Source organism: Gordonia liuliyuniae (assembly GCF_021738805.1).
GTDB lineage: Bacteria > Actinomycetota > Actinomycetes > Mycobacteriales > Mycobacteriaceae > Gordonia > Gordonia liuliyuniae.
The window spans coordinates 459,919-514,564 of record NZ_JAKKOR010000005.1 but is presented as its reverse complement, the minus strand read 5'-3'; the positions used below and the strand labels follow the sequence as shown (position 1 = coordinate 514,564).

The window sequence follows — 54,646 nt, the reverse complement described above, 5'->3', positions numbered from 1 at the left end:
CCATTCCGAACCCGGAAGCTAAGCCCTCCAGCGCCGATGGTACTGCACCCTAACCAGTGTGGGAGAGTAGGACACCGCCGAACTAAACCCGAGTTAGAGCCCCCAACACCACGTGTTGGGGGCTCTAACTCTATGTTCACCTGAGCTCTTAGGCCTTCGCTGTCGTCTTCGCGTCCATCGCTCGCAATGTTGGCTTGTCGATCTTGCCGACGGGGTTCTTCGGGACGTCGTCGACCACGATGACGTCGACGGGTCTCTTCACCGACGCGAGCTGTGCGGCGAGAAGCGCGTCGAGGTGCGCGACCGTCGTGGTCGCGCCTTCCCGGAACGACAGATACGCGACGGGGACCTCGCCGAGGATGTCGTGTGGCCGTCCGATGACGGCGGCCTCGAAGACGCCAGTGTCCGAGTAGATGACTGCTTCGATTTCCTTCGGATAGATGTTCTCACCACCGCGGATGATCATGTCCTTCACGCGATCAACCAGTTGCAGGTAGCCGTCGTCGTCGAACCTCCCGATGTCACCGGTCCGAAGCCAGCCGTCGACGATCGTGTCTGCTGTGGCCTCCAACCGGTTGAGGTAGCCGGCCATCACCACGTCGCCTGCGATCAGGACTTCGCCGGACTGGCCGCTCGGCACGTCGCGGAGGTCGGCGTCCACTATCCGAATCCGCTGACCCGGGAGGGGAGGCCCGACGGTCCCGGGCTTACGTAGCCCGTCGACGGGATTGATCGCGGATGCGGTCGTCGTCTCCGAGAGCCCGTAACCCTCGACGATGGGCACACCGAAACGTCTCTCGAACCGGCCGATCAGGTCGGCTGGCATGGGCGCCGCACCACAGATCCCGAACCGGAGCGACGACGTGTCCGGTCGGACATCGGCCGGCAGCGCGGTCAGCATCGCGTAGATGGCGGGCACCGCGGAGAAGTACGTCGGACGATGCGCTTCCACCGCGGGGAAGAACGCCTCGGGTTTGAACCGTCCGAGGATGGTCGCCTGCCCGCCGGCGCGGAGCGGACTCAGTGTGCCCAGGACGACGCCGTTCGCGTGGAACAGCGGAAGGACCAGGAGGCTGTGATCGGTCTCCGTGAAACTGAAGTGCTCGACGAAAGTCGCTGTCATCGCATCGATGTTGGCGTGGGTCGTCATCACGCCCTTCGGTCTCCCCGTCGTTCCCGCCGTGTAGATCAGGAGAGCGACCTCCGCGCCGTGGACGATGACGGCGTCGGGCTCGTTACCCTGGCGGGGCTCCACGAGGCGATCGCAGCTGATCTTCGGGACCCGTACCGCGACGTCGGCATCGGGCTCAACGATGAGCACGCGGACCCCGGCGTCGCTCGTTTGGAACTCGACCTCTGGCGTCGCCAGCGCCGGGTTTACCGGCGTGACGCTCGCACCGAGTCGCCACGCGGCGAACACGGCGACTACGAGTTCCACGCGGTTGGACAGGAGGAGACCCACCACGTCACCGCGTGCGACGCCCGCGTCGGCGAGATGACCACTGGCTCGTCGGACGAGCTCTCCGAAGTCGCGGTTGGTCAACGACACTCGTGCGTCCGAGACGGCGGGCGCATGGGGCGAGTTCGCGGCTCGAGCTTCCGGCAGTCCGGGCACGATGAGGGCTGTCATTGCGCGACCGTGACTATCGGTGCCGCGATGAAACCGAACCCGCGAAGCACGCCTTCCAGTTCGCGATGGCCGAACGCCTGGCATCCCGACGCTAGCCCGACACGCTTCGGCGCTTGTTGAAGGAGGCTGTACGCCGCGTAGGCCTGGAGCAGGCCGGTCTGCTGATAGTTGTTGTTACCGTGGATCACCACGTGCGCGCGACCGAGCGGCCCGGAGGCGTGCACGGAGTCGAGTGACTTGTTCGTGCGCGGGTTCTCGCGTGGCGGCATCGAGTTCATCACCTGCGCGGCGACGGCGTCGAGCGCGTCGTCGCGTTCGTCGGGCGTCATGTCCTTCGTCGCCTCGAGGGCGTCGGCGACGATCACCGGGACGTTGTTCATGAGTGCTGCGTTGAACACGCCGCCCTGCGCCTTGCACGTGGCCACGCGCGGATCACGTTTGAACCAGACCGGGTGGGATGTCCCGCCCCACGGCAGCGACTGGGCGAGTTCGTGCTGTCCGGGGACGATGAGCGGCACGAGGCCCTGGGTCGGGTCGAACGGCACGTACTCGTTCTGTTCGAGGTGATAGGCGGCGCCGCCTGCGGCGTTGACGAGGATTGTGCGTGTCGATGCGATCGTCGGGCTCCCGCCCCAGAACACCGCGATGTCGAGGGTGTCGAGTCCGGGCGTCTCCAACGCGATCTGGGCCGCGATCTCGCCGGTCGTGTACATCTGGGCGATACCGGGAGCCAGGAGCAGCCCGGCGGCGGCGAACCGCTCGTGGAACGTCTCGTCGAGGTGGATGATCCAGTCCTGTTCGCCGGTGGTGTCCGAGTAATGCGCGCCAACGGCCAGTGCCGCTTCGACGACCGGGTCGCCGAGTTTCATGAACGGGCCGACGGTGTTGAGGACGACGGAGCTGCCGCGGAACAGTTCGGTGAGTGCGTCGACGGTGTGCTCGGTCTCGACGACCTCGTAGTCCGCGGTCTCGATGCCGGGGACGTGGGCGTTCATCGATTCAGTCAGCGTGGTGGTGCTCCGGCCAGCGGCGGTGAACGGAACGTTGTACTGGCGGAGGAATTCGCAGACGAGCCGTCCGGTGTAGCCGGATGCTCCGTAGACGACGACGGGTTTGGTGCTCATGAGTTCTCCTCGGGTGGGGTTGGCGGTTCAGCGAGATGGGATAGGGCGGAAGGAAGGAGTCACATACCCATGCCGCCGTCGACGGGCAGGCCGGCGCCGTTGACGAAGCGTGAGGCGTCAGATGAGAGGAAGACGACGGCGTCGGCCATGTCGGTGACTTCGCCGAGCCTGCCGCTCGGGGTGAGCCCCACGACGGCTTCGACGGCCTCCTGCGCCGATCCGAACAGGCCGAGCTCGGCCATGTCGGAGGCGAGGCCCGCACCCATCTCGGTCGGAACGAGGCCGGGGTAGATGCAGTTGACTCGGACGCCGTATCCGAGCTTGCCTGCTTCCATCGCCGCGACCCGTGTCATGCGGTCGATCGCCGATTTGGTCGCCGAATAGATCCCGATCCCGGGGAACGCGATGGTCGCGGCGACCGATGCGACGTTGATGACGACGCCGCCTCGGCCGGCCGCACCGCCCGGCCGCATCGTCCGTAGGGCGTGCTTGATGCCGAGCGCGGTACCGAGGATGTTGACGTCGAGCTGACGTCGGATGTCGTCGGCCTTGATCTCGGTCATCAGGCTGCTGATCTCGACGCCTGCGTTGTTGACGACGATGTCGAGTCCGCCGAGCTGCTGTGTCGCGGAGTCGACCGCGGACGCCCAGGCGTCGTCGTCGGTGACGTCGAGGGCGACGACGCCGTGTCCATCTCCGAGCGATGTCGCGACCGTTTGGGCCGCACCGGTCTGTAAATCGCCGATGACGACCTTAGCTCCGGCGGCGGCGAGCGCACGCGCCATACCCTCGCCGAGTCCTTGGGCGCCGCCGGTCACGAGTGCCCGTCGTCCGCTCAGGTCGAATGCGTTCATGAGTTCTTCTCCCGTTTCTGCATTTACCAGTGGTGCGAGTCACACTACCGAATGTTGGACGATCGTCAAGGAAAAACTTGTACGATTGTCAAAGGATGTGGTGACCGGCATCGTCGACGCTTGTCGCGCGGGTTATGCTCGGGGGAACCGTCCAGAGCAGGAGGAGGATGACCATGACCGCCGAAACAGTGGTGACGCCGTCGTCGTCTCCTGCCGAACGCGGTGTGGGACGTCGGACGAAGAAGCTCGCCGCGAAGCGGGACGAACTGGCGCGCGCAGCGTTCAAGACCCTCTCAGAACTCGGGTATGCCGGGACGAGTCTCCGCGAGATCGCTGCCAACTCGGAGTACAGCCATGGCGTGCTGCATTACTACTTCTCCGACAAACTGGATCTGATCGCGCACTGTGTCGCGCTCTACAAGAGTGAATGCGTCGCATCCTACGACGACGTGCTCGACGACGTCGACGACGCGGATGCTCTCCGGAGGCGATTCGTGCGACGTCTTGTCGTGACGATGACCGACGACTTGCCCACCCATAAACTCTGGTACGACCTGCGCTTGCAGGCATTGTTCGAACCGTCGCTCGTCGACGGGGTTCAAGCGATCGACGCCGAACTCGAAGCGATGATCTGGCGGGTGGTCTCACGGTACGGCGAGCTGCTCGGCAGCGTTCCGCTGCTCGACTCCGCTGGCGTCTACGCGGCGTTCGACGGCCCGTTCGAGCGAGCTGTCCGCCGGTCCGCGTTGGGCGAAGAAGGTGCCGCGCGTGACCTGGCCGCGCAGTTGGACGCCTTGTTGTCCGCGATGGTCCCCGCACGTCCGTGACGTCGTAGGCATCGCCTACACTCGGCGACTGTGAGACTCGTGATTGCCGAATGCCAAGTCGACTACGTCGGCCGTCTGACCGCGCACCTGCCGATGGCGAAGCGTCTGATTCTCGTGAAGTCGGATGGTTCGGTGAGCATCCATGCGGACGATCGCGCGTTCAAGCCGCTCAACTGGATGAGCCCGCCCTGCTGGCTGTCCGAAGAGGCGGCGCCCGAGGGCAGCGACGCGCAAGCGGTGTGGGTGGTGACCAACAAGGCGGGCGAGCAACTGCGGATTACCGTGGCCTCGGTCGAGCACGACTCGTCGCACGAGTTGGGGTTAGATCCCGGGCTCGTAAAGGACGGTGTCGAAGCCCATCTACAGGAGTTGCTCGCCGAACACGTTACGACTCTCGGCGAGGGGTACACGCTGATTCGCCGCGAGTACATGACCGCCATCGGGCCGGTCGACATCCTGTGCCGCGACGCGGACGGCGGCACGGTCGCCGTCGAGATCAAGCGACGCGGCGAGATCGACGGCGTCGAGCAGCTGACTCGATACCTGGACTTGCTCAACCGTGACGCGACCCTCGCGCCCGTCGCGGGAGTCTTTGCGGCGCAGGTCATCAAACCGCAAGCGCGGACCCTGGCAACCGATCGTGGAATCCGTTGCGTGACACTGGATTACGATCAGCTCCGCGGTACTGAGAGCACCGAGTTCAGACTGTTCTGACTCTCGACTCAGGCGCTGGCCGTGCGGTGCCCGTCGTCGCTCGGCGCCTTCTCGTCACGACTAGACGGGCCGTAGCGGTCCTTGTCGTAGTCGTCGATCGAGTATTCGTCGTCGACGGCGTCGAGCACATCGGTCGACTGAGTGGCCGGGGTGTCGGCGTCCGGCTGATCGCCCGTGGTGAAGCGGTCACGGCCCGACAACGTCCGGTTGAGCAGATCCAGATCGTCGGATTCGTCGATCGCCACCAGATCCCGCTCGTCGCCCGACAGCGCGAGCGCCTCGGGCAGGTCGGTGAGATGCTGGCGCAGAGCGCCCAAGTGGTCGAGGATCTGGCCGTGCGCGTCGTGAGCGGCGCCCGCCAGTTCGCGCGAGCGCGCGAGCCGACTCATCGCGACCGAATGCGCGGCGCCGCGGAGTCGCGCACCCTCCGCCTCCGCGTCAGCGACGATCTCCTGGGCGCGACGACGCGCGTCGTCGAGAGCGGCTTCGGCCTCTCGTCGGATTCGGTCGGCCTCGGCGTCGATGTCGGCGGCGCGTCGCTCGGCGTCGGTGATGAGGGAGTCGGAGTGCTCTTGCGCGAGCTCCTTCGTGCGCTCCGCGGCGGCCGCCGCGTCGTCCCGCTCCTGCTGGGCGTTCTGACGGGCGACGCTCAACGTCTCCGCAGCCTCGTCACGGGCGTTCGCACGAAGTTCGGCGGCTTCGTCGGTGGCGAGTTGAAGCATCCGGGACACACGGTCGCTCATTCCGGCGACGGTGGTCGGCGGCACCGACAGGGTGTCGACCTCCCGCTGAAGACCGTGCACCTGAGCGCGAGCCTGCTCGAGGCGTTCGTGCAGGTCGTCGGCGCTCGCGTGCGCGGAGTCACGATCGGCGGCAATCATCTGAAGCTCGGCGTCGAGCCGTCGAATGTGGTCGGTGACGTGATCGCGGTCGTACCCGCGCATGACGATCGGGAACGGGCTCTGACGCTGGCCAGGAGTTGACATGCCTCTAGTGTAGGGCGGCGAACTCCGGTACTACCGGACCCGCCGCCCCGTGTCCTCGCACAGTTTGGTAGAAGCCGGGATGCTAGTGCGCGTCAGCTGCGGGTTCGACGAGTTCGAGGAGGACCCCGCCTGCGTCTTTCGGGTGCACGAAGTTGATCCGCGAATCGGCGGTGCCGCGCTTGGCCGCGGGGTAGAGCAGACGCACGCCTGCATCGGTCAGACGCGTCGTGATCGCATCGAGGTCGGTGACCCGAACCGCCATCTGCTGAAGTCCCGGACCGTTGCGGTCGATGAATTTCGCGATGGTCGACTCCTCGTTCAACGGGGCGAGAAGCTGGATCAGTGCGCCGGTACCGTCGCGCGGGCCGACCATCGCCTCGCGGACGCCCTGCTCTTCGTTGATCTCCTCGTGAAGATTCTCGAAGCCGAAGTTGTCGCGGTACCAGGCGGCCGACGCGTCGAGGTCGGCGACGGCGATGCCGACGTGGTCGATGCCGACGACGAGGTCGCCGACCGAGGCCAATGCGCCGTCGTCAGAGGTGGTGCTGTTCACATGCTCGGATGCAGAGTTACTCATTCCCTAACGGTAGCTTGGAGGGGACTATGCACTGTTTTCGACTAGGAGTTGGCTGAATGTCCGACAACACCACCGTCATCGTCTCGGGCGCTCGCACGCCGCTGGGACGCCTCATGGGAACGCTGAAGGGACACTCCGGTGTCGACCTCGGCGCCGTCGCTGTCAAGGGCGCACTCGAGCGTGGCAACGTCGATCCCGCAGAGGTCGACTACGTGATCATGGGCCAGGTCCTCACCGCGGGCGCCGGGCAGATGCCGGCCCGCCAGACAGCGGTCAAGGCGGGTATCGGCTGGGACGTCCCGGCGCTGTCGATCAACAAGATGTGCCTGTCGGGCATCGACGCCATCGCTCTCGCCGACCAACTCATCCGCGCCGGAGAGTTCGACTGCGTCGTCGCGGGCGGCCAGGAGTCGATGACGCAGGCGCCTCATCTGCTCCCGGGGAGCCGCGGCGGCTTCAAGTACGGCAACACCGAGCTCGTCGACCACACCGCGTACGACGGGCTGCACGACGTCTTCACCGACCAGCCGATGGGCGGCCTCACCGAGGAGCACAACGCCACCGACGGCTTCACTCGGGAACAGCAGGACGAGTTCGCCGCACGCAGCCACCGGTTGGCCGCCGCTGCCGCCGCGAACGGCGTCTTCGACAACGAGATCGTTCCGGTCGAGATCCCACAGCGCAAGGGCGATCCGGTCACCTTCACCACCGACGAGGGGGTCCGCGCCGACACGACCGTCGAGTCGTTGAGCAAGCTGCGCCCCGCATTCGCCAAGGGTGGAACGATCACTGCGGGCAACGCGTCGCAGATCTCCGACGGTGCGTGCGCCGTCGTGGTCATGAGCAAGGCGAAGGCCGAGAAGCTGGGTCTCACCTGGCTCGCCGAGATCGGCGCCCACGGCGTCGTCGCGGGCCCGGACTCGTCGCTGCAGGAGCAGCCGGCCAACGCCATCCTGAAGGCATGCGAGAAGGAGGGCATCACGCCCGCCGATCTCGATCTGCTGGAGCTCAATGAGGCGTTCGCCGTCGTCGGCCTCGCGTCGACCAAGTCTCTTGGCGTCGACCCCGAGATCGTCAACGTCAATGGCGGTGCGATCTCGCTCGGCCACCCGATCGGCATGTCCGGCGCTCGCATCACGCTGCACCTGGCACTCGAACTCGCCCGCCGCGGCGGCGGGATCGGCGCTGCCGCACTGTGCGGCGCAGGCGGCCAGGGAGACGCGCTCATCGTGCGCGTCCCGAAGGCGTGATCGGCATGAAAGACTTCTTCACTCTCACCACTCCCGCGAAGTGCTTCCGCTTCTTCGCCGTCGTCGAAGCCATCACCTGGGCCGCGCTGCTCATCGGCATGGCGTTCAAGTACGGGGGCGGCATCGATTCCGCGGTGCGGTATCCCGGAATGGCGCACGGCGCGGCGTTCGTCATCTACCTGATCGTCACGGTGTGGGCGGCGATCGCACTGAAGTGGAACATTAAAACCCTCATTCTCGCCGGCCTCGCGTCGATCCCGCCGTTCTTCACAGTCTGGTTCGAGGTGTGGGCGCGCCGCAACGGCCACCTGGGCGAGCTGTCGCACGATGCGAGCGCACCTGGCGGCGATGAAGTGGACCGTGACAAACTGACAGTGTGAGCAGTCCTATGAACCGCAGGCAGACCGCCGCAGCGGCCATGCAGCAGGCAGGCGCCATGTCGGGCGCCGTCGATCTGTCCGTCCTGAAAGAACGTGCCGAGGCTCAGCGGGCGCGGGCCGCAGCGCCCGCCCCGCAGCCGGGCGCCGAGCAGCAGGCTCCCGGCCCGCCCCCCGAGGGGGCGTCGATCATCGACGTCACGGAGGCGACCTTCGAGTCCGATGTCGTCGCGCGGTCGGACAGCCAACTCGTCATCACTCTCCTGTGGGCGGGGTGGAGCGAACCGAGCGTCCAGCTGGCTCAGCTCCTGGAACAGCTCGCGGCACGTGCGGCAGGTGCATGGACGCTGGCGCGCGTCGACGTCGACGTCGCTCCGCGGATCGCGCAGGCGTTCGGCGCGCAGTCGGTGCCGATCGCGATCGCGCTCGCGGGCGGGCAGCCGGTGTCGGCGTTCGACGGCAGGCAGCCGCTCGAACAGGTCGGCGCGTGGCTCGACGAGGTCACCTCGAAGATGGGCATCCCGGCCCCCGACGCGGGTGTCGACGAGCCCGAGCCGGAAGACGATCCGCGCATGGTGGCCGCCGAAGAACTGTTGAACTCCGGCGACTTCGACGGCGCACTCGCCGCCTACGAGGCGATCGTCGCGTTGGAGCCGACCAACACGGAGGCCGCGTCGGCGGCGCGGAACGTGAAGTTCATGATCCGCGCGCAGGAACACGACCCGACGATCTTGGAGACCGCGCAACCCGGCGACATCGACGCCCAGTTCGCGGCCGCCGACGTCCTGCTGCTCGGTCAACGTCCCGAGCAGGCCTTCGATCGGATCATCGACGTCGTTCGCTCCGCCGACGGCGACGATAAGGCCCGCGCACGCACCCGCCTGTTGGAGCTCTTCGAGCTCTTCGACCCCGCGGAGCCGTTCGTGGTCTCGGCTCGCCGGAAGCTCGCCGCCGCGCTCTACTGAGTAGCCAGACCGGACTCGGCGCTAGTGCTGAACGTCGTCGTCGGGCGCGAGCCAGACCGACGAGCGAGCGGGCAGGGCCACCCAGGCGCTGGCGCTGCGGCCGTGACTGGGCTGCGGGTACGCGTGGACGGCGCCGAGATTGCCGACGCCCGACCCGCGATAGTCGAGGGCGGCGGTGTTGAGGATCTCGCGCCAGCGTCCCGCGACCGGCAGCCCAATCCGGTAGTCCGGGAGATCGTCGTCGGAGAAGTTGAACAGGCACGCGACGAGATCGTCCCCGTCGGGGTCGCAGCGCACGAACGCGACGACGGCGTGCTCAGTGTCGCTGGTGTCGAGGATGTCCAGACCGGCGGCATCGGCATCACCGCGATACAGGGCGGGTCTGGCCCGCATGAGTCGGCCGAGGTCGCCGACCAGACGTGCGATCCCGCGGTGGACGGGCCCGTCGTCGCCGTGGAGCGCACCCCAGTCGACACCGAGATGATCGGACCATTCGCCGACCTGACCGAACTCCTGGCCCATGAAGAGCAGGTTCTTCCCGGGATGCGCCCACTGGTAGGCGAGGAGCGCGCGCACGTGGTCGGCACGCGCCCGGTCGTCGCCCGGCATCCGCGTGGTGAGCGTGCCTTTGCCGTGCACCATCTCGTCATGGCTCAACGGCAGCACGTAGCGTTCGCGGACGGCGCCGGTCAACGAGTCGAGCAGGGCCGGGTTCTGCCCGCCTCGGTGGGCGGGTTCGGTCCCGAGGTAGTCGAGGGTCCGGTGCATCCAGCCGAGGTCCCATTTGAAGTCGAAGCCCAGCCCGCCGTCGGCCGTCGGTGAGGTCACGCCCGGCCACGCCGTCGACTCCTCGGCGATCACCACCACACCCGGATGATCGCCGCGGACCATGTCGGTGAGGTCGCGCAGGAAGTCGACGGCCTCCTCGTTGCGGTGACTTCCGTCGGGCGCGGGCCGCCACTGGCCCGGACCCCGCGAGTAGTCGCGGTAGAGCATGGCGGCGACGGCGTCCACGCGCAACCCGTCGACATGGAACTCGTCGCACCAGTAGCGGGCGCTCGCCAGCAGGAAGCTGCGCACCTCGTCGCGCCCCAGATTGAATGCGTACGTTCCCCAATCGGGTTGTTCGCGCCGCAGCGGGTCGGCGTGCTCGTAGAGCGGGGTGCCGTCGAACTCGCCGAGTGCGAACGGGTCCTTCGGAAAGTGCGCGGGCACCCAGTCGAGGATCACCCCGAGCCCGCGCCGGTGGCAGTGGTCGATGAGGTACCGCAGATCGTCGGGCGCACCGAAACGGGCGGTCGGCGCGAAGAATGAGCCGACCTGATACCCCCACGACGGCCCGTACGGGTGCTCGGTGAGCGGCAGTAGTTGCAGGTGGGTGAAGTTCAGTTCGGTCACATGGTCGGCGAGCAGATGTGCGGCACGCCGATAGTCCAGACCCGGACGCCACGACCCGAGGTGCACCTCGTAGACGCTCAGCGGGCGGCGGACCGGGTCGGCCAGCTCCCGGTCGGTGATCCAGTCGGTGTCCGACCACGAGTACTGCGACGGGGCGTCGACGATTGACGCGGTCTCGGGTGGGCACTGCGTTCGATGAGCGAGGGGATCGGCCTTGTCGCGGATCAACCCGTCGGCTCCGACGACCCGATACTTGTAGCGGTCACCGACGGAAGCGCCCGGCACGAACAACTCCCACACGCCGTCGCGACGGGACATCGGATACTGCTGCGCACCCCACGCGTCGAAGTCGCCGAAGACGGCGACGCCTCGCGCGTTGGGCGCCCACACGGCGAAGTCGACGCCGGATACCTGGCGACCCGACACGGTGGTTCGATGGCGGGCGAACGCGCCGAGCACGTCGACGACGGCGTCCGGGCCCACCCCGATCGCGACGCGCTCGGCCGCGCTCGACCGCGGACCGAACAGATACGGATCGTCGACGTCCACCGTGACGTCGCCGTAGTCGACCGAGAACCAGTAGTCGGTGCGGGGGAGATCGGCTCTGGGGAGATCGGTGCGGGGGACACCCGTGCAGGGGAAATCTGGGCGGTCCGCTGTGAACAGCGGGCCGTCGACGTGGCGCAGCGGCTCACGGCTCCCGTCTGACGAGACGATGTGGCCGCCGCGCGCTCCGGGCAGCAGTGCGCGGACGATGCCGTCGTGCGCGCCGAGCACCGTCTGCGGGCTCGGATGCGTGCCCGCCAACAGTCGTGCGATCGAATCCACGCCCGGCTATCCCGCGGTCAACCGTCGGAGCGCGGCGACGACGGCGCCCTTGTCGCGTGTCTTCCAGAACGGTGGCAGACCCGCCATCAGGTATCCGCCGTAGCGGGCGGTGGCGAGCCGGGGATCGAGGACGGCGACCACGCCGCGGTCGGCCGTCGACCGCAGGAGACGACCCGCGCCCTGCGCCAGCAGCAGGGCTGCGTGATTCGCCGACACGGTGAGGAATCCGTTGCCGCCCCTGGCGTCCACATCGCGTTGGCGTGCCGACAGGAGCGGATCGTCGGGCCGCGGGAACGGGATGCGGTCGATCATCACCAACTGGAGCGACGGCCCGGGAACATCGACGCCCTGCCACAGGGACAGCGTGCCGAACAGGCATGTCGCCTCGTCGTCGGCGAACCGCCTGATGAGCGTCGACGTCGCGTCGTCGCCCTGGCACAGGATCGGGAAGTCGACACGTTCGCGCAGCTTCTCGGAGGCCTCCTTCGCGGCCCGCATCGACGAGAAGAGACCGAGGGTCCGTCCGCCGGCGGCGGTCATCATCTCGACCATCTGGTCGAGCGTCGCCGCCGCGATCCCGTCGCGGCCGGGTGGCGGCAGGCGGTCGGCGACGTACAGGATCGCCGCCTTCGGGAAGTCGAACGGCGAGCCCGCGTCGAGTCCGCGCCAGCCGTTCCCGCTTGCCCCATCGTCATTGACATCCCCGTGCGGTGGCAGGCCCCATGTGCGCGCGAGCGCGTCGAAGTTGCCGCCGAGCGTCAATGTCGCAGACGTGAGAATGACCGTCGAGTCAGTGAACAGCGACGTCCGCAGCAGGCCGGCCACCGACAGCGGGGCGATCCGCAGCGTGTGGCGCGTGTTGTTGCGGAAGTCGTCGACCGCCTTCCAGACGACGTCGAACCGCTTGGTGATGTCGGCCTCGCCGAACACGGTGAGGGTGCGGACCACGGTGTCGTGGAGCGAGTCGGTCGCCGACATCGCCATCTGGCGGGCGGCCGCGGCCTCCGGGTCGGTGCCGGGTTTAGCGGGTCCGATCTCGCTGCGCGCGTTCCACAGCCGGTCACGCAGGGAGGCGAGGATCTCGCCGGCACCGTTCGGCAGACGCGTCCACTCGCCATTCTGCGACTCCTCGAGGAGGATGCCGAGCTGCTCGCCCGCGCCGACGAGCGCGTCGGCCGTCTCGTCGGAGACGAGCTTGCCGAGGCGGCGGGCCACCAGGGTGACGCCCGCGGCGGAGATCTCTTCGGTGGTCACCGACGTGATCCGGTCGACCAGTTCGTGGGCCTCGTCGATCACCACCACTTTGTGTTCCGGCAGGATCGTCGCCGGACTCATCGCGTCGATCGCGAGCATCGCATGGTTGGTGACGATGACGTCGGACGCCCCGGCCTTGCGCCGGGCGATCTCGGCGAAGCAGTCTTCGCTGTACGGGCAGGCATTGGCGCCGAGACACTCTCGGGAGGTCACACTCACCTGACGCCACGAGCGGTCTGACACGCCTTGCGGCAGGTCGTCGCGGTCGCCGGTCTCGGTGTCGGAGGTCCACTCGCGCAGGCGCGTCACCTCGCGACCGGTCCGCGACAGCTCGAAGGCGTCGAACAGTTCGGTGTCGGGTTCGTCCGCGACACCCGTGTGCACTTTGTTCAAGCACAGATAGTTGGCGCGGCCCTTGAGGATCGCGAACTTGGGTTCGCGACCGATCGGTTCAGCCAACGCCGACGCCAGCCGCGGCAGGTCGCGTTCGGTCAACTGGCGTTGCAGCGCGATGGTCGCCGTCGAGACGACCACCGTCTCGTTTGATTCGACGGCGTGCCGGATCGACGGGACGAGGTACGCCAACGACTTGCCGGTGCCGGTGCCCGCCTGCACGGCCAGATGCTCGGCGTCCTCGATCGCTGAGGCGACGGCGGTCGCCATCGTCACCTGTCCGTCGCGTCGGGTGCCGCCGAGCGCGGCGACCGCGTGGTCGAGGAGCTCGGGGACATCGGGGACGCTCACGCGGCAGGCGTGCCGGTGTGCAGCAGCGTCCCGGTCACCTCGACGCCCGTCTCCCGGAGTTCGTGCAGGGCGGTCGTGGTGGTCGCTTCGGCGACGGCCGCGGTGAAGTCGAGCAGGACGCGGGTGTGCAGGCCGAGGCGCGCCGCGTCGACGGCGGTGGCGCGCACACAGTGATCGGTCGCGATGCCGACGACGTCGACCGCTGTGATCTCACGGGCGCTCAACCAGTCGGCGAGCGACGTCCCGTGGGCGTCGGCCCCCTCGAACCCGGAGTAGGCGGCCGAGTAGGCGCCCTTGTCGAAGACGGCTTGGAACGGTTCGGTGCCCAGCGTCGGATGGAAGCCGACACCGTCGGTACGCGCCACGCAGTGCGGTGGCCACGAGTCGACGAAGTCCGGATCGTCGGAGAAGTGTGACCCGGGATCGATGTGGTAGTCGCGGGTGGCGACGACGGTCGAGTAGTCGCTGGTGATCGTGTTGACACCTGCTGCGACTGCCGCCCCGCCGATGACGGCGAGTGACCCTCCCTCGCAGAAGTCGTTCTGCACATCGACGACGATCAGGGCTCGGTGGGTGGACATTATTTCTCCGGTCGCGTGATGTAGCGGGTGCCGACGGCGGGGTCGCCATGGCTCAGGCCCAGGCCCTCCCACGGCAGGGAGACGAGGCCGCGTGCGAGATGCTCGCGGGCGTCGGCGAGCGTCGGAACGTCGTCGACGACGCGCCCACCGCGCACCAGCGGGATCTGTAGATCCCTGGCCTTGAGGCTACCGAGTCCGTCGACAGCCCAATCGCCTGACACACCCTCATCCGCCACATCCCCGTCTGCGATACCCCCGCCGGTCACCACGATCTCCTCGACGATTGTGCCGGTGTCACGCGCGGCGCGTAGTGCGCGCTTGGCCCCGCCGTGACTCTCTTTGCGGCTGGAGCGTTTGGCGACCGGGACGCCGTCCACCTCGACCAGCTTGTACACCATGCCCGCGGTCGGTGCGCCGCTGCCGGTGACCAGCGCGGTGCCGACGCCGTAGGTATCGACGGGCTCGGCCCGCAGAGACGCGATCGCGTACTCGTCGAGGTCGCCGGAGACCACGATCTGGGTGGAGGTGGCGCCCAGGCCGTCGAGCTGGGCGCGGACCTGGCGCGCGAGGACGCCGAGGTCGCCGGAGTCGATGCGGACACCGCCGAGTTCAGGTCCCGCGACGGCGATCGCGTTCTCGACGCCCTGCCGGATGTCGTAGGTGTCGACGAGCAGCGTCGTCCCGGTGCCGAGTGCGTCGATCTGCGCGGCGAACGCGGCCTTCTCATCGCTGCCGTCGGCCGTCGCGAACGACAGGGTGAAGGCGTGTGCCGCGGTGCCAGCACTCGGGACACCGTATGTGCGGGCGGCTTCCAGGTTGCTCGTCGCAGTCAGTCCCGCGAGGTAGGCGGCGCGCGCTGAGGCCACCGCGGCCCGCTCGTGGGTGCGTCGCGAACCCATCTCGATGATCGGTCGACCGGCGGCTGCGCTCACCATGCGGGCGGCAGCCGAGGCGATCGCACTGTCGTAGTTGAGGATCGACAGGATCACCGTCTCCAAGACGACGCCTTCGGCGAAGCCGCCGCGCACGGTCATGATGGGGGAGCCGGGAAAGTAGAGCTCGCCCTCTCGGTAGCCGTCGATGTCGCCGGAGAAACGGTAGTCGGCCAGCCAGTCGAGGGTCGGCTCGTCGACGATGCCACGCAGGGCGGAGATCTCGTCGCCGGAGAAGCGGAACTCCTCGAGAGCTTCCAGGACACGGCCGGTGCCGGCGACAACGCCGTACCTCCGGCCGTCGGGGAGTCGTCGGGCGAACACCTCGAACACGCACTGACGATCTGCGCGCTCGGCCTTGATGGCGGCGGAGATCATGGTCAGTTCGTACTGGTCTGTCAGCAGCGCGGTACCGGTCACATTCGCTACCCTATTACTCATGGTGCGCGATGAGTCGACGCCGGGCACGAGCACCGGTACCGCGGTGGCAGAACCCGAGGTCGTGACGGACCGACCGTGGGTCGCCGTGGTCTGGGACGACCCGGTGAACCTCATGAACTACGTGGCGTACATCTTTCAGAAGCTGTTCGGATATTCGGAGGCGCGAGCACGCGAACTCATGATGCAGGTACACAACGAGGGCAAGGCGGTCGTCTCCTCGGGCGACCGCACCAAGATCGAGATCGACGTCCGCAAGCTGCATGCGGCCGGTCTGTGGGCGACGATGCAGCACGACTCGTGAGGCGACCCCGATGAGGACGTGGCGGCGGACCGGGACCGGCACACAGGTGCGGATCTGCTCGAACCTGGAGACCTACGAGTGCCAACTGCTCGCCTCCATGGTCGAGTCGATCTCCGAGTTGCTCGTCGAACGCGGGGACTCGGCGCCGAGTGACGAGCTGTCGGCGCTCACCGGCATCGCCACCGGCCATTCGCGTGCGCCGGAAGACGTGACGCTGGGACGCCTCCTGCCCGACTTCCACCGCCCCGACCAGGAGGACGAGTTGACCGCCGCATCGGTGGCCTCGGACCTCAACGGCGGGCTCCGAAGCGTCAACGAACCCCACATCATCGACGCCAAACTCGACGCGGCACGTACCGTCCTGGACACCCTGCCTCCCGGTGGCGGCGACATCCGGCTGACCGAAGCGGAAGCCGACCGCTGGCTGTCGGCGCTCACCGACGTGCGGTTGGCGCTCGGCGCTATGCTCGGCATCGACGACGAGCCGATGCGGCTGCCGCCCGACCATCCGCAAGCTGCGCACCGTGACGTGTACGACTGGCTGTCGGTGGTGCAGGGGCTGCTCGTCGAAGCGTTGATGGCAGACGAGTGGACGCAGTCGGACTGGGACGTCCCCGAATGACCGATCGACTGCCCGTTGCGCAACCGGGGAACCGGATCACCGACGTCGCCGGAATCGGCGTCGGACACCACCATTTGATCGACGACGTGGTCGTGGTCGGGACGGCTACCGAGCCCGGGGTGGGCTGGGCGACCGGCGCAACCGTCGTGACCGTCCCAAGCGGGGCGACATCCGCGGTCGACGTGCGCGGCGGCGGTCCGGGCACGCGGGAGACCGATCTGCTCGAACCGGGCAACAGCGTGCGCGGCGCCGACGCCGTCGTGTTGACCGGCGGCAGCGCCTACGGACTGTCCTCGGCGGACGGCGTGATGCGCGGACTCGAATCGGCGGGCATCGGGCTGCCGATGGACCGTCAAGGCCACGTGGTGCCGATCGTGCCCGCAGCGGTCATCTTCGATCTGCCCGTCGGCGGGTGGGAGAACCGACCGGACGCGGAATTCGGGGAGCGTGCGCTCGCCGCGGCGGGAACCGAGTTCGCGGTCGGCTCCGTCGGTGCGGGCGCGGGCGCGCGCGCCGGGGTACTCAAAGGCGGAGTGGGGACCGCGTCGATCACGGTGACTGACGGGCCCGCACGCGGCCTGACCGTCGGAGCCCTCGTCGTCGCGAACCCCGTCGGCCAGGTTGTCGACCCGCAGACCGGGCTGCCGTGGGGTGCCGAAGACCTCGCCCACCACGGGCTGCGGCCGCCTGCCGTCGCCGAGTTGACCCGGCTGCGGGCGCTCGAAGCGAAGGGCACCGTCCTGAACACCACGATCGGCGTGGTCGCCACCGATGCGACGTTGTCGGTGCCCGCCGTGCGCAGGCTCGCGATGTCCGGGCACGACGGGATCGCCCGCGCCGTCCGACCTGCCCACTCGCCGCTCGACGGCGACACGCTGTTCGCGGTCGCAACCGGTGCGCGGGTCGCCGACCCGGACGCCGCCGTCGACATCCCGTCCGGCATGGAGTCGGACATTGCCGTCGTCGCCGCGCTGGCTGAGGCGTCCGCGACGGTCGTCCAACGGGCCATCGTCGCGGCCGTCGTGACCGCGCGCACCGTGGCCGGGATCCCGTCCTACCGCGACGTCGTCGCATCAGCATTCGCAGGCGGCTTCGCGTTCGGGACCGGAGACGAGTGACCGCGAACCTGCCGGATCCGTTCGCGGACCCCTCTGCCGGCCGAGCGGCGTCGAGACCCTGGGACCGCTGGCTGCAGATCGTCATCGTCCTGGCGGTCGTCACAGCGATCATGTTCGCCGTCGAGCTGCTCGACGTCGTGATGGACGGTCGCCTCGACACACACGGCATCGTGCCGCGCACGTGGTCGGGTCTGCCGGGAGTCATCTGGGCGCCGTTCCTGCACGCTGACTTCGCTCACCTGATCTCGAACCTCATCCCGGGGCTGGTACTCGGGTTCTTCGTCCTGTTGAGTGGTCGTGCGCTACTGGTGACCGCCGTCGTGTGGGTGGTGTCTGGACTCGGAGTGTGGTTGACGTCCCCGTCGATGTCGATCACGGTCGGCGCCTCGGGAATCGTCTTCGGATGGTTGACGTTCTTGATCGTGCGCGGCCTGTTCAATCGTGACGTGTGGCAGGTGCTCGGCGGCCTCGTCATCCTGGTCGTCTACGGCGGCATCCTGTGGGGTGCGTTGCCGGGGACGTCCGGCGTGTCGTGGCAGGGGCACCTGTTCGGCGCCGTCGGCGGCGTGCTCGCGGCGTGGATGACCGCGACCTCGGCTTCCGGTAAGCCGTCCACCGGCCGGAAGGCCATCGAACCGGGAGGACTGTCCTGAACCACGGACCCATCGGGATCTTCGACTCCGGCGTCGGCGGCCTCACCGTCGCGCGCGCGGTGATCGATCTGCTGCCCGACGAGGACATCGTCTACATCGGCGACACGGCAAACGGTCCCTACGGACCGCTGACGATCCCGGAGATCCGGGGTCACGCACTGTCGATCGGCGACGAACTGATGCGGCGCGGCGTCAAGGCGATCGTGATCGCCTGCAACACGGCGTCGGCCGCGATGCTCCGTGACGCCCGGGAGCGGTACGCGCCGATCCCGGTGATCGAAGTGATCCTGCCCGCCGTCCGACGTGCCGTAGCGGCGACTCGCAACGGCAGGATCGGTGTCCTCGGGACGGAGGCGACCATCGCCTCGCGCGCCTACCAGGACTCGTTCGCGGCGGCCCGCGACATGGAGATCACGGCCGTCCCGTGCCCGCGGTTCGTCGACTTCGTCGAACGCGGTGTGACCAGCGGACGCCAGATCCTCCAACTGGCCCAGGGATATCTGGAGCCGTTGCAGGAGGCGAGCGTGGACACCGTCGTTCTGGGGTGCACTCACTACCCGTTGCTCTCGGGCGTCATTCAGCTGGTGATGGGCGACGAGGTGACGCTCGTATCGAGTGCCGAAGAGACGGCGAAGGACACGTTCCGGGTGTTGACCGAGACCGAGTCGCTCAATCCACACGACGGGCGTGAAGCCCACCGGTTGTTCTCTGCGACAGGCGATCCGGAGCAGTTCACGAAGTTGTCGCGACGCTTCCTCGGCCCGCAGATAAACCATGTGACGCACTTCTGACGAGTCTCCTGTGATCTGTCTCGCTTCAGGTGTGCCGCGAATCGGTCGATCACCCGCGCCCCGTTCGATGCTTGATTCCGAGTTGAGCATGGCAAAGTGGGCTGTATGCGATTGACGGTGCTCGGGTGTTCGGGGAGCGTGAACGGCCCCGGTGCCGCGTGCTCGGGCTATCTACTTCAGGCCGACGGCCACGAGCCGGTGCTGATCGACTGCGGGCACGGGGTGTTCGGCGAACTGCTCCAGCACGCCGATCCAAATCGCGTCGCCGTCCTGCTGAGTCACCTGCACGCCGATCACTGCATGGACATGCCCGCGATGCTCGTGTGGCGTCGGTGGGCGCCGGAGAAGGCGACCGAACGGTCGCTCCTGTACGGTCCGGCGGGCACTGCGCTGCGCATCGGTGCGGGGGCGTCGGAGTACCCGGGGCAGGTCGACGACATCTCCGACACCTACGACGTCCGAGAATGGGTGGACCGGACGGCGGTCGACATTCACGGTCTGCACATCGAGCCGTTCAAGGTGGACCATCCGCCGAGCACATTCGGTCTGCGCATCACCGGACCGGACGGCGAAGTGTTCGCGTATAGCGGTGACACCGGCGTGTGCGACGAGGTGGTCGAGCTCGCCCGCGACTGCGATCTGTTCCTGTGCGAGGCGTCGTGGACTCACGAGCCCGACGCGCGGCCGATGGGGCTGCACCTGTCCGGGACCGAAGCCGGCCAGGTCGCCGCACGAGCTTCGGCGCGCTCGCTGGCCTTGACCCACATCGTCCCGTGGAGCGACGCCGACGCCATCTTGGACGAGGCGTCCGCCGCCTACCCTGGACCGCTGCAACTGGTGCACCAGGGACAGGTCATCGAGGTCCGCCCGCCGCTGTAAGACGCCTGGGGATCACGCCCTGGGCGGGAGTGGTTTGCGCTCAGGGCGTGATCGTTCGTGCCCAGGGCACTACTTTGTGCTCAGGCCTTAACCCTGTGCACAATCTCGTGCCCTGGGCGTGGGCGAGCGGTCGGCTGCCACGCCCGGGGCGTGACATGCTCGATGTATGGCCAAGCGATTGTTGGACGTCGCCGTGATCGTCGTCGCGACCGCCATCGCGATAGCCGTCGCACTGTGGGTCACCCCGATGCAGACGGTGGAGGCGGTCGGGCAGACGGTCCGTGTGGGTGCGACGCAGCCCTCCTTATCGTGGAGCGGACTGTCGTGGAGCGGCCCGGGCGAAGTGGATCTGTTCGGGCAGGAGCTGCCGAGCACTATCGAATTCTCCGGACCGATCCGGCCGCGCCTCGAACTTACCGATCTGCAGTTGACCGAGCAGCTCACCGACCTCGCCGGACCCGACAGCGACGAGTCCGCGCGGTCGGCGGCGCAGCAGGAGTTGACGGATGCGCTCGTCAGTGGCTGGCGAAACTATCTGATCCTGCAAGTCCTCATCGTCGCGGCGGTGACGGTGCTGCTGCTCGGCGCGATTGCGGGCTGGCAGCGGCGGTCGCTCAAACCGTCGATCGCGTTCGTCGTCGTGGGGGCGCTCTTCGCGGTGGCCGTCAACGTCGGGGCGTTCGTGTCGACGGCGTTCTCCACCACCGACCAACTACGAGGCATCGATTCGCTCGCGTCGCTCGTCGGCGCCGCGCCGCCTGCCGTGGCCGCACCCCGCGAGACGCCGACCGGAGTGGCGGGCAAGGTCGTGGTGATCGGCGACTCGACAGCGGCCGGGATCGGCAATCCGGCGTTGGCCGCGCCGACGCGGGAGGACTCCGCCTGCGAGCGGACCAGCGGATCGTTCGCCGTCGCATTGGACCGATCCACCGGGTGGGAGGTGGCCAATCTGGCTTGCAGCAGTGCCACCATTCGAGAAGGTCTGCTCGGCGATCAGGAGCGCGGAGGCGACGAGGTGCCGCCACAGCTGCCCCGGGCGTTGGCCGACGCACCGGGCGCGCTGATCATCAGCGTCGGCGCGAACGACGTCCGCTGGTCGCAGATGATCGGTCTGTGCGCGACACTGCCGGACTGCGGCGGGGCCGCGACGGACGCGTACTTCCGGCAGCAGTTGTCGGTGTTCACCCGTGACTATCTCGTCTTGCTCACCCAGTTGCGGTCGTTACCCAACCCTCCGACGGTCGTCATCAACCAGTACTACGATCCGCTGTCGGACGACACCGCCTGCGTGCGCGACCTCGGCATCACCGAAGAGAAGGAGAAGGTTCTGCGGGGTTGGCTGCAGTCGCTGAACACGGTGCTCGCCGAGGGGGCGCGGGCGTCGTCGTTCCAGACGGCGCTGCCGTCGTTCGCCGGGCACGGGGTGTGTTCGACGGCTCCGTTCGTGCAGTCGATCGACGGAGCCGCGCCGCTGCATCCGACCACTGCAGGCGGTCTCGCGATCGCGCTCGCCGACCAGGCGGCGCTCCTCGAATCTGGATTCCGGTAATGACCCGCGCTCAGAACGGCGGCTCACCCCAGTAAGCGTCGGATGCGCTCTCGGCAGCGGGGCGAGCACGTCGATTGACAGCGCTTGGTCAACCATCGGTGGACAGTCCCTTGAGCGGGTGTCCTTCTCTGCGATTGTCCACACAAGGACATGGTCAAACAACAAAGCACGCGACGGCCGGACTTCACACGCCAATGTTCGCTCCGACCGCCGCGCTCGGAACGCTCAAGGAGCGCCCCCAATGGGGGAGTAGTCACCACCACGAAGACTGTAAACCAGCGCGAGCTCGCCGCCGAGATCGGCGTCGCGGCGATCACCATACGACGGTGGGAAGCGGCCGGACTCATCCAGGGCCTGCGCATCGGCCCGCGCATCGTTCGTTACGACCTGGACAAGGTCCTGGAGACCATGTCGAACGGCGGCCGGGGCATGATCAATCCGACGAGCATGAGCGACGACGCCTATCGCGACTACGTGAATGCGATCGTCGACAAGGCCCCACCGTTGAGCGACCGACAGCGCGCGACGTTGCATGAACTTCTGCGACCGATCCGGGAACGTCACCCTCGCGTCCGCGGGTGCCGCGTAGTCGATCGGCTGCCCGCACAGATGACACGGCGAGTTCAGGTCCGCACACTCGGCGAGGAAGGACTTCTGCTGCGACTTGTAGCGGCGAGTCGATCGCCCCGATGTCTTGGGCATCCGACCTATGTCCCCTTACCCCTCGGCCCGCCGCCCCGCGCAGCGCGTGGCTCGCCCCGAGACTGTAAGGGTCGTGGACACGGCTTGCCCGGCGTGCCCCTGAGCATGGACACGGACCGGCGGACACGAGACGACGGGTGCAACGAGAAGGCCCGCACCGATTGGTGCGGGCTTCATTTGAGCAGCGGGCGTCGCTGCGCTTCTGAGTCCAACCCCTGCTGACCTGGGCTGCCAGGTAGTCACGGGCGGGCGTGTTGGAGGCATGTGGTCGTGACCGAAAGCATGTAGCTGTATGTACTACAGTTGTAATACACTAGAAGCGTGGACGTGGACTGGAGTCACCGGGGCGAATACATGCGAGCCAAGCATGGCATCACAGTCGCCTGGGCAAACGAGGCGCTCGCCGACCCGGATGCCTTGGTCGAGGTACCCGACCCAGCCAGCAAGTCCGGGGTCAGCGACCGAACGACAGGATGGTCCACCGGTGCCGGAGACCTCGTGGTGGTCATCACCACCAACGAGGAGGACGGCACGACGTACGGACTCAACGGGTGGCTGGCCAACTCCACCGCTCGACGCAAATACGACAACCAGAAGGGATCGACAGCATGAGCACCAAGAAGATGAGCAGACTCGAGCAGGCCCTCGCCGAAGCTGACGAGATCGAACAGAACCCCGACCGAGTAGTCCGCAACGATGTGAAGGTCACGCGCGGGCATGGCCGCGCTCGTACACTGCAGGTCAGGCTCAACGACGACGAGATGGACGCGATCGAGGCGATCGCTGCCGAGCGTGAGCTGCCGGTCTCTACTGTCGCCCGGGACATTCTCCTGCAGAGCCTTGACCGCGTGAACGTCCTAGGTCATCACGTCGGACCAGTAGAGATCGACTACGCGATCGAGACCTTGGCTATGCTGCGCGACGATCCTGCGTTGATCGTGCGCGTCAAAGAGACTACCGAAGACAGCCTCGCCGGAGGTCAGCGTAGGACCGTCGTCGCTGACAGTCCGACCTCCCGTAGGCTCCGTACGTCATTGAGACGGTAGAGCTTATCGTCCTCGCTGGTGATCCAGTGCGAGAGCACGCGCCGCCATGCCCTCGGCTGGAGCTTGCCCTTGGCCCGCCAGTTGTGCCAGGTGCTCTTGGCGATCGGCTCCCCGAGCTCACGCATCACACGTTGAATCTCGTCGGCGCGCATCAGGTAGACGGACAGCTCGGCGAGCAGCTTCTGTTCGAGTGCCCGAGCGTCGTGGGTGGTGCCGCATCGCACGCACACCACGACGTCGGCACCGACGGTGACTGTTCTCCCCCGGCTCGGTGCGGGCTGCGTACAGCGGCACCCACACACCTGCGGTGCGCCGTGCGACATGGTGCCCACGACTGCCGGACACGGCCCCGGTAGATCGGCGGCAGCGGACGGTCGATGGTCTCGAGTCTGCGCCAGGCCACCGTCGTCAGCTCGTCGAGGGCGAGCGCCGCGTCCGGCGAGCACGCTAGCCGGTCAACGTGGGCGGCCAGCCACGCACACAACTCGACAGTGCGCGCCGGGTGGGACACGCGCACGTCGACGCCGAGCTGCTCGGAAAGGTCGCGTGCCCACCGCCCGAGCACGGTGCGGATCTCGTCGTAGGCGTCGCGCGCCCGCCCGATGTAGGGCAGCGGAGACTCCTCCTCGTCCTCGGTTGGCGGGCGTCGTCGAGCCGCCGGAGGCGCAGGGGTGAGGTTGTTCTGTCGGCTGTAGGTGAGCGCGAGCTGATTCGCCAACCACGGCAGTTGCGTCCCGGTCTGACGCAACGTGGCCTCGCAGGACTGGCATAGGTAGCGCTCGGTGCGAGCGCCACAGGTATCAGATTCCATCGGATGATCTCCTCCCAGAAGCGTCGGGTGCTTGTACACGTTCACTCGCAGCGCACATCGGGTGAGACTGTCGGTGGCGTATGTCACGATTGCCGCCGTGAACATTGAGACTGAGCCTGACGACCTCACCGACTGGTCGTGGATGGAGTTTCTCCTCCACCTCGTAGGCACGGCCCTGATCCCAGTCGCGATAGCGATTCTCGCCCTCCTCGCCGTCGCGATAGTGCGTTGGATCCTGGACGAATCGCAGATGCCTGAGCTGGCCAATCTCTCGATTGTGGGCATCGTAGGTCTCGTAGCCTTCGTGGATCGATATGGGGCCTGTATGCGTTCGGCCAGTCGTTGCACACCGTTCTGCGCCACGCGGTCAGTTGGTCGCGCGCCCTCGGCCTGGCCGTTCTCGTTGTCGGCGTTCTTGTCCTCGCCGCCAACGCGGCCCTCAACGCCCTGCGCCTGACTGACAATCGCTATTCGCAGCGGCCGCCGGTGTAGTCGGGATCCCCGTCGTCGCAGCGTGGATTGGCGACGGCCTCGCGCGGGTGTCGGCCGAATCGGGTCTGCCGCTGAGGCTGCTGGTGTCCGTGATCGTCGTGGCTGCCATCTTCATGGGGTATCAGGTTCTCAAAGTGGTCTTCCCGCGAACACGGTACTAGGGCGATGTACGCCTCCCGCAGGCTGAGAAGGGGCGGATGCGTGCGAGCGGTCGCCTCCACCATCACCATTCCGCCTCCTGGTCAATGCGACCCCCGCGAGCAAGGCGATGAACTCGCGGACCGTGAGGGTCACCCACTGGTCGAGTGGGTCGCCTCTGCCGTGCCGCTTGTGGATGACAACACCAGCCAGGGCGTCGTCGTTATCGCGTTCGTCTGCGACCTCGCACGTCCAGCCCGCCAGGTCGAGTCGCGCTGTGTCCTTGCATTCGATAGTTACGCGCTGCCCGTGCAGGCGCACGCCGCCGATGTCGCCCTTGTCGCGGCTTCCGGTCTTGACGCGGCGGTCGATCCGGTCGTCGACGTGCGCAGCGAGGCAGTCGGCGATCTCACGTTCGAAGCGCGACCCAGCAGCGTTCGCAGATGACCTCGTGCGTGTCATCGGCTCAGCTCCTGCGCGTCGAGGCGACGGCAGCGGGTGAGCGCGCCGCTTTGGGTTTCGATCCACCCGCTGGGGTCACACCGGCTGCACTCGTCGATGGCTCGCCGTCGCGAGTCGAGCAGAGCGCGGTCCATGGTCACCTAGGGGGCCTTCCCACATTCGCTGCTTTGGCGGCGGATTTCGCGAGATGCCGGGCCGCCGACACTGCGGTCACCGCACCCGAGCCGGCGAGATCATCCCGGTCTGTCATCGGCGGGGTCTCGTGCTACATGGCGATCCATGCTGCGGGCGTCTGCATGATGAGTCCAGCAACCGCGAAGACCAAGCCCCATCCAGCCTGCTGAAGGCTCTTCACTGCCTGCCGACGGTTAGCCTCCTCAAACTGTCTCGGTATCCCTCCCACGGTCGCGTTCAACTCCTGGACGGAGCGAGTGACGGTGCGGACCTTCGTCTCAAGCTCCGCGTCTGCGAGGCGGAAATCTTTTGCTACATCGTTGACCGCGAACTCGAGTGCCGCGAGCCGTTCTTCGATCGGCTTGGTGACATCGAAGCCGCGCTCAACAACTGCGCCGAAGCCACCTTCACCTGCGACGTTCGCTGTCGCGACATGGATCGTGGCGTCGACTCGGCGGCGGAACACTCGGCGAAGCCACTGGGGGGCGAAGTATTCGGTCGACGATGACACCGCCGTCCACTCTTGGTAAGTGGCCCACGCCGCCCACGCGAGGCCAGCGAGCGTGACGACGGTTCCGAGGAAAGCCACGGTGGCGTACCAGTGCATCCACCGATTATGGGGCATACCGGCGCGCGTAGGGCGAACCTGCTGCCGGGTCACCCGACATCGTCCAGCAGAGCCGTCCCCCGAGGAGATGAACGATGGCCAAACTGCGCCGACAGGCATTGACCAGGCTGAACACTTGAAAGGTATGAAGACACAGCTAAACCTCGATGGCTTCGGTGACGACTTGGAAGCCGCCCTGAACAAGGAACTGCGCAACGCGAACGCCTGCGACGTCGCAGATGTCACGCGCGCCCTGCAGCGTGCCACCAAGAAGGTGTTCGGCGAGGCGATGAAGTCACCCGATGCCAAAAAGCTCGCGAGGGAGATCGTGGACGGCTTGCGGCGCGACGGTCAGTGTTCTTGATGTCGAGCTGCGGTTTCACACCGCAAAGTGTCGCGCCGACGCGATACTGACCGCATGGCAAACTGCGCCCTGGTTGGGCTGACGGTGACTGCGTATGTGCTGCAACTCGTAGGTGCTGCCCTGGTTGTTCGCGAGGTCGCGAAGTCTCATCGAATCAGCAAGCAACTCGACTCGATCTTCGCCAAGGTCGACAACGCTCTCCGGTCCGACCTCGACGACCTCGACGAGATCGCGCTGAAGAGCGCCGACGGGATCGAATCCCTGGCCCCATTCATGAAACCGCTGATCGAGACCAGAATGCTGGCCGCTCATGTCAACAATGTCGGCCGCGTGTTACGGGCGTACGTCGCCGAGTCTTGGCCGAAGCGGCGCTGGACCTGGTACGTCGGTCCTAGTTGTCTTCTTGCGGGCCTCTTGATCGGCGGCGTGACATCTGTGTGGCCCTTGGTTGGCGGCTGAGGAGCGTGGTCACCCCTCCGCCCTCACAGCATTCCTCGCCCGCTCGATACCTACGTCGCCGCCCACGAAGTCAGTCAATGACCTCCATGGCATGGTCTGCTCCCTTCGGGGTAAGTGATCAACCTAATTGTTAGATCGTTTGTGTGTTCGATTATAGGGAGGGGGTCTGACAATTCCGAGAGCCCGAACTGTGCTCCTGCGCGGTCCGGATAGAATCGCGACCGTGAGCACACGAGAAGACGGCAGGGCCGACAACGAGTTGCGCCCCATCAAGTTCACCCGCGGATTCACTTCGCATCCGGCGGGATCGGTCCTAGTGGAGTTCGGGAACACGCGTGTCATGTGCACCGCGTCGGTCACCGAGGGGGTCCCGTCCTGGCGGCGCGGCTCCGGGCTCGGTTGGCTGACGGCCGAGTATTCGATGCTCCCCGCGGCGACCCACGAGCGAAACAAGCGTGAATCGGTGCGCGGAAAGATCGGCGGACGCACCCACGAGATCAGCCGACTCGTCGGGCGGTCGCTGCGAGCCTGCATCGACCTCGCCGCCCTCGGTGAGAACACCATCGCCATCGACTGCGACGTCCTCCAAGCCGACGGCGGCACCCGCACGGCGGCCATCACCGGGGCGTACGTCGCCCTCGCTGACGCCGTCGCCTGGCTCGGCGCCGCGGGCAAGCTCAACGACCCGCAGCCGCTGTCGTGCGTCATCGCCGCGATCAGCGTCGGCGTCGTCGACGGCCGCGTCCGCCTCGACCTCCCGTACGAGGAGGATTCACGCGCCGAAGTCGACATGAACGTCGTCGCCACCGACGCTGGCACCCTCGTCGAGATCCAGGGCACCGGCGAAGGTGCGACGTTCCCGCGTCGTACCCTCGACGCGATGCTCGACGTCGCGACCGAGGGCATCGAGCAGATCGTCAAAGCTCAGCGAGAGTCGCTCGCCGAGCCCTACCCGGGCGTCCTGCCCACGCCGACGAAGTGACCTCACGCGTCCTGCTCGCGTCGGGCAACGCGAAGAAGCTCGCCGAACTGAGACGCATGGTGGACGGCGCCGAGATCACCGGACTCGACGTGCTCGGGCTCGGCGATGTCGACCCGTACCCCGAACCCGTCGAGGACGGGGCGACGTTCGAGGACAATGCGCTCGTCAAAGCGAGGGAAGCCGTGGCGCGTACCGGCCTCGCGTCCCTCGCGGACGACTCGGGCATCGCGGTTGACGCACTGAACGGAATGCCGGGCATCCTGTCGGCGCGCTGGAGCGGTCCGGCCGGACAGGACGGGGCCGGACAGGACGAGCGCAACAACGACCTGCTCCTCGCACAACTGGCCGACGTCCCGACCCAGAGACGCGGTGCGGCGTTCGTGTCCGTCTGCGCGCTCGTGCTGCCCGACGGTAGCGAGACCGTCGTCCGCGGCGAGTGGCGCGGCCAGATCGTGGGGGAGCGGCGCGGCACAGGCGGCTTCGGCTACGACCCGCTGTTCCTCCCCGACGACGACATCGCCGCGGGACGGACCGCAGGCGAGCTGAACCCCGCAGAGAAGGACGCGCTCAGCCATCGGCACAAGGCGTTGCAGCAACTTCTTCCCGCGCTGGCGGAGTTGGCGGAAGCCTGAACATCCGTCGGACGAGCAGCAGGGATCAGAGGTCGAACTGCTGCTTCACATCGCGGGTGCGGATGTGCTCGAAGTAGAACGACAGGAACGGGATGGTACCGGCGATGGCGGTCGTGATCAGCTTGCCGATCGGCCACCGCGCCTTGATGCTGAGATCGACCGTCATGATCAAGTAGATGAAGTAGATCCAGCCGTGGGCGATGCCGACCCAACCGAAGCCGTCGACGTCGAATCCGTATTTAGCGATCATCTCGGCGACGAGCAGGAGCAGCCAGACACCCGTGATCCAGGCGAGGATCCGGTAGCGCAGAAGCGCTGACTTGATCCTCGTAAGTGCGACGGGGCCTGGCGTCGCGGTGGCTGTCGGGGTCTTGTCGGTCACGTGTCGTCCTTCAGTGCAGTCAGGCGTCGGTGCAGTCACGCTTCTTGGTTCTCACGCTTCTGGGCGCCGGTCGTTGAGTTCGGCCAGGTACCGGTTGTACTCGGTGAGTGCGTCGTCGGGAGCGCTGTCGAGGACTGCGACGGTCGGGTCGGGGGCACTCGGCCGTTCGGGCAGGATGCCGTCCGGGATCTCGGCGGGTCCGCGTTTGGAGGTCTTCTCGACGACCGCGTCCGGGTCAGCCTCCATCACCACGAATCGTCGGTACGCGTAGAGCACTGCGATGGCGAAAGCCGGCCACTGCAGGGCGTACCCCAGATTCTGGAAGGTGCCCGACGCCGACTCGAAGCGGCTCCACTGCCACCACGCGAGCGCGAGACACGCGGCCGCCGCGATGACGACCAGCGCGATCAGCGCGGGCCGATGTCGCTTCTGGATGGGTGATGCAGCCTCGGTCACGACCTCCACGGTACCTGGCACTGCGAAGCGATCTGACTCACAGCGCCCGCTCGACCCGCACGACGAACGACGTCACACCGGACTCGCGTCGGTAGTCGACGTCACCGCCCAACAGGCGGGCGTTCTCGCGGGCTATCGCCAGGCCCAAACCGGCGCCGCCCGTTCGGGTTCGAGCGTCCGACACCTTGTACAACCGCTCGAAGACACGCGGCAGGTGATCGACGGAGACGCCGTCGCCGTGGTCGGACACCGTGACGGTGAGCGTCGTGCCGTGCCGTTCGAGATCGACGGTGACCGGTGGCGCACCGTGGCGGACCGCGTTGCCGACGAGGTTCGTGACGATCGCGGTGAGCCTGCGCGGGTCGGTCGAGAACTCGCCGCCGACCGATCCGGTGACCGGGACGTCGTGCCAGCCGCGTCGTCGGACCGCGTCGGTAATGAGTGCGTGCACGTCGACGGGTTCGGCCAGGACGTCGGACAGGCCCGCGTCGCGCCGGGTCATCTCCAGGAGGTCTTCGACGAGCGCCGACAACGCGGTGATCTCCTCCGACATCAGGCGCGCCGCTCGCCCGCGGACCCCGGTGTCGTCGGACAACTCCTCGTGGAGCACCTCTGCCGCCGGCACGAGGGCGGCAAGAGGAGAGCGCAGCTCGTGCGAGACGTCGGCGACGAAGCGGGTAGAACGCTGTTCCTCGTCCCGGAGGACGGCGGTCACGGCATCCTTCTGGTCGAGCATCTCGTTGAGCGATGCAGTCACGTCGTGGAGTTCCCGCACGCCGGTCGACGGCATGCGCACGGACGCGTCGCCCGCCGCGATCTGCTTAGCCGTCGACTCCACAGTCCGCAGCGGCCGCACCACCGTGCGCACCACGAAGGCGCCGAAGGCGATGCCGAGGACCACCGCGCCTGCGACGGATGCGACCAGGATGGTGCGCAGCCGGTCGAGCTTCTCGCCGACCCCTTCGAGAGGTCGGACGGCGAAGTAGCTGACCCGATCGTCGCCGTGTGATCGGCTGTAGCCCATCGCGACCCGCTCCGACGGCAGCCGTTCGAATCGGTAGACGCCCGGCGACGATTCGACCGAGCTGCGCACCGAGTCGGGGATCTGGGACAGGACGTCGTTCCGATCGAACGTCACCACACCGTCGCGGACCACCGCCACGTCGGGCGGTGACGGACCGTCGACGCGTGTCTGCTCCATTTCCTCGGTGAACACCGCCAGCGCTGCGTTCTGTGCGTCCTCGTACGCCCACGACCGTGCCGACAACGTGATCGCGCCGCCGACACCGAGTGCCGTTGCGCACACGACGAGGACCGTCCCGAGCATCACTCGGGCTCGCAAGCTCGGCAGCAGGCGGGAGATCACGGAACGAAGCGGTAGCCGAAACCGCGGACGGTCTCGATGAGACTCACGTCGGCGGGATCGATCTTCGCGCGGAGTCGTTGGATCGCGTTGTCGACGAGCCGTGAATCGCCGAGGTACGTCTGATCCCACGCCATCTCGAGGAGTTGGTCTCGCGACAGGACTTGACCCGGATGGTCGGCGAACGCGAAGACGAGACGCGTCTCGGTGGGGCTGAGCGCGATCGGATCGCCGTCGCGCGACACCTGGACGGCCGTTCGGTCGACGGTGAGGCCGCCGAACGCGATGACGTCGTGGCGCGGTGGCGAACCCGGCTCGACCACGTTCACTCGGCGCACGTTCGCCTTGACCCGTGCGTCGAGGACGCGCGGGCTCACCGGCTTCACCACGTAGTCGTCGGCGCCCGCCTCAAGGCCTGCGACCATGTCGATGTCGTCCGACCGTGCCGTCAACATGATCACCGGGACGTCGCTGATCGCTCGGATGGCTCGGCAGACGCTGAAGCCGTCGGAGCCGGGTAGTCCGATGTCGAGGATCACGGCGTCGACCGACGACAGCAGAGTCGGGAGCGAATCACCGGGATCGGACGCGACTGACGTCACCGTGTAGTCGAGACGCTCCAGACTCATCTTGAGCGCCTCGACGATCTGTGGATCGTCTTCGATCAGCAGCAGCCGCGTCATCGTCGCAAGTGTCGCACAGAGCGACCCCGCACAGGCAGAACGCACTCGGCCGCGAACGCAGCAGCCACCGCGACCAACCAGCCGCCGATCACGTCCGACGGGCGATGCCATTGGAGTCCGACGACGGCGACCGACACGACGGCTGCACCGGCGAGCGAAGCGACAGCGACCACACGACGCAGACGCTCGGGGCTGACGGCGATCAGCCCGAACGCTGCCGCGGCGAACGCGGCGACGGTGTTCGAGGGGAACGAGTTGGTCAACGACCCGACACCCAGAGCGGGCCGCTGCAGCCCGGTCTTGAGGAAGACGGCGATGGCGACGGCGCCTAGGACCAGGATCGTCGCGTGGCCGGCGAGCCGGGGGGAGCGTCGCACCGCGCAGACGATGGCGAGGACGACACCGATCCCCCCGAGCACCGCCAACTGGTGGTCGCCGAGCCATCCGCTGGTCGGAACGTCGCTCCCGAAGTGGGCGGCCCAGGACTGCATCGTCTGCTCGTCAGAGGCCTGACCGGGATACGACCGGACGAAGACGCCGAAGGTTCCAGCGAGAAGCGCGAAGGCGACGACGGCGCCCGCGAAGGCGCCGACGCGGCGAGAAGCGGTTTCGGACATGGAACCACCGTGCCCGACGACTGTCCCAGAACCGCGGCACCGGGCGGTCGGAGTGTCGCAGTCGTGTCGCAACCGGTGGTGTGAGCCGGGTTTCGTAAGGTGGCTGGGTGACTGCGAACGTGCCCGACCTGCTGGCCGAACTGGCCGCGAACGACGACCCGAAGACGCGCGCCGTCAACGAACGGCACGGCGACGACCACGGAGTGAAACTGTCGGTGCTGCGCGGCATCGCCAAACGATTGAAGACGCAGCAGCCGCTCGCCGTCGAACTGTGGGCGACGGCCGACACCGCGGCCCGCCTGCTGTCGTTGTTGATCTGCAGGCCGAAGGAGTTCGGCGCGGACGAGCTCGACGCGATGCTGCGTGACGCTCGAACACCGAAAGTCCACGACTGGTTCGTCGGCTACGTCGTCAAGAAGAGTCCGCACCGCGAACCGCTGCGAACCGCGTGGGCCGTCGACCCCGATCCGGTCGTCGCCGCTGCCGGATGGTCGTTGACGGCCGGTCGCGTGGCCTCGGATTCGGAGGGACTCGACCTGCCCGCGCTCCTCGACACCGTCGACGCCCAGATGAAGGACGCCCCGGACCGATTGCAGTGGGCGATGAACACGACACTCGCGCAGATCGGCATCGCCCACCCGGAACTGCGCGAGCGCGCCGTCGAGATCGGCGAGCGGCTCGAAGTCCTGAAGGACTACCCGACGTCGCCGGGCTGCACCTCGCCCTACGCGCCGGTGTGGATCGCGGAGATGGTGCGCAGACAGGGGTAGATCTTCATCGTCTGCCGACGATCAGGCGGGTTCCGCGGCGCCCTGGGCTTCGTCGGCTGTCGGCTGCGCCGACAGGTACCGCTCACGTGAATCGTCGAGCTCAGCGAGCCACGCGGTGTGGTGGACCGTCGCCATCGTCCCGGTCATCACCGACCGGTACGCCTGGTCGCGATAGGTGAGGATATTCGACTTCTTGTCCTTCTTCCAGGCCAGGAATGTGTCGACGACCTCGTCGAGATCGAACATCGGATAATCGGTCTGGTCGATCAGGTCGCGAATGTAGTCGGCCTGGAAACGGACGGCAGCCGGGTCGTCGTCGACCTGGCTGTACGCGTCGAGCCACGCGTCGATGTGTGCCTGACGGGCGGCGGCGTCGGGAAGCTCGATGCGGCCGAGGATCAGATCGCGGACGAACCAGGCTTGCGCGTCGAACATGTTGAAGGTGAACCACTGATCCTGTGCACCGAGGTAGTGAATCCTCGGGTTCGCCTGCCACGTGACGCCGCGATACAGACCGGTCGGGTACAGGTTGTTCGGCGAATCGATCTGCGCGTCGTGCGGAAGGAACGGGTAGTGGTGCAGGTAGCCGGTGCACAGGACCACTGCGTCGAACTCGCGTGACGTGCCGTCGACGAACGTCGCGACCGAGCCGTCGAACCGGCTGACCTGCGGGACCTCGTCGACGCCTTCGGGCCACGCGAAGCCCTGCGGCGCGGACCGATAGCTCATGGTGACCTGGCGGGCGCCCATCTTGTGCGACTGGATGCCGATGTCTTCGGCGGAGTACGACCCGCCGATGAGCAGCAGACGCTGGCCGGCGAAGCGCTCGGCTCCGCGGAACTCATGGGCGTGGATTACTTCGCCGGGGAACGTCTCGATGTCGTCGAAGTCGGGCACGTTGGGGAACGAGAAGTGCCCGGTGGAGACGATGATCTCATCGAACACCTCGGTGAGTGTCTTCTTGTGTCGCAGATCGTCGACGGTGAGCGTGAACTTCTGCGTCTCGTCGTCGAACTCGCTCCAGCGGACCGCGTGCGCGAACAGGACCTTGTCCTTCACACCGGACTGCGATGCGCGGCCGTCGATGTAATCCCACAGCACTTCACGGGGAGGATAGGACGAGATCGGCCGGCCGAAGTGCTCGTCGAACGTGTACTCGGCGAACTCGAGGGCTTCCTTCGGCCCGTTGGACCACAGATTGCGGTACATGCTCGAATGCACCGGCTCCCCGTAGTGGTCGGTGCCTGTCCGCCACGTGAAGTTCCACTGCCCGCCCCAGTCGTCCTGCTTCTCGTAACAGACGATGTCCGGAACCTCGGAGCCGTGGCTCTCGGCCGACTTGAAAGCGCGCAGGGCGGCCATTCCGCTCGGCCCCGCACCAATGATCGCAATCCTTTTTCTACGCTGCACCAATACCTTCCCACCCGCGAGAACCTCTCCGGATGACACGTCCACTGTCGACAGTGAGCGACGGTGAAGTCAATTCCTGGTCATGTATTAGAATTGATCGTTTCGGATTCTCATACGGGCCGTCGGCGCTGCATCGGACCTCTGCCGCACGGTGACATCGGTGTTACCGGCAGATCACCGACATCTCGCGTCGGCACCCCGCCGACCAGTGCGTTCGCCTCCGCCGCCAGGATCGTGGCAACGACTGGAGGAACAGAGATGATGAACGATCGGCAGATCACCTTGCGTTTCATGGCCGCGCCGACGGATGTGGCGACCGTTGGCGGCGGTGTCCGCGGCGGTCGGATCCTCGAATGGGTCGACAAAGCCGCGTACGCGTGCGCGGCGGCATGGTCGGGCGGCTACAGCGTCACCGCCTATGTCGGGAACATCAGCTTCGGGCGGGACATCGCGTCCGGTGACCTCGTCGAGGTGATCGCAACCCTCATCCACACTGGCCGGACCAGCATGCACATCGAATGCGAAGTGCGGTCGGCCGACCCGCGCGTCGGCACGTTCACCCAGGCGAGCCGATGCTTGCTCGTCTTCGTCGCCGTGGACAAGGACGGCACACCCACCCCGGTGCGGCAATGGGTTCCGATGCGCGCGGACGACGTCGCCCGCGAGATGTTCGCACTCGAACGGTCGGACATCCGCAGCAAGATCACCACGGCGATGGCCGACGCCGACTACTCCGGTGCGACGGCCGCGCTCGAAGCGTCGACCCGGTTCCTGGCGGCACCCACCGACATCAACTGGGGCGGCAAGGCGCACGGTGGTCGCGTCATGGGGTGGATCGACGACGCCGCGTATCTGTGCGCGGTGCGGTGGTGGTCGGGGGAGGCCGTCACCGTCTACATGGGCGGGGTTCGCTTCTACCGGCCGATCCACATCGGTCAGGTCGTCGATGTGACCGCGCGGCTCATCCACACCGGCCGCCAGACGATGCACGTCGCCGTGCATGTGTATGCGCATTGGCCGCGCGAGGGGTCGCACACCAGACGGCTGGCCGCCCACAGTCTTACGGTTCTCGCCGCGCTCGACACGGCGGGCGACGCCACCGACGTCACCCCGTGGGCACCCCAGCTGCCGAAAGACGTCGCGTTGGACCGGCATGCGCGGGAACTGATCGCGATCCGCGGGCGCAGGTCGCCCGCGAAGGAGCATCGCATGGTCGAGATCTGACCAATGTCGGGCAGAAGTCCCACCTATACGGCGCAGATCCCGAAATTTCGGCTCGAGTGTCCATATAGGTGAGAGCTGTGCCAGAGCTGTGCGCGAGAAGGGACTTGAACCCTCACGTCCGTAGACACTGGAACCTAAATCCAGCGCGTCTGCCAATTCCGCCACTCGCGCATGCACGCGCGACGCGTGCAGGAACACTGTACCGGTACTCTCGGGCCGTGACGGCATACCCTCTCGCTGACCCCGGCCTCGTCGACGCACTGGGCGCAGCTCTGCGCGCCGCGGACTTCTCGTCCGACGGGATCGACGGGCTGCTCGGCGAACAGGCGGGCGCCGCGCTCGTCGGCGGCACCTGGTGGCCCGCCCTGCGGGCGACCCGTCGGGCTCCCGTGCAGAAGCAGGCGCTCGCCACGTTGATCCGGCTCTTCCTGCTCGGCTCGACCGAACCGGAGACGGACGTCGCGGCCGCGTTCGGCGGGCTCGCGGTGGACGATCTCGTCGACGGCGGGGTCCTCGCACGAGACGACCACGGTGTCCGGGCGCTCCTAGACATCCGCCCGCACGGCAGCGACGACGCCGACTACCTCGTCGTCGCCGACCAGGACGCGTCGATGCGTTCGGGCGCCGTCGCGCACGACCACGTGCTGGGTATTGGGGGCGCGTCGATGTCGTTGGCGCAGGCCGTCATCCGCACACCCGCAGCGCGGGCCCTCGACCTGGGGACCGGGTGCGGTGTGCAGGCGCTGCACATGAACGGGCATTGCGGCGAGATCGTCGCCACCGACACCAACCCGCGCGCACTCGCGTTGGCCGCGGCCACCGCGCGCCTCAACCAGATGAACTGGGACCTCCGCGACGGCAGCCTGTTCGAGCCGGTCGCGGGCCAGACATTCGACCTGATCGTCTCCAACCCGCCGTTCGTCGTCGGCACCGGAGCGCAGGACTACATCTACCGTGACTCCGGAATCGTCGGTGACGGGGTGAGCAGGCACCTCATCGAGAACGCCCGCACCCACCTCAATCCGGGCGGCATCGCACAGATCCTCGCCAACTGGGTCGTCTACGACGAGGAGAACTGGGACGAGGGCATCCGAACCTGGGTGGACGCCAGCGGGCTCGACGCCTGGGTGGTGCAACGTGAACTCGCCGACCCGATCACGTACGTATCGCTGTGGGTGTCCGATGCGGGGGAGTCGCCCGTCGAGGCCGCGCGCCGCGGAGCCGATTGGCTCGACTGGTTCGAACGTGAAGGCATCGTCGGCGTCGGCATGGGGTCGGTGACATTGCGCCGACCCGTCGAGGACCGGCCCGCCGACGTCGTCATTGAGGAGATCACTGCCGCCGGGCAGGAGGTGACCGGCTTCGAAGCGCAGGCGTGGTTCAACCGACGCGACTTCCTTCGCGCCACGTCCGACGCCGATCTTCTCGCCGCACGTCTGCGGACGGCTCCGGTCTTCCTCGAGTTCCAGTCATTGCCGGGCGACGACGGCTGGCAGCAGGTCGGCGCATCCGTCACCCGCCCCGGGGGCCCGGGCGCAGTGCTCGGGGTCGACGAAGTCCTGACGGCGCTCATCGCCGGATGCCGCGGCGAAGTCCCTCTCGGCGCGCTCATCACTCTCCTCGCCGACTTCCACGGCGTCGACGCCGATGCACTCGCCGAAGCGGCCATGCCCAGCGTCCGTGAGGCGATCGGTCGAGGAATCCTATTCGTCGTCGAATGACCGGCGATCCCCCGAAGTCAGCGCTGCGCGTACTCGTCGACGTAATCGAGGCCACCGAGTGTGCGGATCGTCGCCATCAGCCGGTCCGTGCCGCTGCGGATGTCCGCGTCGGCGCCGACCAGGTCGGAGACAGGGAGTGGTACTCCGATACGGACCGTCACCCGGCCCGGCACCATCCGGCGAGTGCCCGGCGGGTTCACCTCGGCGGTTCCGGACAGCGCGACGGGCACGACCAGCGTTCCCGGCACTCTCCTCGCCACCCGCAGTGCTCCGGTATGTCCGCGGTGCAGTCTGCCGTCGGGAGACCGTGTGCCCTCCGGGTAGATGGCCCACGCGCCGCCCGCGGTGAGCACCTGCTCGGCTGCGGCGAGGGCGCCGTCGTCGCCCGAGCGGTCGACGCGGATCTGCCCGGTTCCCGTGAGGAACCATCGCGACAGTAGACCCCGGATGCCCGATCCCGTGAAGTACTCCGACTTGGCGAAGAACGACAGTTGGCGCCTGGTCGATAAAGGGAGGATGAGTGAGTCGACCTCGGCGAGGTGGTTCGCGGCGATGATCACCGGTCCGCGGGCGGGGATGTTCTCGACACCCGATACCTCCAGGTCGACGCGTCGCCGTACAACTGGTCCAAGCAGCACGTGCTTGCAGAAGGGGTACAGAACGGGTGGCGCTACGTGCATGGAGCCTCCGGGGCGGCTGGAAGTAGACGGTGTCTACTCGACATGATCGCCGACCTTGGTAGACACTGTCAACATGGCCGGAACGACGCGCGACCGTCTCGTCGCAGCGGGTGTGCAGATTGTCGACGAACACGGATTTCGCGAGGTCGGCGTGCGGGCAGTCGCCGCTCGTGTCGGCGTCTCGCATGGTGCTCCTCGTCGGTACTTCGCCACGCTCGACGCCCTTCTCGCGGCGATCGCAGCCGAGGGCATCGCCGATCTCGACGCGGTACTCCGACCCGCGATCGATGCGGGGATCCCAGCCGCGGCCGTCGCCTACTGGCGTTTCGCCCGTGACCGGCCCGGCATGTTCGAGCTGATCTTTCGCCACGACGTCCTCGCGGGAGCCGGTGAAAGCCTACGAACCACGACGGGGGCGTGGTTCCGTGCGCTCGTCGCCGAGACCGGTGATGCCGAACACGCGTTGGCCTGCTGGTCGTCCGTCCATGGCCTGTGCGTCCTTGCGGCGACCCGGGTGCCCGACGCAGTCGGCGTCGTAATCGACGAGGCGACGGTGCGGCGGGTGGCGGAGAATGTCGGTGGTAGCTAGCCCGGCTGCGTTACGGGGCACCTGGATTCGAACGTTCGGCCTGTGCTGTCGCGATGTCCAGTGCGGCGGCGAGGTCGGCGCGTAGGTCGCCGACATCTTCCAAGCCCACCGAGAAGCGGAGGTGCCCGTACCTGCGGAAACCGTCGGGGTAGGCGGCGACGCGTGGGCCGGTTGTGCCGACGTGGACGATCAACGACTCATCGTGTCCGACGGACACCGCCGAGGTGATGACTCGCAGTGCGGCGACGAAACGGTTCTGCAGGTCAGGGTCGCCGTCCAACGCGAACGACATGATGCCGCCGAAACCGGCGTCCGGCCCGGCGACCCCGCCGAACTGGCGGATCGCAGTCTCGTGCTGCGGATGCGACTCGAGCCCCGGGTAGGCGACGTACGCGATCCGCTCGTCGGCCTCCAAGAAACGCGCGAGCTCTAACGCCGACGCCTGATGCTGACGCAACCGCAGCGGCAGCGTCACCGAACCGCGCATGATCAGCCACGCATTGAACGGGGAGATCACCCCGCCGACGTCAACCATCGCCTCCGACCGGATCGGTTCGACTGCGTCGGCCCGACCGACCACCGCTCCGCCCATCGCGTCGCCGTGACCGTTGATGTACTTGGTCAACGAGTGCACGACGAGGTCGGCTCCGTGATCGAGCGGCCGGAACAGCGGCGGGGGAGAGAACGTCGAATCGACGACGAGCAGAGCGTCGCCCGCATGCGCGACCTCCGCGAGCGCCGCGATGTCCGCGACCTTCGTCGTCGGATTCGCGATCACCTCGGTGACGATCAGCCGTGTGTTCGGGCGCATCGCCGCACGCACAGCGTCGAGGTCGGTGATGTCGACGAACGTCGCATCGATGCCGTACTTGCGGGGCAGCAGCGACGTCCACAACTTGTACGTCGCCTCGTACGTCGCGTCGGCGACAACGACGTGATCGCCGACCGAGACATGGCCGAAGAACACCGCGTGCAACGCGGCCACGCCGGAGGCGAGCGCGACGGCGTCCTCACCGTGATCGAGCGCCATCAGCTTGTTCTGCAACGCAATCTGGTTGACCCCGGTGTTACGGGTGTACGTCAGATGCTCCGGATTCGACCAGTCCATAGTCGACGGATCCTCGGGCAGCCGGTACGAGTTGGCCATCGTGATCGGCAGCCGAATCGCGGCGCCGTCGGCGTCGGACCCCGGCGCGTGGTTGCCGCCGTGCACGCTCCACGTCTGCTCGCCGACGGTCGACGGATCGCGCCGGTCGGGTCGCTGCCCCACCCGATCCTGTCCTGAGTCCCGGTCCTGTCCCGAGTCGCCTTGGCCTGTCATGACACCTTCTCTCCTCGCCGAACACGGGTCGACGCACCGCGGACCGCCCGCACGGGCAGCCGATGGAGCTTGTCGATCCCGAACCGGGTGCGGGCCTCCGCCCACGCCCAACAGATCGCGAAGACGCCGAGCGCCATACAGACCGACAGCGTCTGCGACCACGGGCGCTCGATCAGCACCGCGGGGATCACCAGAAGGCACGTCGCCTGAATCACGTAGGCGTCGAGGCTGCGGGCGCCGGTCGAGACCAGCGGACGCAGCACGTCGCGACGAGACCAGCGTAGGACTCGCGTCAGCACGCCGTACAACGTGGTCACCACCAGGAACGAGACGACGACGCGGACCGGGCCTAGATGCACCTTGTCGATCAGGAAACTCGCATGCGGCAGAACGTCGTGGGAACGGATCACGTCCTCGATCGTGAAGGCGAGCGCCAACGACACCGCGATCAGCACCGGCAGCACGAGATCGATGCGGTCGGGGATCCGCCACGACTCCCACTGCCATCCGGCCACCAACGCCAGCATGAAGACGATCTGCCAGGCGGCCCAGTTCTGAATGCCATACCAGTCGGGCGCGGAGTGAATCATCATCCACGATGCGGGCCACGCCTGGCTCACCACGTACAACGCGATCGACGCTGTCGCCACCACCGGCCACCATCCGCGCACGAGTAGCGCGATGGCTCCGACCGCGACGACCATCAAGATCAGGTACATGAGCAGAATGTTGCCGCCGCTCGGCAGATACCGGAGTGTCAACGCCCACTCGATCTTGGTCCAGGTGTCGGGGCGATACGGGAGCACGGCGACCGACCGGAACTCGCGTCCGGTCATCTCCGTGGCCACCCAGACCGCCACCAGGCCGACCACCGCCTGACACACGTAGAGCACAGCGATCCGTCTGAGGAGACGAGTCATGCTGTACCGCAACGAGAAACGCTCCGTCCACCGTCGGTGGACGATGCCGAGCACGAGACCGGACAACAGAACGAACGCACTCATCCCGTCGACATACGGGAATGAGTGCGTCGGTTCGGCTGCCCAGGTGCCGTCGGCGAAGTGAAGGCTGACCATGCTCCAGATGGCCAGACCCCGCAACGCGTCGATCGCGAGGTCGCGCCTCACCGTAGGTCGGTGGGCGACCGGCGCAGCGGTGTCGGATCAGCGCGGCTCACGTGTACAGGTCGGCGATCGCCTGCTTGTACGAGTCGTGGATGACACTGCGCTTGAGCTTCAGCGTCGGCGTCAGCTCGCCGGTCTCGATCGTGAAGTCGGTGTCGAGCACCGAGTACTTCTTGATCGCCTCGGCGTTCGAGACCTTCGAGTTCGCGTCGGCGACGGCGGCGTCGAGCTCGGCGCGGATCTGAGCGTTCGTCGTGAGCTCTACCAACGGTGTCGACGCGGGCAGATTGTGACGCTCGAGCCAGCCGGGGAGGGCCTCCGGGTCGAGAGTGATCAACGCGGCGATGAACGGCTTCTGATCGCCGACGACGAGGCACTGGCTCACCAGCGGATGCGCACGGATCGAGTCCTCGAGTTGCGCCGGGGACACGTTCTTGCCGCCCGCGGTGACGATGAGCTCCTTCTTGCGGCCGGTGATGAACAGGTAGCCGTCTTCGAGTCGACCGATGTCACCGGTGTGGAACCAGCCGTCGCGGATGGCGTCGGCCGTGGCCGCCTCGTTCTGCCAGTAGCCGGTGAACACCATGCCGCCCTGCAGCAGGATCTCGCCGTCCTCGGCGATCTTCACCGTGACGCCTGGGACCGGACGGCCGACCGAACCGATGCGGCTGTGGTCCTCGTTGTTGGCGGTGACCGCCGCGGTCGTCTCCGAGAGCCCGTAGCCCTCGTACACGGGGACGCCCGCACCGCGGAAGAAATGGCCGAGGCGGTCGCCGAGCGGGGCTCCGCCGGAGATCGCGCCCTCGCAGTTCCCGCCGAGCGCGTCGCGGAGCTTGCCGTAGACGAGTTTGTCGAAGACACGGTGTTTGACCTTGAGCGCAAGGCCGGCACTCCCGGCTTCGGTGGCCCGGCTGTACTCGATCGCCGTGTCGACCGCCTTGGCGAAGATCGATCCCTTGCCGCCGTCGATCGCCTTCTGCTCGGCGGTGTTGAAGACCTTCTCGAACACGCGCGGAACCGACAGCACGTAGCTCGGCTTGAACACCGCGAGATCGGCGACCAGATTCGGGATGTCGTTGGTGTGGCCGAGCACGACCGCGTTCTCCACACAGCCGACGGCGACGACGCGCGCGAATACGTGGGCCAACGGGAGGAACAGGAGCGTCGACTTGCCCTCCTGGAGTCCGTTGCCGACGGCTTCCGCGGTGGCGGCGCACTCTTCGAGGAAATTCCGGTGCGTCAACACGACGCCCTTGGGCCGTCCGGTGGTGCCCGACGTGTAGATCAGCGTCGCGGCATCGGCTGCCGTCGCGTTCGACTCCCGCTCGGCGAGTGCCGAATCGGGGACATCGGCGCCGCGCTTGCGCAGCGCGTTCATGGCGCCGTCGTCGATGACGAGGGTCTCGCGCAGAGCGGGTGCCCCGGCGATCACCTCCTGGTGCTTGCTGCGGTGTTCGACGGTCTCCAGGATCAGGACCGATGCCGCCGAGTCGGTGAGGATCCACTCCACCTGGTCGGGGGAGGAGGTCTCATAGATCGCGACCGTGGTGGCGCCCGCGCGCCAGATCGCGTAGTCGAGCACGCTCCACTCGAAGCGGGTCGACGACAGCAGTGCGACGCGGTCGCCCGCATTCACACCTGCGGCGATCAAACCCTTCGCTATCTCGTCGACCTCGTCACCGAACTGGGAGGCGGTGACCGTCACCCAGTTGCCTCCGTCGCTCCGGCGTTTGAACAACGGCAACGTCGGCCGCTGTGCGCGATACTGCTGCAGCTTGCTGATCGTGGTCGTATTCGGGTCGACGGTGGTGATGGAGGGAGTGGTGTACTCCTGCATCGTGAAACCCCTTCGGCGAGAAGTGCGCAACTCAGGCAGCGCTGGATATGTGAGTCGCACAGTACCGTAGAGAGTGGTGAGGGGTGTCACAGCCCTATTTCGGGGTAGCATCTATAGGCGATGACTACCGAAAACCCTGACTCTGCCGCTTCTGATTCCACCGGCGGCCCCACTCCCGGTTCCACGTTCGACGACTTCGGTATCGACGGCCGTGTGCGCGCGGCGATCGACGAAGTCGGGTACGAGACCCCGTCGCCCATCCAGGCGGCCACCATTCCTCCACTCATGGACGGGCGCGACGTCGTCGGCCTGGCCCAGACGGGAACCGGTAAGACCGCGGCATTCGCGATCCCGGTCCTGTCGAACCTCGACCCGTCCGCACGCAAGCCGCAAGCGCTCGTCTTGGCGCCGACCCGCGAGCTCGCGCTTCAGGTCGCCGAGGCATTCGGCCGCTACGCGAGCAAGATGCCCGAGGTGAAAGTGCTGCCGATCTACGGCGGACAGAGCTACGGCGTCCAGCTGGCGGGGCTGCGGCGCGGCGCCCAGGTGATCGTCGGCACCCCGGGCCGCGTGATCGACCACCTCGACAAGGGCACCCTCGACCTGTCCGAACTCCGGTTCCTCGTGCTCGACGAGGCCGACGAGATGCTGACGATGGGTTTCGCCGAAGACGTCGAGCGCATCCTCGCCGACACTCCCGACCAGAAGCAGGTCGCGTTGTTCTCGGCGACGATGCCCGCGTCGATCGGCAGGCTCGCACGCAAGTACTTGAACAACCCGCAAGAAGTCACGGTCAAGGCGAAGACCGCGACCGCGCAGAACATCACGCAGAAGTATTTGCAGGTGTCGCATCACCGCAAGCTCGACGCGTTGACCCGCATGCTCGAAGTGGAGCAGTTCGACGGGATGATCCTGTTCGTCCGCACCAAGTCGGCGACCGAAGAGCTCGCCGAGAAACTGCGGTCGCGCGGGCTGTCCGCGGTGGCGATCAACGGCGACATGGTGCAGGCACAGCGTGAGCGCACCATCAACCAGCTCAAAGACGGCTCCATCGACATTCTGGTCGCGACCGACGTGGCGGCGCGCGGCCTCGACGTCGACCGCATCTCGCACGTCGTCAACTACGACATCCCGCACGACGTCGAGTCGTACGTGCACCGCATCGGTCGTACGGGACGCGCGGGACGGTCGGGCATCGCGCTGCTGTTCGTCTCGCCACGCGAACGTCACCTGCTCCGGTCCATCGAACGGCACACGCGCCAGCAGCTCGAAGAGATCGATCTGCCGAGCGTCGACGACGTGAACGCGCAGCGCGTCATCAAGTTCTCCGATTCGATCACCTCGAACCTCGGATCTGATCATCTCGACATGTTCCGGGGCCTGGTGGAGAACTACGCCCGCGAGAACGATGTCGCGATGGCCGACATCGCGGCAGCCCTCGCTCTCGAGTCGCGCGACGGTGGCTTCCTGATGGCGCCGGATCCGCCCGCCGGTCAGCGCCGTGAGCGCCCCGAGCGTGAGCGTCGCGAACGGGCTCCGCGCAACGGCAGCGGGCATTTCGCGACGTATCGGATCGCAGTTGGCCGCAAGCATAAGGTGTCGCCGGGCGCGATCGTCGGAGCCATCGCCAACGAGGGCGGTCTGACGCGCGGAGACTTCGGCAATATCAGCATTCGCGACGACTTCTCGCTCGTCGAGCTCCCGAACGATCTCGATTCGGAGACCATCAACCTGCTCAAGCACACGCGTATCGGTAAGAACCCGATCGATCTGCGCCCCGACCTCGGTGCCCCGCGCGGCCGGGGAGGCCAGAAGTACAACAAGCGCGACGGCTACAACAAGCGCTCACCGCGCGTCGCAGGCCGCGGGCGCGGCTGAGACCGCCGGGGCGTCCGGTCAGTCCCCGTCGATGACCTGCTGGATCCTCGGCCCCCACTGCGCGATGACTTCGTCGCGGGTGAGGTCGGCGAACAGCGGTACCCCCAGGAGATAGCGCATCGTCGCGACGCCGAACAACATGCTGACGACGATGCGCGCGGTCTCCACGGAGACGTCCGTCGACTGCGCGACGAGCGGGACCATTTCGGAGGAGGCGAACTCGGCGAACGCGCTGGGCCTGCTCTCGTCGTTGATCGCCGAGCGCAGCAGGCCCTGCATCGCACTCCCGGTCTCGATGCCCTCCCAGACGCCTGTGAACTCGGTGATCATCCGTTTGCCGAGTTCGTCGCGCGGGCAGTCGGTCGCTCGGAGGATCTGATCAGCCGGATCGATGGGCACTTCGAGGGCGGCGACGAACAGCCCGTGTTTGCTCCCGAAGTAATAGGGCACAAGGGCGACGTCGACGCCGGCCTCGGTGGCTACCGAGCGCATCGACGTGTTCTTGAACCCGTTGCGTCCGAACAGGTTCTGCGCGGCGCGCAGAATGTCGTCGCGGGCGGTGGAGTCACCGGTCCGGCGTCCGGGGCGGCGGGGAGACTTGTCGACCATGTCTTCATTGTACGCTTATTTCAACGAATGTTGATTTATTGACTGGATCGTCGTCCGCCGGGACGCTCGTCGTCTGCCGCGCCGGAGTCTTACGCTGGCGCCCGCAGCAGGTCGGGGAGTGTTCGCGCGGCGGTACCGGCGAGCCGCACCGTCGCGGACCGGGTGATCGCCGACGGCTCGGGGTTCACCTCGATCACCCGAACGCCCGCCGCGGCCGCGCGTTCGGGCAGTTCAGCCGCCGGGTAGACGACCCCGGTGGTGCCGACCACGATCATCAGATCTGCCGCGTCTACAGCGGCCTCGGCGCGGCCCCAGTCGCCCGACGGCAGCGACTCGCCGAACCAGACGACTCCGGGCCGGACCGACGCCCCGCACAACGGGCACGACGGCCGGGGCGTCGCGACGGAGACGTTCGGGGACTCGCGTCGCCCGCAGCCCTCGCACCGGGGCTCGAACAGGCTGCCGTGCAGATGGCTCGCGACGGCACTGCCGGCTCGCTCGTGCAGATCGTCGACGTTCTGGGTGACGACCGACGTCGAGATTCCGCGACGTCGGCCCAGTTCGGCGACCGCCCGGTGCCCCGCGTTCGGGGCCACCGCCCGCACTTGGGCCGCCCGGTCGGCGTACCAGGCCCACACCAGGTCCGGGTCGGCGGCCCAACCGTCTGGAGACGCCAGAGACATCGGATCGTGGTTCTCCCACATCCCCGTGAGCGCGTCACGGAACGTGGGGATCCCGCTCTCGGCCGACATGCCCGCGCCGGTGAACACGACGATCGATGACGCCTCGTCGACCAAGGTGCGCGCTCGACGAAGTTCCGCGGGACTCACGGCAGCGCTGCGATCGTCGAACGGAGTTGTGCCGCAACGGTCTCGAGGTCGCCCGCGCGACGGGTGAGGAGCCCCTTCGCGAACGTCAGTTTGTCACCCGACCGGCGAGGAACGACGTGGACGTGGGTGTGGAACACCGTCTGCATCGCGGCCCGCCCGTCATTGAGAGCGAGGTTCACGCCGTGGGCTCCGAACTCGGTCCCCTTGAGCGCGTTCGCGACTCGTTGTGCTGCCGACAGCAGGGGCGTGCCGTACCGCGGATCCAGATCGGACAGGCCCGACGAGTGTCGGCGCGGGACCACCAGCGTGTGGCCGCGCGCGATCGGTGCACGGTCGAGGAAGGCGACGACGTCGTCGTCGGCGTAGACGACGTGTGCCGGCCCACGCTCGGCGACGATGTCACAGAAGACGCATGCGTCGACAGTCATACGTGGAGTCTAGACAGTGGCGAACCGGGCGGGCTGTCAGGCGCGTCGGCGGTGCGCGCGAGTGGCTGACCAGCGAACATTGTGTGATGACAATCACGAGAACGACTTTTCGTGCAGGTCGATTCGGTTACCCCTCGGTCTACTGGCGGGTATACCTGCGGGTCGCGCAAAACGTGAGGGTTTCCTCACGTTCATGTGCCACGATGGTCGCGTTCCCGCACACAGGCCGATCAGGAGTATCCGTGACCCTCGACCAGTTCCGCTCAAGCAATCGCATCCCCGCCTCGGGCGAGTCGTCCGTAAGTCTGATCGACCGATTCGGTGCAGGCGAGAGCTACGCGATCAGCTTCGGCGGACAGGGTGGGCCGTGGCTGCCGAGCCTCGCCGAGCTCGTCGCCGACGCCGACCTGGGTCGTGTTATCGCCGCGATGCTCACCGACGCTGCCGATCTGTTGGCGCCGGTCGCGGACGCCCTCGCCGCAGCGGGGAGCGATCGATTCGTTCCCCTCACCTGGCTGGCCGCCCTGGACGCCGAGCAGTCCGTGCCGACCGACGGCGAGCTGGCAGGCGCACACCTGTCACTGCCCGGCATTCTGCTGACCCAGCTCGCCGCGATCGCGAACCTCGCCAAGCAGGGGCTCGACACCCAGACGCTGCCGCCCAGCGCAGTCATCGGCCACTCGCAGGGCCTGCTCGCCATCGATGCCGTCGCCACCGCCGAGCATCCGCGTGAACACACCGACGCCGAACTCCTCGCCGTGTCTCAGCTGATGGGCGCCGCCGCCACCCTCGTCGCGCGCCGCGCGGGCCTGCTGGGCTCGGCCGACGGCCACCACGAAGGCGTCTCGCCGATGGTCGCAGTCTCCGGCGTCGCGCCGCGCGAGATCGACGCGATGCTCGCCGAGTACGCGCAGAGCCTGCCCGAGGGCGCCGTCGGTCTGCCGACCGTCGCGATCGTCAACAACCGGCGCTCCGTCGTCGTCTCCGGCGCACCCCGTCACCTCGCGGGCTTCGCGCGGCTGTGTGAGACACGTGCCGCATCCGACGCAGCCGATCGAAAGGCCAAGCGGACCGGCGGGAACCCGTTCGCACCGGTCTTCGACGAGCTGCCGGTGACCGTCCCCTTCCACCACCCCGACCTCGCGTCCGCCGTCGACCTCGTCGTCGAATGGGCCGCTCGGTGCGGCATCGACACCGAGTTCGCGCACCGTCACGCCACCCGCATCCTGGTAGACCCCGTCGACTGGGTCGACCAGATCGGCGACGTCGTCGAGTCCGGTGCGTCCTGGATCCTCGACTTCGGGCCCGCCGACCTCGGTGCACGTCTGGCCGCGTCGGTCGTCCGCGGCCAGGGCGTCGGCGTCGTCGCCGCAGCCACCCGCCGCGGCCAGCGCAGCCTGTTCGTCCCCGGCAGCGCCCCCGCCGTCGCCGCCGCGTGGTCGACGTTCGCGCCGCGCCTGGTGTCGCTGCCCACCGGCCGAGTCGGCGTCGACACCGGATTCACCCGACTCACCGGTCGGTCGCCGATGCTGCTCGCCGGCATGACTCCGACCACCGTCGACCCGGCCATCGTCGCCGCCGCAGCCAACGCAGGCCACTGGGCCGAGCTCGCGGGCGGCGGCCAGGTGACCGAAGAGATCTTCGCCGCCAACGTCGACAAGCTGACCGGCCTGCTCGATGAGAACCGTCAGGTCCAGTTCAATTCGTTGTTCCTCGACCCGTACCTGTGGAAGTTGCAGCTCGGCGGCAAGCGACTTGTGCAGAAGGCGCGCGCCCAAGGGGCGCCGATCGACGGCGTCATCATCACCGCGGGCATCCCCGAGCTGGAGGAGGCCGTCGACCTCGTCGCCGAGCTCACCGAAGCCGGCCTGCACTACGTCGCGTTCAAACCTGGCACCGTCGACCAGATCCGCGCCGTCATCCGTATCGCCGCCCAGACGCCCGAGTACCCGATCATCGTGCAGATCGAAGGCGGTCGTGCGGGTGGACACCACTCGTGGGAAGACCTCGACGACCTCCTGCTCGCCACCTACGGCGAACTGCGTGAACGCCCGAACGTCGTCATCTGTGTCGGCGGCGGTATCGGCACACCCGAACGCGCGTCGGAGTACTTGACCGGTGCATGGGCCACCGCCCACGACTACCCGGCCATGCCGCTCGACGGCATCCTCGTCGGGACCGCCGCCATGGCGACCCTGGAGGCGACGACCGCGCCCGAGGTGAAGCAGCTCCTCGTCGACACCGAAGGCTGCCCGGACTGGGTCGGCGCAGGCCACGCGACCGGCGGCATGGCGTCGGGCCGCAGCCAGCTGGGCGCTGACATCCACGAGATCGACAACTCCGCGTCGCGCTGCGGCAGGCTCCTCGACGAGGTCGCAGGCGACGGTGACGCTGTCGCCGAACGTCGCGACGAGATCGTCGCCGCGATGGAGCGGACCGCCAAGCCGTACTTCGGCGATGTCGCCGAGATGACGTACGGCGAATGGCTCGGCCGCTACGCCGAGCTCGCCGTCGGCACGCCGGAGAACCCTTACCCGTGGCCGGACATCACCTGGCAGGCGCGTTTCGTCGACATGCTGCGCCGCACCGAGGCCCGCATGCACGAACAGGACTCCGGCGAGTTCGAGTCGCTGTTCGGCGACACCGTCGCCGACGCGCACGCCGCCATCGAGCTGCTCACCCGTGACTACCCGGCAGTCGACGCCGACATCCTGCATCCCGCCGACGTCGCATTCTTCCTCGAGCTGTGCCGGACCCCCGGCAAACCCGTCAACTTCGTCCCCGTCATCGACAAGGACGTGCGGCGCTGGTGGCGCAGCGACTCGCTGTGGCAGGCGCACGATGCGCGCTACGCGGCAGACGAGGTCTGCGTCATCCCCGGCACCGTCGCCGTCGCTGGTATCACCCGCGTCGACGAGCCGGTCGGCGACCTGCTGAACCGCTTCGAGAGCCAGACCATCGCGGACCTGCGCGCGGTGGGCGCCGAACCCGAAGTGGTCGCCGGCCGCCGTCGGCGCGGCATCGTCGACCAGTCGAGCCCGCTCAGCATTCTCATCGAAGCCGAGGACGTCCTGTGGGCGGGCCGCCAGGCTCGCAACCCGGTCGCCCTCCTGGGTGACCGCGAACAGTGGACGATCATCGACGGCGAACGCGCCGAACATCCCAACGGCGCGGTCATCGCATACGTCCCTGACGCCGAAGCCGCCGACGACGAGATCCGACTCGACCTGACCGTGCCCGTCTCCGGCAGCGTCCTGCGCATCCCGTTCATCGGCGACCTCCGAGTCGTCGACGGCGGCAGCCCGCGCGTTGCCACCGGCGACGCCGCAGGCGCGATGCGTGAATTGCTCACTGTCGCCGCGGGCGGCCAGCTCACCGTCACCGGCGGAACCGTTCCGAGCGCCCGTGCCACCGTCTCGTGGCACGCCGACTCGATCGCCGACCACAGCGGGGCCACCAGCGTCAGTCTGCCGAGCACTCTGCGCGCGGTCACCCCGTCGTCGCCGAACGGCTCCGCGGTGCCCGATGCACTCGTCGTCGCCTGCTGGCCGACCGTGTTCAGCGTCATCGGGGCCGCCTCGACCGACGACGGACTGCCCGTCGTCGAAGGCCTACTCGACCTCGTCCACCTCGACCACGCGATCACGCTGGCCGGAACGGTGCCGACCGTTGACACCGACCTGACCGTCACCGCTCGCTGCCTCGGCGTCACCGACACCGACGTCGGCCGAGTCGTCGGCGTCGAAGTCACCGTCGCCGACGGCGAGACCCCGGTCGCGCAACTCGTCGAGCGTTTCGCGATCCGCAACCGGATCGGCGACGCGACGCTCGCCGATCCAGTCCGCGCAGGCGGCGCGATCACCGACGAGCGCACCGGCACCCGGAAGCACGTGCGCTCGGCGACGGTTACCGCACCAGACCGCATGAACGGATTCGCCGTCGTTTCCGGCGACCGCAACCCGATCCACACCGACGCGCTCGCCGCACGACTGGCCGGCCTCGGCGATCCGATCGTCCACGGTATGTGGCTGTCGGCCGTCGCCCAACAGGTCGTGACCGCCGCATCCGTCGCGCAGCCCGTCCCGGCGCCGCGCGCGCTGCGGGGCTGGACCGCCCGCTACCTCGGCATGGTCCGGCTCGGCGACACCGTCGACATCCGCGTCGACCGTGTCGGCATCGATGCGGGCCGCGAGGTCGTAGAGGTGACCGCCAAGGTCGGCGGCGAACTCGTCATGGCCGCGACCGCGCTGCTCGACGCGCCGCGCACCGTCTACGCGTTCCCCGGCCAAGGCATCCAGAGCAAGGGCATGGGCCTGGACGCGCGGTCGCGCAGTGCTGCGGCCCGCGAGATCTGGGACCGCGCCGACAAGCACACCCGCAAGGCGCTCGGCTTCTCGATCCTGGCCGTCGTCCGCGACAATCCGACCACCCTCGTCGCAGGCGGTGAGCGCTACCACCACCCGGACGGCGTCCTGTTCCTGACGCAGTTCACGCAGGTCGCGATGGCGACGCTGGGTGTCGCGCAGATCGCCGAACTCCGTGAAGCCGGAGCCTTCGTCGACGGGTCCATCACGTGCGGTCACTCCGTCGGCGAGTACAACGCGCTCGCCGCATGCGCGGGCGTACTGCCCCTCGAAGCCGTCCTCGAAGTCGTGTTCCAGCGCGGCAGCGCCATGCACCACCTGGTTCCGCGTGACGCGAAGGGCCGAAGCGACTACCGGTTGGCGGCGATCCGGCCAAGCCAGTTCGGTCTGGCCGACGACGACGTCGAGAGCTTCGTCGACTCGATCGGCGAGCAGAACGACGAGTTCCTACAGGTCGTCAACCTCAACCTGCTCGGCTCCCAGTACGCGATCGCAGGCACCGTCCGCGGCCTGGAACTGCTCGAGGCCGAGATCGACCGTCGTCGCGCCGAGTTCGGCGGCAAGCGTGCGTTCATCCTGGTCCCGGGCATCGACGTGCCGTTCCACTCGACGGTGCTCCGTGCGGGCGTACCCGAGTTCCGAGGCAAGCTCGACGAACTGCTGCCCGAAGTCATCGACCCGGACATCCTCGTCGGGAACTACATTCCGAACCTGGTCCCGCGCCTGTTCAACCTCGGCCGCGACTTCGTCCAGGAGATCGCCGACCTCGTGCCGTCCGAGCCGCTCGACGCCGTCCTCGCCGATTGGGACACGTGGGCCGGGAAGCCGGCAGCACTCGCTCGCATCATGCTCATCGAGTTGTTGGCCTGGCAGTTCGCCAGCCCGGTTCGCTGGATCGAGACGCAGGACCTTCTGTTCTCGCCGGTCGAACAGGGCGGTCTCGGCATCGAACGGTTCGTCGAGGTCGGCGTCAAGTCGGCGCCGACCCTCACCGGCCTGGCCCGCAACACCCTGAAACTCGCGCCCTACGGCGCCTCCGTCACCGAGGTGCTCAACGTTGAATCGGACGAGCAGCTGCTGCGCGCCGACGACAGCGCACCTGAGCCGATCGACGACGAGGTCGCCGATGAGGCGCCCGCCGAAGGCGCTGCGCCCGCACCGGCTGCCGCACCTGTCGTCGCGGCTCCCGTCGCGGCTGCGGCTGCCGGCCCGCGCCCCGACGACATCGCCTTCGGCCCCGCCGATGCGGTCCGTGCCGTCATCGCACTCTGGACCAAGATGACGCCGACGCAGATCGGTGCGGTCGACACCATCGAGTCGTTGTGCGACGGCGTCTCCTCGCGCCGCAACCAGCTGCTCCTCGACATCGGCGGCGAGCTCGGTCTCGGCGCCATCGACGGCGCAGCCGAAGCGGACATGGGAGCCCTCGCGACGACCGTCGAGACGCTCGCCCGCGGCTACAAGCCGTTCGGCGATGTGCTGACCGACGCCGTCGGCGACCAGATCCGCAAGGTCGCAGGCCCCGCCGGCAAGCGGCAGGCCTACATCACCGACCGCGTCACCGACACCTGGCAGCTGGGCGCAGGCTGGGCGCAGCACGCACTCGTCGCAGTCGCTCTCGGCTCCCGTGACGGCGCGAGTGTGCGCGGCGGCGACCTCGGCGACCTGCTCGAGGGCGGCGTGTCCACGGCAGCCGACCTCGACGCGCTCATCGACCGTTCGGTCCGGGCGGTCGGTGCAGCGCGCGGTATCGCCGTCGAACTGCCCGCGGCAGCGTCGTCGGGCGGCGGCGCCGTCGACTCCGCCGCCCTCGACGCTTTCGCCGACCAGGTGACTGGCCCCGACGGCGTTCTGGCGACCACCGCGCACACGATTCTCGCCAAGCTCGGCCTCGTCGACCTCGAATCGGCTGGTGACGTCCTCGATGACCCGAACGCCGTCGCCGCTCAACGCATCAGTGACGAGCTCGGCGCCGACTGGGTCCGCACCGTCACCCCGACGTTCGACGAGAACCGCGCGGTGCTGCTCGACGACCGCTGGGCCAGCGCCCGCGAGGACCTCGCACGGCTGTGGCTCCAGGATGAGGACGTCGTCGACGCAGATCACGACGTGATCGTGGCCCGCCTGCGCGGCGCCGGGTCGACCGTCGCCGAGCACGCCACCTGGTGGCAGGGTAAGGCGAGCCGCCGCGGCTTCGATGTCCACGCCCGATTGTTCGCGGCGATCGCTGAGGCTGCCGAGTCGACCGAACGCGGCGAGTTCGCCGCCGACGTCGCCGTCGTCACCGGTGGGTCGCCCGACTCGATCGCGGCGTCCGTCGTCGGCAGGCTGCTGGGCGGGGGAGCGACTGTCGTCGCCACCACATCGCGTCTGAACAGCGAACGACTCGCCTTCTACAAGAAGCTCTATCGCGACAACGCGAGTGCGGACGCCGCCCTCTGGGTGGTGCCGGCCAACCTCGCGTCGTATGTCGACGTCGACGCCGTCGTCGACTGGATCGGCACCGAACAGACCGAGAACCTGGGCGCCACGACCGGTGTCGTCAAGGAAGCCATGACGCCGACGCTGCTGTTCCCGTTCGCGGCGCCGCGCGTCGCGGGCGACCTCACCGATGTCGGCGGTCGCGCCGAGCTCGAGATGAAGGTCCTGCTGTGGTCGGTGGAACGACTCATCGCGGGACTGGGCGCGATCGGGGCCGACCACGATCTCGACTCGCGAGTCCACGTGGTGCTTCCGGGCTCGCCCAACCGCGGCATGTTCGGCGGCGACGGCGCGTACGGCGAAGCCAAGGCCGCGCTCGACGCCCTCGTCACCCGCTGGGGCGCCGAGGAGTCGTGGGGTTCGCGCGCGACATTGGCGCACGCGCTCATCGGTTGGGTGCGCGGCACCGGCCTGATGGGAGCCAACGATGGGATGGTCGCCGCCGTCGAGGCCGCGGGCGTCCGCACCTGGAGCACCGAGGAGATGGCCGCCGAACTGGTCGCGCTGTGCTCGCCCGCCGTCCGTGAGGGGGCGCGCCGCGAACCGGTGATCGCCGACCTCACCGCCGGACTCGACCCGAACATCGACCTAAAGGCACTGGCTGCACAGGCCGCCGAGGCAGCACCCGCCGACTCGGCAGTCGGGGACACCGCAGTCGAGGACACCGCAGTCGGGGGCACCGCACCGGTCAACCCGCTGGTCGCCGCGCTGTCGGCGCCGGCACGCGCCGACCTCCCGACCGCGCACGAGTGGCCGGCGATCGAGGCGCGGCCCGAAGACATGGTCGTCATCGTCGGTGCGGGTGAGGTTGGCCCCTACGGTTCGGCCCGCACCCGCTTCGAGATGGAGGTCGACGAGAAGCTGTCGGCGGCAGGCGTGCTCGAACTCGCATGGAACACCGGCCTCGTCACCTGGGAGGAGACGCCCAAGCCGGGCTGGTACGACGTCGAATCCGGTGACCCGGTGGGCGAAGCCGAGATCGCCGACCGGTACCACGACGAGGTCGTCGCCCGCTGCGGCATCCGTCGCTACGCCGACGAGGGCGCGATGGTCGACAACACGTCGCCGCTGCTGGAGTCGGTGTTCCTCGACAACGACCTGACCTTCACAGTGCCGAACGAGGCATCCGCTCGGGCGTTCGCGTCGGCCGACCCGGAACGCACCCGGATCGTCGCCACTGAGTCGGGCGACTGGTCGGTGACCCGCCTCGCGGGCACCGAGATCCGTGTGCCGCGCCGCTTCGAGCTTTCGCGCACCGTCGGCGGTCAGATCCCGACCGGCTTCGACCCGGTCCGTTGGGGCGTCTCACCTGACATGGCCGAGTCCGTCGACCGGGTCGCGCTCTGGAACCTGATCGCCACCGTCGACGCGTTCCTCACCGCGGGCCTGACACCGAGCGAGCTCATGCGCTGGGTGCACCCCGGTCTGGTCGCCAACACGCAGGGCACCGGCATGGGCGGCATGACTTCGATGAGGTCGCTGTACGTCGACACGCTGCTCGGTGAGTCGAAGGCAAACGACATCCTGCAGGAAGCGTTGCCGAACGTCGTCGCCGCGCACGTCGTGCAGTCGTACATCGGTTCGTACGGTGCGATGATCCACCCGGTCGCGGCCT

Annotated in this window: 49 protein-coding genes, 1 tRNA gene and 1 rRNA gene (1 of these 51 cut by a window edge); 26 read left to right on the top strand and 25 right to left on the bottom strand. The window is 67.7% G+C overall.

The genetic code is table 11. From position 1 onward, the window contains the following. Nucleotides 1-83 (top strand): 5S ribosomal RNA (rrf, locus tag L5G33_RS19520); the annotation flags it as partial. Nucleotides 84-148: 65 nt separating this feature from the next. Here the strand turns inward: rrf and L5G33_RS08055 are convergent. From L5G33_RS08055 to L5G33_RS08045, 3 genes are read right to left on the bottom strand one after another with little or no spacing between them, the layout of a single operon-like run. Further along, nucleotides 149-1,630, bottom strand: coding sequence for a class I adenylate-forming enzyme family protein (locus tag L5G33_RS08055; RefSeq protein WP_236997626.1), 1,482 nt, complete (start codon nucleotides 1,628-1,630; stop codon nucleotides 149-151). Next, the gene (locus tag L5G33_RS08050) at nucleotides 1,627-2,754 is read right to left on the bottom strand and encodes a DUF5938 domain-containing protein (protein ID WP_236997625.1); all 1,128 of its coding nucleotides are present in this window, start codon (nucleotides 2,752-2,754) and stop codon (nucleotides 1,627-1,629) included. Before L5G33_RS08050 ends, L5G33_RS08055 begins: the two co-directional genes overlap by 4 nt. Before the next feature lie 59 nt (nucleotides 2,755-2,813). After that, nucleotides 2,814-3,608, bottom strand: coding sequence for an SDR family NAD(P)-dependent oxidoreductase (locus tag L5G33_RS08045; protein ID WP_236997624.1), 795 nt, complete (start codon nucleotides 3,606-3,608; stop codon nucleotides 2,814-2,816). A gap of 173 nt (nucleotides 3,609-3,781) precedes the next feature. Between L5G33_RS08045 and L5G33_RS08040 the strand changes: the two genes are divergently transcribed. Together L5G33_RS08040 and nucS are read left to right on the top strand one after the other, a co-directional pair. Continuing rightward, nucleotides 3,782-4,435 carry a TetR/AcrR family transcriptional regulator gene (locus L5G33_RS08040; protein ID WP_236997623.1) on the top strand — a complete coding sequence of 218 codons (654 nt, stop codon included), beginning with the start codon at nucleotides 3,782-3,784 and terminating at the stop codon, nucleotides 4,433-4,435. A 30-nt stretch (nucleotides 4,436-4,465) separates the two neighbouring features. Next, on the top strand, nucleotides 4,466-5,149 hold the full coding sequence (gene nucS / locus L5G33_RS08035; protein WP_236997622.1) for an endonuclease NucS: 684 nt from the start codon (nucleotides 4,466-4,468) through the stop codon (nucleotides 5,147-5,149). A gap of 8 nt (nucleotides 5,150-5,157) precedes the next feature. Here nucS and L5G33_RS08030 read toward each other — a convergent pair whose 3' ends face one another. Next, nucleotides 5,158-6,135: a hypothetical protein gene (locus L5G33_RS08030; protein ID WP_236997621.1), complete on the bottom strand. Its 978-nt coding sequence runs from the start codon at nucleotides 6,133-6,135 to the stop codon at nucleotides 5,158-5,160. Nucleotides 6,136-6,217: 82 nt separating this feature from the next. After that, a complete protein-coding gene (gene mce / locus L5G33_RS08025) occupies nucleotides 6,218-6,712 on the bottom strand; it encodes a methylmalonyl-CoA epimerase (protein ID WP_236997620.1) in 495 nt (164 codons plus the stop codon). A gap of 56 nt (nucleotides 6,713-6,768) precedes the next feature. Between mce and L5G33_RS08020 the strand changes: the two genes are divergently transcribed. From L5G33_RS08020 to L5G33_RS08010, 3 genes are read left to right on the top strand one after another with little or no spacing between them, the layout of a single operon-like run. Then, the gene (locus tag L5G33_RS08020) at nucleotides 6,769-7,962 is read left to right on the top strand and encodes an acetyl-CoA C-acetyltransferase (protein WP_236997619.1); all 1,194 of its coding nucleotides are present in this window, start codon (nucleotides 6,769-6,771) and stop codon (nucleotides 7,960-7,962) included. Nucleotides 7,963-7,967: 5 nt separating this feature from the next. After that, on the top strand, nucleotides 7,968-8,342 hold the full coding sequence (locus L5G33_RS08015) for a DUF3817 domain-containing protein (protein WP_236997618.1): 375 nt from the start codon (nucleotides 7,968-7,970) through the stop codon (nucleotides 8,340-8,342). Between the two features lie 56 nt (nucleotides 8,343-8,398). Further along, nucleotides 8,399-9,304, top strand: coding sequence for a tetratricopeptide repeat protein (locus L5G33_RS08010; RefSeq protein ID WP_236997661.1), 906 nt, complete (start codon nucleotides 8,399-8,401; stop codon nucleotides 9,302-9,304). Between the two features lie 21 nt (nucleotides 9,305-9,325). On the opposite strand, the gene glgB is transcribed toward L5G33_RS08010, so the two are convergent. Genes glgB through L5G33_RS07990 form a run of 4 tightly spaced genes read right to left on the bottom strand, consistent with a single transcriptional unit; the run spans nucleotide 9,326 to nucleotide 15,461 of the window. Next, a complete protein-coding gene (glgB, locus tag L5G33_RS08005; protein ID WP_236997617.1) occupies nucleotides 9,326-11,530 on the bottom strand; it encodes a 1,4-alpha-glucan branching protein GlgB in 2,205 nt (734 codons plus the stop codon). 6 nt (nucleotides 11,531-11,536) lie between these two features. After that, nucleotides 11,537-13,528 carry an ATP-dependent DNA helicase gene (locus L5G33_RS08000; protein ID WP_236997616.1) on the bottom strand — a complete coding sequence of 664 codons (1,992 nt, stop codon included), beginning with the start codon at nucleotides 13,526-13,528 and terminating at the stop codon, nucleotides 11,537-11,539. Then, a complete protein-coding gene (locus tag L5G33_RS07995; protein ID WP_236997615.1) occupies nucleotides 13,525-14,109 on the bottom strand; it encodes an isochorismatase family protein in 585 nt (194 codons plus the stop codon). The genes L5G33_RS08000 and L5G33_RS07995 overlap by 4 nt, the downstream gene beginning before the upstream one ends. Continuing rightward, on the bottom strand, nucleotides 14,109-15,461 hold the full coding sequence (locus L5G33_RS07990) for a nicotinate phosphoribosyltransferase (RefSeq protein ID WP_372476873.1): 1,353 nt from the start codon (nucleotides 15,459-15,461) through the stop codon (nucleotides 14,109-14,111). The genes L5G33_RS07995 and L5G33_RS07990 overlap by 1 nt, the downstream gene beginning before the upstream one ends. 19 nt (nucleotides 15,462-15,480) lie before the next feature. Here L5G33_RS07990 and clpS point away from each other — a divergent pair, with 19 nt between their 5' ends. From clpS to L5G33_RS07945, 9 genes are all read left to right on the top strand, one after another. After that, nucleotides 15,481-15,783: an ATP-dependent Clp protease adapter ClpS gene (gene clpS / locus L5G33_RS07985; protein WP_236997613.1), complete on the top strand. Its 303-nt coding sequence runs from the start codon at nucleotides 15,481-15,483 to the stop codon at nucleotides 15,781-15,783. 10 nt (nucleotides 15,784-15,793) lie between these two features. Beyond that, a complete protein-coding gene (gene aosR / locus L5G33_RS07980) occupies nucleotides 15,794-16,405 on the top strand; it encodes an oxidative stress transcriptional regulator AosR (protein WP_236997612.1) in 612 nt (203 codons plus the stop codon). Then, nucleotides 16,402-17,523: a P1 family peptidase gene (locus L5G33_RS07975; protein WP_236997611.1), complete on the top strand. Its 1,122-nt coding sequence runs from the start codon at nucleotides 16,402-16,404 to the stop codon at nucleotides 17,521-17,523. The genes aosR and L5G33_RS07975 overlap by 4 nt, the downstream gene beginning before the upstream one ends. 110 nt (nucleotides 17,524-17,633) lie before the next feature. After that, on the top strand, nucleotides 17,634-18,176 hold the full coding sequence (locus L5G33_RS07970; protein ID WP_236997660.1) for a rhomboid family intramembrane serine protease: 543 nt from the start codon (nucleotides 17,634-17,636) through the stop codon (nucleotides 18,174-18,176). After that, entirely contained in the window at nucleotides 18,173-18,967 is a 795-nt protein-coding gene (gene murI, locus L5G33_RS07965) for a glutamate racemase (protein WP_236997659.1), read from the top strand. The genes L5G33_RS07970 and murI overlap by 4 nt, the downstream gene beginning before the upstream one ends. A 105-nt stretch (nucleotides 18,968-19,072) precedes the next feature. Next, nucleotides 19,073-19,846: a cyclic nucleotide-degrading phosphodiesterase gene (locus tag L5G33_RS07960; RefSeq protein WP_236997610.1), complete on the top strand. Its 774-nt coding sequence runs from the start codon at nucleotides 19,073-19,075 to the stop codon at nucleotides 19,844-19,846. A 166-nt stretch (nucleotides 19,847-20,012) separates the two neighbouring features. Continuing rightward, the gene (locus L5G33_RS07955) at nucleotides 20,013-21,395 is read left to right on the top strand and encodes a GDSL-type esterase/lipase family protein (protein ID WP_236997609.1); all 1,383 of its coding nucleotides are present in this window, start codon (nucleotides 20,013-20,015) and stop codon (nucleotides 21,393-21,395) included. A gap of 1,023 nt (nucleotides 21,396-22,418) precedes the next feature. Next, entirely contained in the window at nucleotides 22,419-22,709 is a 291-nt protein-coding gene (locus L5G33_RS07950) for a transposase (RefSeq protein WP_236997607.1), read from the top strand. Next, the gene (locus L5G33_RS07945) at nucleotides 22,706-23,143 is read left to right on the top strand and encodes a YlcI/YnfO family protein (protein WP_236997606.1); all 438 of its coding nucleotides are present in this window, start codon (nucleotides 22,706-22,708) and stop codon (nucleotides 23,141-23,143) included. The genes L5G33_RS07950 and L5G33_RS07945 overlap by 4 nt, the downstream gene beginning before the upstream one ends. 151 nt (nucleotides 23,144-23,294) lie before the next feature. Here the strand turns inward: L5G33_RS07945 and L5G33_RS07940 are convergent, their stop codons facing one another. After that, the gene (locus L5G33_RS07940; RefSeq protein WP_236997605.1) at nucleotides 23,295-23,954 is read right to left on the bottom strand and encodes a hypothetical protein; all 660 of its coding nucleotides are present in this window, start codon (nucleotides 23,952-23,954) and stop codon (nucleotides 23,295-23,297) included. 693 nt (nucleotides 23,955-24,647) lie between these two features. On the opposite strand from L5G33_RS07940, the gene L5G33_RS19395 reads away from it, so the two are divergent. Continuing rightward, on the top strand, nucleotides 24,648-25,031 hold the full coding sequence (locus L5G33_RS19395; protein WP_308191550.1) for a hypothetical protein: 384 nt from the start codon (nucleotides 24,648-24,650) through the stop codon (nucleotides 25,029-25,031). Between the two features lie 280 nt (nucleotides 25,032-25,311). Here the strand turns inward: L5G33_RS19395 and L5G33_RS07930 are convergent, their stop codons facing one another. Next, nucleotides 25,312-25,881: a hypothetical protein gene (locus L5G33_RS07930; RefSeq protein ID WP_236997604.1), complete on the bottom strand. Its 570-nt coding sequence runs from the start codon at nucleotides 25,879-25,881 to the stop codon at nucleotides 25,312-25,314. Nucleotides 25,882-25,972: 91 nt separating this feature from the next. Here L5G33_RS07930 and L5G33_RS07925 point away from each other — a divergent pair, with 91 nt between their 5' ends. From L5G33_RS07925 to rdgB, 4 genes are all read left to right on the top strand, one after another. After that, nucleotides 25,973-26,191 (top strand): hypothetical protein, encoded by a 219-nt coding sequence (locus L5G33_RS07925; RefSeq protein WP_236997603.1) that lies wholly within the window; start codon nucleotides 25,973-25,975, stop codon nucleotides 26,189-26,191. Between the two features lie 54 nt (nucleotides 26,192-26,245). Continuing rightward, entirely contained in the window at nucleotides 26,246-26,650 is a 405-nt protein-coding gene (locus L5G33_RS07920) for a hypothetical protein (protein WP_236997602.1), read from the top strand. Nucleotides 26,651-26,873: 223 nt separating this feature from the next. Further along, a complete protein-coding gene (gene rph, locus L5G33_RS07915; RefSeq protein WP_236997601.1) occupies nucleotides 26,874-27,632 on the top strand; it encodes a ribonuclease PH in 759 nt (252 codons plus the stop codon). Next, nucleotides 27,629-28,264 (top strand): RdgB/HAM1 family non-canonical purine NTP pyrophosphatase, encoded by a 636-nt coding sequence (gene rdgB / locus L5G33_RS07910; protein WP_308191549.1) that lies wholly within the window; start codon nucleotides 27,629-27,631, stop codon nucleotides 28,262-28,264. Before rph ends, rdgB begins: the two co-directional genes overlap by 4 nt. A gap of 25 nt (nucleotides 28,265-28,289) precedes the next feature. Here rdgB and L5G33_RS07905 read toward each other — a convergent pair whose 3' ends face one another. From L5G33_RS07905 to L5G33_RS07885, 5 genes are read right to left on the bottom strand one after another with little or no spacing between them, the layout of a single operon-like run. Next, the gene (locus L5G33_RS07905; RefSeq protein WP_236997600.1) at nucleotides 28,290-28,646 is read right to left on the bottom strand and encodes a DUF3817 domain-containing protein; all 357 of its coding nucleotides are present in this window, start codon (nucleotides 28,644-28,646) and stop codon (nucleotides 28,290-28,292) included. A 51-nt stretch (nucleotides 28,647-28,697) separates the two neighbouring features. After that, nucleotides 28,698-29,102, bottom strand: a complete 405-nt coding sequence (locus tag L5G33_RS07900; RefSeq protein ID WP_236997599.1) for a transcriptional regulator — start codon at nucleotides 29,100-29,102, stop codon at nucleotides 28,698-28,700. Between the two features lie 37 nt (nucleotides 29,103-29,139). Beyond that, a complete protein-coding gene (locus tag L5G33_RS07895) occupies nucleotides 29,140-30,468 on the bottom strand; it encodes a sensor histidine kinase (protein ID WP_236997598.1) in 1,329 nt (442 codons plus the stop codon). Continuing rightward, nucleotides 30,465-31,148 carry a response regulator gene (locus L5G33_RS07890; protein WP_236997597.1) on the bottom strand — a complete coding sequence of 228 codons (684 nt, stop codon included), beginning with the start codon at nucleotides 31,146-31,148 and terminating at the stop codon, nucleotides 30,465-30,467. Before L5G33_RS07890 ends, L5G33_RS07895 begins: the two co-directional genes overlap by 4 nt. Further along, nucleotides 31,145-31,765, bottom strand: a complete 621-nt coding sequence (locus tag L5G33_RS07885; RefSeq protein WP_236997596.1) for a phosphatase PAP2 family protein — start codon at nucleotides 31,763-31,765, stop codon at nucleotides 31,145-31,147. The genes L5G33_RS07890 and L5G33_RS07885 overlap by 4 nt, the downstream gene beginning before the upstream one ends. A 107-nt stretch (nucleotides 31,766-31,872) precedes the next feature. On the opposite strand from L5G33_RS07885, the gene L5G33_RS07880 reads away from it, so the two are divergent. Continuing rightward, a complete protein-coding gene (locus L5G33_RS07880) occupies nucleotides 31,873-32,535 on the top strand; it encodes a DNA alkylation repair protein (RefSeq protein ID WP_236997595.1) in 663 nt (220 codons plus the stop codon). 21 nt (nucleotides 32,536-32,556) lie between these two features. Here the strand turns inward: L5G33_RS07880 and L5G33_RS07875 are convergent, their stop codons facing one another. Beyond that, entirely contained in the window at nucleotides 32,557-33,948 is a 1,392-nt protein-coding gene (locus L5G33_RS07875; RefSeq protein WP_265742696.1) for a trimethylamine monooxygenase, read from the bottom strand. A 255-nt stretch (nucleotides 33,949-34,203) separates the two neighbouring features. Here L5G33_RS07875 and L5G33_RS07870 point away from each other — a divergent pair, with 255 nt between their 5' ends. Further along, nucleotides 34,204-35,169 carry an acyl-CoA thioesterase gene (locus L5G33_RS07870; RefSeq protein WP_236997593.1) on the top strand — a complete coding sequence of 322 codons (966 nt, stop codon included), beginning with the start codon at nucleotides 34,204-34,206 and terminating at the stop codon, nucleotides 35,167-35,169. An 89-nt stretch (nucleotides 35,170-35,258) separates the two neighbouring features. On the opposite strand, the gene L5G33_RS07865 is transcribed toward L5G33_RS07870, so the two are convergent. Further along, nucleotides 35,259-35,340, bottom strand: a tRNA-Leu gene (locus tag L5G33_RS07865). Nucleotides 35,341-35,387: 47 nt separating this feature from the next. Here L5G33_RS07865 and L5G33_RS07860 point away from each other — a divergent pair. Continuing rightward, nucleotides 35,388-36,890 carry a DUF7782 domain-containing protein gene (locus L5G33_RS07860; protein WP_236997592.1) on the top strand — a complete coding sequence of 501 codons (1,503 nt, stop codon included), beginning with the start codon at nucleotides 35,388-35,390 and terminating at the stop codon, nucleotides 36,888-36,890. A gap of 17 nt (nucleotides 36,891-36,907) precedes the next feature. Here L5G33_RS07860 and L5G33_RS07855 read toward each other — a convergent pair whose 3' ends face one another. Beyond that, entirely contained in the window at nucleotides 36,908-37,528 is a 621-nt protein-coding gene (locus tag L5G33_RS07855) for a lysophospholipid acyltransferase family protein (protein ID WP_308191548.1), read from the bottom strand. A 115-nt stretch (nucleotides 37,529-37,643) separates the two neighbouring features. Between L5G33_RS07855 and L5G33_RS07850 the strand changes: the two genes are divergently transcribed. Beyond that, nucleotides 37,644-38,159 carry a TetR/AcrR family transcriptional regulator gene (locus L5G33_RS07850; protein ID WP_236997590.1) on the top strand — a complete coding sequence of 172 codons (516 nt, stop codon included), beginning with the start codon at nucleotides 37,644-37,646 and terminating at the stop codon, nucleotides 38,157-38,159. A gap of 10 nt (nucleotides 38,160-38,169) precedes the next feature. Here L5G33_RS07850 and L5G33_RS07845 read toward each other — a convergent pair whose 3' ends face one another. Genes L5G33_RS07845 through L5G33_RS07835 form a run of 3 tightly spaced genes read right to left on the bottom strand, consistent with a single transcriptional unit; the run spans nucleotide 38,170 to nucleotide 42,441 of the window. Further along, nucleotides 38,170-39,480 (bottom strand): trans-sulfuration enzyme family protein, encoded by a 1,311-nt coding sequence (locus tag L5G33_RS07845; RefSeq protein WP_236997589.1) that lies wholly within the window; start codon nucleotides 39,478-39,480, stop codon nucleotides 38,170-38,172. Beyond that, nucleotides 39,477-40,607, bottom strand: a complete 1,131-nt coding sequence (gene opgC, locus L5G33_RS07840; RefSeq protein WP_236997588.1) for an OpgC domain-containing protein — start codon at nucleotides 40,605-40,607, stop codon at nucleotides 39,477-39,479. The genes L5G33_RS07845 and opgC overlap by 4 nt, the downstream gene beginning before the upstream one ends. A gap of 46 nt (nucleotides 40,608-40,653) precedes the next feature. Further along, nucleotides 40,654-42,441 carry an AMP-dependent synthetase/ligase gene (locus L5G33_RS07835; protein ID WP_236997587.1) on the bottom strand — a complete coding sequence of 596 codons (1,788 nt, stop codon included), beginning with the start codon at nucleotides 42,439-42,441 and terminating at the stop codon, nucleotides 40,654-40,656. A gap of 120 nt (nucleotides 42,442-42,561) precedes the next feature. Here L5G33_RS07835 and L5G33_RS07830 point away from each other — a divergent pair, with 120 nt between their 5' ends. Continuing rightward, nucleotides 42,562-44,319, top strand: a complete 1,758-nt coding sequence (locus tag L5G33_RS07830) for a DEAD/DEAH box helicase (protein ID WP_236997586.1) — start codon at nucleotides 42,562-42,564, stop codon at nucleotides 44,317-44,319. Between the two features lie 18 nt (nucleotides 44,320-44,337). Here L5G33_RS07830 and L5G33_RS07825 read toward each other — a convergent pair whose 3' ends face one another. From L5G33_RS07825 to L5G33_RS07815, 3 genes are all read right to left on the bottom strand, one after another. Then, entirely contained in the window at nucleotides 44,338-44,928 is a 591-nt protein-coding gene (locus L5G33_RS07825) for a TetR/AcrR family transcriptional regulator (protein ID WP_236997585.1), read from the bottom strand. 89 nt (nucleotides 44,929-45,017) lie between these two features. Beyond that, complete coding sequence (locus L5G33_RS07820) at nucleotides 45,018-45,758, bottom strand: SIR2 family NAD-dependent protein deacylase (protein ID WP_308191547.1); 741 nt, start codon at nucleotides 45,756-45,758, stop codon at nucleotides 45,018-45,020. After that, nucleotides 45,755-46,186 (bottom strand): HIT family protein, encoded by a 432-nt coding sequence (locus L5G33_RS07815; RefSeq protein ID WP_236997584.1) that lies wholly within the window; start codon nucleotides 46,184-46,186, stop codon nucleotides 45,755-45,757. The genes L5G33_RS07820 and L5G33_RS07815 overlap by 4 nt, the downstream gene beginning before the upstream one ends. A 242-nt stretch (nucleotides 46,187-46,428) precedes the next feature. Here L5G33_RS07815 and L5G33_RS07810 point away from each other — a divergent pair, with 242 nt between their 5' ends. Next, nucleotides 46,429-54,646: the 5' portion of a type I polyketide synthase gene (locus L5G33_RS07810; RefSeq protein WP_236997583.1), read on the top strand. The gene runs 1,049 nt beyond the window's last position; only the first 8,218 of its 9,267 coding nucleotides appear in the window; it begins with the start codon at nucleotides 46,429-46,431; its stop codon lies off the right edge, out of view.

Excerpts from the sequence above, each read along its gene's own strand:
- L5G33_RS08055 (WP_236997626.1), bottom strand. The coding sequence starts at position 1,630 with ATGACAGCCCTCATCGTGCCCGGACTGCCGGAAGCTCGAGCCGCGAAC.
- L5G33_RS08050 (WP_236997625.1), bottom strand. The coding sequence starts at position 2,754 with ATGAGCACCAAACCCGTCGTCGTCTACGGAGCATCCGGCTACACCGGA.
- L5G33_RS08045 (WP_236997624.1), bottom strand. The coding sequence starts at position 3,608 with ATGAACGCATTCGACCTGAGCGGACGACGGGCACTCGTGACCGGCGGC.
- L5G33_RS08040 (WP_236997623.1), top strand. The coding sequence starts at position 3,782 with ATGACCGCCGAAACAGTGGTGACGCCGTCGTCGTCTCCTGCCGAACGC.
- L5G33_RS08030 (WP_236997621.1), bottom strand. The coding sequence starts at position 6,135 with ATGTCAACTCCTGGCCAGCGTCAGAGCCCGTTCCCGATCGTCATGCGC.
- mce (WP_236997620.1), bottom strand. The coding sequence starts at position 6,712 with ATGAGTAACTCTGCATCCGAGCATGTGAACAGCACCACCTCTGACGAC.
- L5G33_RS08020 (WP_236997619.1), top strand. The coding sequence starts at position 6,769 with ATGTCCGACAACACCACCGTCATCGTCTCGGGCGCTCGCACGCCGCTG.
- L5G33_RS08015 (WP_236997618.1), top strand. The coding sequence starts at position 7,968 with ATGAAAGACTTCTTCACTCTCACCACTCCCGCGAAGTGCTTCCGCTTC.
- L5G33_RS08010 (WP_236997661.1), top strand. The coding sequence starts at position 8,399 with ATGTCGGGCGCCGTCGATCTGTCCGTCCTGAAAGAACGTGCCGAGGCT.
- L5G33_RS07995 (WP_236997615.1), bottom strand. The coding sequence starts at position 14,109 with ATGTCCACCCACCGAGCCCTGATCGTCGTCGATGTGCAGAACGACTTC.
- clpS (WP_236997613.1), top strand. The coding sequence starts at position 15,481 with ATGGTGCGCGATGAGTCGACGCCGGGCACGAGCACCGGTACCGCGGTG.
- aosR (WP_236997612.1), top strand. The coding sequence starts at position 15,794 with ATGAGGACGTGGCGGCGGACCGGGACCGGCACACAGGTGCGGATCTGC.
- L5G33_RS07975 (WP_236997611.1), top strand. The coding sequence starts at position 16,402 with ATGACCGATCGACTGCCCGTTGCGCAACCGGGGAACCGGATCACCGAC.
- L5G33_RS07970 (WP_236997660.1), top strand. The coding sequence starts at position 17,634 with ATGTTCGCCGTCGAGCTGCTCGACGTCGTGATGGACGGTCGCCTCGAC.
- L5G33_RS07960 (WP_236997610.1), top strand. The coding sequence starts at position 19,073 with ATGCGATTGACGGTGCTCGGGTGTTCGGGGAGCGTGAACGGCCCCGGT.
- L5G33_RS07955 (WP_236997609.1), top strand. The coding sequence starts at position 20,013 with ATGGCCAAGCGATTGTTGGACGTCGCCGTGATCGTCGTCGCGACCGCC.
- L5G33_RS07945 (WP_236997606.1), top strand. The coding sequence starts at position 22,706 with ATGAGCACCAAGAAGATGAGCAGACTCGAGCAGGCCCTCGCCGAAGCT.
- L5G33_RS07940 (WP_236997605.1), bottom strand. The coding sequence starts at position 23,954 with ATGGAATCTGATACCTGTGGCGCTCGCACCGAGCGCTACCTATGCCAG.
- L5G33_RS07925 (WP_236997603.1), top strand. The coding sequence starts at position 25,973 with ATGAAGACACAGCTAAACCTCGATGGCTTCGGTGACGACTTGGAAGCC.
- L5G33_RS07920 (WP_236997602.1), top strand. The coding sequence starts at position 26,246 with ATGGCAAACTGCGCCCTGGTTGGGCTGACGGTGACTGCGTATGTGCTG.
- L5G33_RS07890 (WP_236997597.1), bottom strand. The coding sequence starts at position 31,148 with ATGACGCGGCTGCTGCTGATCGAAGACGATCCACAGATCGTCGAGGCG.
- L5G33_RS07885 (WP_236997596.1), bottom strand. The coding sequence starts at position 31,765 with ATGTCCGAAACCGCTTCTCGCCGCGTCGGCGCCTTCGCGGGCGCCGTC.
- L5G33_RS07870 (WP_236997593.1), top strand. The coding sequence starts at position 34,204 with ATGATGAACGATCGGCAGATCACCTTGCGTTTCATGGCCGCGCCGACG.
- L5G33_RS07850 (WP_236997590.1), top strand. The coding sequence starts at position 37,644 with ATGGCCGGAACGACGCGCGACCGTCTCGTCGCAGCGGGTGTGCAGATT.
- L5G33_RS07845 (WP_236997589.1), bottom strand. The coding sequence starts at position 39,480 with ATGACAGGCCAAGGCGACTCGGGACAGGACCGGGACTCAGGACAGGAT.
- L5G33_RS07835 (WP_236997587.1), bottom strand. The coding sequence starts at position 42,441 with ATGCAGGAGTACACCACTCCCTCCATCACCACCGTCGACCCGAATACG.
- L5G33_RS07830 (WP_236997586.1), top strand. The coding sequence starts at position 42,562 with ATGACTACCGAAAACCCTGACTCTGCCGCTTCTGATTCCACCGGCGGC.
- L5G33_RS07825 (WP_236997585.1), bottom strand. The coding sequence starts at position 44,928 with ATGGTCGACAAGTCTCCCCGCCGCCCCGGACGCCGGACCGGTGACTCC.
- L5G33_RS07815 (WP_236997584.1), bottom strand. The coding sequence starts at position 46,186 with ATGACTGTCGACGCATGCGTCTTCTGTGACATCGTCGCCGAGCGTGGG.